Here is a 57,671-nt window from a genome sequence, read left to right as displayed (position 1 = left end):
GCCGTTGCGGCCTGAGGGGACGGTGTTGATCACCGGTGGTACCGGTGGGTTGGGTGCGTTGGCGGCTCGGCATCTGGTCACCGAGTACGGGGTGCGCAGGCTGGTGCTGGCGAGCCGACGCGGCCCGGATACACCGGGTGCGGGGGAGTTGCGCGACGAGCTCGTCGCTCTCGGCGCGCACGTGGACGTGGTCGCTTGCGATGCGGCGAACCGGGATTCGTTGGATGCGGTACTGGCGGCGATCCCGCCGGAGCATCGGTTGACCGGTGTCGTGCACGCGGCCGGGGTGCTGGCCGACGCGCTGCTGGAGAACATGACGGCGGAGCGGATCGCGGAGGTGTTGCGGCCGAAGGTGGATGCGGCGTGGAATCTGCACGAGGCGACGCGGCATCTGGATCTGTCGATGTTCGTGTTGTATTCGTCGATCGCGGGTGTGGTCGGTAATGCGGGGCAGGCGAATTACGCGGCGGCGAATGTGTTCCTGGACGCGCTGGCGCAACACCGGCGGGTGAACGGCCTGCCCGCGACGTCGATCGCGTGGGGGCCGTGGCAGCAGAGCACCGGCATGACGCGGACACTCGCTGACGCCGACTTCGCCCGTTTGCGGCGGGAGGGTTTCCCGCCGTTGGGCGAGCGCGAGGGGATGGCGCTGTTCGACGCCGCGCTGTCCGGTAGCAGGGCCGCGTTCGTGGCGGCCCGCATCGACCGGTCCGCGCTCACGGAGATCGCCGATCACGACCCGCGGCCGATCATGCGCGACCTGGTCGGACCCGACCGGCGCCGAGCCGAGACCGTGGTGGGTGGATCGCCGCAACCGGTGAACCGCCTTGCGGGCCTGTCGACCGCCGAGCAGGACCGCGTCGTCCTCGATCTGATCCGCGCCGAAGCCGCGGCGGTTCTCGGGAGCGCCGCCGAGACGATCGCCGCCGACAAACCCTTCAGCGACATCGGATTCGACTCACTCGGTGTCATGGAATTCCGCAACCGGTTGAAATCGGCCGCGGGCGTCCAGGTGCCCGCGACGGCGATGTTCGACTACCCGACTCCGAGGGACCTGGCGGGCTATCTCCGCCAGGAGATCGCTCCGGTGGAGGACCCGGCGAAACGGCTCGCCGCCGAAGTCGAAGCGCTGGCCCACAGTCTCGCCTCCGCCGAACTCTCCGCCGCCGACCGGTCGTCCCTGGCGACCACATTGTCCGCCCTGCTGCGTGAACTCGAAGGCAGGGACGCCGGCGCCGCCGATCCGGGCGGCGACGCCGACCACCTGGACACCGCGGACGATCACGAACTCTTCGAGTTCATCGACAACCTCAGCTGACCTCGCACGATCAGGAGCCCCACCGATGGCCGACACCGACGAGCTACGCCGCTATCTCAAGAAGACGGCGAAGGAGCTCTACGAGACCAAACAACACCTGCGCGAACTCACCGATCGGACGCGGGAGCCGATCGCCATCGTCGGTATGGCCTGCCGGTACCCCGGCGGCGTCCGTTCACCCGAGGACCTGTGGCGCGTCGCCGCCGCCGGCGTGGACGCCGTCGGGGTGTATCCGTCCGACCGTGGCTGGGACCTGGAGCGATTGTTCGATCCCGACCCGGACGTGCCGGGCACGGTCTACACGCGGGAGGGCGGTTTCCTCGATTCCGTCGCCGATTTCGACGCGGGTTTCTTCGGCATCAGCCCGCGCGAGGCCGCCGCGATGGACCCGCAGCAGCGCCTGATGCTAGAGGCGGCGTGGGAAGCGCTGGAAGACGCCGGGATCGACCCGGCCTCGCTGCGCGGTAGCGACACCGGCGTGTTCGCCGGGGTTGCCCACCAGAACTACGGGCCCCGCGTCGGCTCCCCGAATATCACGGCCGAAACGGAAGGCCACGCCTATCTGGGTGTTTCCAACAGCGTGCTGTCGGGCCGGATCGCCTACACCCTCGGGCTGGAAGGTCCTGCCGTCTCGATCGATACGGCATGCTCGTCATCGCTGGTCGCCCTGCATCTCGCGTGCCGAGCGCTGCGCAACGGTGACGCCACCCTGGCCCTGGCAGGCGGCGTCACCGTGATGTCGGACCCGTCGCTGCTCATCGCGTTCGCGCGGCAGCGCGCCCTCTCACCCGACGGACGGTGCCGGGCCTTCGCGGCGGCGGCCGACGGGACGGGTTTCTCCGAGGGACTCGGCGTGCTGGTGCTCGAACGGCTCTCCGACGCACGGCGGCTCGGGCGCACCGTCCTGGCGGTCGTGCGCGGCAGCGCGATCAACCAGGACGGCGCCAGCAACGGACTGACCGCGCCGAACGGCCGGTCGCAGGAAGCCGTGATCGGGCAGGCGTTGCGCGACGCGGGCCTCGAGCCCGCGGACGTCGACGCGGTGGAGGCGCACGGCACGGGCACGATGCTGGGCGATCCGATCGAAGCCAGGGCACTGATCGCGGCCTACGGCGCCCGGCAGGCCGACGCGCCGCTGCGTCTGGGATCGCTGAAATCCAATATCGGCCACACCTCGGCCGCGGCCGGTGTCGGCGGAGTGATCAAGATGGTGCAGGCCATGCGGCACGAGATGCTGCCGAAGACCCTGCACATCGATGCGCCCACCCCCCATGTGGACTGGTCCGCGGGCGCCGTGCGGCTGCTGCGGGACAGCGAGCCGTGGCCCGCCGGTGCCAGGGTCCGGCGCGCGGGCGTGTCGTCGTTCGGCGCCAGCGGCACCAACGCCCACGTCGTCCTCGAGGAAGCGCCCGCCGAGCCCGCCGCGGAAGGGGAGTCCGGGCCCGCTCCCACGGCGGGGATCGGGTCGAATCACGCTGCCCCACAGGTCGTCCCGTTGCTGCTGTCGGCCGGTTCCGGTGCGGCGCTGCATGCGCAGGCGGATCGCTTGCGACAGTGGATGGCGGACGACCCGGAAACGGACGCCCAGGATATCGCGCACTCGCTGCTCACCTCCCGTGCCCGGCTGGAGTGGCGCGGAGCGGTCGTCGGCCGCGACCGTGACGAACTCCTGGCCGGTCTGGCGGTACTCGCCGAGGGCCGTTCCGCGCCCGGTGTGGTCGACGACCGCGCCGGATCGGGACGCACGGCGTTCCTGTTCACCGGCCAGGGTGCGCAGCGCGCCGGGATGGGACGGGAACTGTACGCGACGTTCCCGGTGTTCGCGGCGGAGCTGGACCGAGTCTGCGCCGAATTCGATCCGCTGCTCGGACGTTCGCTGCGGGACCTGCTCCGCGCCGAGGCGGCGGACGGCGACAGCGCGCCGGGCCCGCTGGATCGGACCGAGTACACCCAGCCCGCGCTGTTCGCCTACGAGGTGGCGCTGTACCGGCTCGCCGAATCGTTCGGCCTGACACCGGATGTGCTGCTCGGCCATTCCATCGGTGAGCTCGCGGCGGCGTATGTCGCCGGAGTGTGGTCGCTGCCCGACGCGTGTGCGCTGGTGGCGGCGCGCGGGCGGTTGATGGGCGCACTGCCCGCCGGCGGCGCGATGCTGGCCGTGGCGGCGCCGGAAGCGGAGGCGTCGGCCGCGCTCGACGGGTACGCGGGCCGGGTGTCCGTGGCCGCCGTGAACGGGCCCGCTTCCGTGGTGTTGTCCGGTGACGCCGACGCCGTCGCCGAGGTCGAGCGGCTCTTCGCTGCTCAGGGCCGTCGGACGAACCGGCTGCGCGTGAGCCATGCCTTCCATTCGGCGCGGATGGAACCGATGCTGGCCGAGTTCCGTGCCGTGGCCCGCGGTGTGACCTACCGGCAGCCGACGATCCCGATCGTCTCGAACGTTTCGGGCGCACCGGCCGCTGACGAGCTGACCGATCCGGAGTACTGGGTCCGTCAGGTCCGGGCGGCCGTGCGGTTCGCCCCGGGAGTCCAGGCGCTGGCCGCCGGCGGGGTGCGACGATTCCTGGAGATCGGTCCCGACGCGGTGCTGACCGCGATGACCCGCGAATGCCTGACCGAACAACCCGATATCGAGGCCCACTGCGCGGTGGTCGCCGCCGCACGACGCGGCGCGGACGAGGTCGGGCAGTTCACCGCGTTCCTGGCCGCCGCCCACGCCGCGGGCGCCGACGTGGACTGGAGCCCGCTGTTCACCGGTCGGCCGGTGCGCCGAGTTCCGTTGCCCACCTATGCCTTCCAGCGTCAGCGGTACTGGTTGCCGCCGACCGACGGCATCGGCGATGTGGGCCGCGCCGGACTGACGGCGATGGACCATCCGATGCTCGGCGCGGCGCTGGCCCTGGCCGGTACGGACGAGTGGCTGTTCACCGGTCGCCTGTCCACGGCGTCGCAGCCGTGGCTGGCCGATCACACGGTGTTCGGCACGGTGCTGTTGCCCGGGACCGCGTTCGTGGAGTTCGCGTTGGCAGCCTGCGCGCGAGTGGATGCCGGGACGATCGACGAGCTGGTCCTGGAGGCGCCGCTGCGGCTGGACGAGGGAACCGAAGTAGATATCCAGATCAGTGTCGAAGCGCCCGACGACGCCGGGCGCAGGCGCTTCGTCATCGCTTCGCGGGCCGTCGGCGACCCGACCGCCGGATCCACGCACGCCCGCGGTGTACTCGCTCCCGACACGGGAAACGCGGCGGTGCCCGCTGATACGGACGACCCGTTCCAGGACGACGACGCGACCACCGGAGCGGCGCTCTACGACCAACTGGCCGCCCGCGGTCTCGACTACGGACCCGCCTTCCAGGGCGTGCGCCGGTTCGTGCGCCGCGGCGACTCCGTCGTGGCCGAGGTGCGGCTCGGCGAGACCGATTCGGACGCTTCGCGCTTCGGCGTGCACCCCGCACTGCTGGATGCCGCGTTGCACGCCGCCGTCGACCTATTGTCCGCTGATTTCGCCGACAACCAGGCGCCGCTGCCGTTCTCGTTCACCGGCGTGCGGTTGCATCGCGGTGGCGCGAGCGCGGCACGCGTGCTGATCCGGCGGACGGGCTCCGAAGGGGCGCGGGTAGAGCTCCGCGACGATACGGACGCGTTGCTGCTGACGATCGATGCGCTGCGGGCGCGGCCGGTCGACAGCGACACGGTGCGCAGCGCGCGCTCCGCCGGACCCCACCGTCTCTACGATGTGCGGTGGGCCACGGTGGCTTCCGGCGCCGGGTCCGGCGCGGTGCGGCTGGCGGCGGTCGGCGGACCGTCGGAATCCGCTTTCGAGGAACACTATTCGGATATGGCCGCGCTGGTAGCGGCCGCGGATACCGACACCCCGAGAGCGGACACCCGAGCGCAGCCCGACGCCGTGGTGTGGTTCGCCGAGTCCGGTCCCGGGCACGCCGTCAGCACCGAGGCCGACCGGGTGCGCCGGAGCGTGAACACCGCGCTGGCGGCGGTGCGGTCCTGGTTACGCCTCCCCGAGTCCGGCGACACCCGGCTGGTCGCGGTGACCCGTAACGGCGCCGGACTGCCCGGCGAGGATCCGGATCTGGCGGCCGCGGCGCTCTGGGGCCTGCTGCGCAGCGCGCAGTCGGAGCATCCCGGCCGGATCATGCTGGTGGACGCCGAGAGCGACGCGGTCATCGGGCCCGAGCTGATCTCGGCGGCCCTCGCGACCGACGAGCCGCAGCTCGCGGCGCGTGGCGGCGAGCTGGTCGCGCCCCGGCTCGCCCGGCGTGACGACGCGCCCGGCGCGGCCGTCACCCTGGGCCGAGGCACGGTGCTGATCACCGGCGGGACCGGTGGGTTGGGCGCGCTGGTGGCCCGGCACCTGGTCGCGACCCACGGTGTGCGGGATCTCGTTCTGGTGTCACGCCGCGGCGAACGGGCCGACGGTGTGCGCGAACTGGTGGCCGAACTGGCCGGACTCGGTGCTCGGCCGCGGGTACTGGCCTGCGACGTCGGCGACCGCGCCGCGGTGCGCGCCCTGCTCGACCAGCTGGCCGACGGTCCGGAGCTGACCGCCGTCGTCCATGCCGCCGGCGTCCTGGACGACGCGACGCTCGACGCACTCACGCCCGACCGGATCGAGCGGGTGTTCGCGCCGAAGGTCGACGCCGCACTACACCTGGACGAACTCACCCGTGACCGGAATCTGTCGGCGTTCGTGCTGTTCTCCTCGATCGCGGCGGTCCTTGGCTCGGCGGGCCAGGGCAACTATGCCGCCGCGAACTCGGTGCTGGACGCGCTGGCCCGGCGGCGCGTCGCGGCGGGCCTGCCCGCGGTCTCGGTGGCCTGGGGCCCGTGGAACCAGAGCGGCGGGATGACCGCCGAACTGGGACGCGCGGGCCTGGACCGCTTGTCCCGCATGGGCTTCCGACCCTTGGCCGAGTCCGACGGGCTCGCGCTGTTCGACCGGGCGGCGGGCGCGCAGATGCCGCTGGTCGCCGCCGTGGACTTCGATACCGCGGCATTGTCCGCGCAGGCCCGCGCGGATCTGCTGCCGCCGCTGCTACGTTCGCTGGTAGCGGCACCGCGCCGTGCTGAGGGCGGCGGCGAACTGGCCGAGCGGCTCGCGTCGGCGCCACCGGACCGGCACGACGCGATCGTGCTGGATTTCGTGCGCCATCAGGTCGCCGAGGTACTTGGACACGCCACGGGCGAACAGATCGAGGCCGACAAGCCGTTCAGCGAACTGGGCTTCGATTCGCTGGGCGCGGTGGACCTGCGCAACCGCCTCACCAAGGCCACCGGTCTGCGTCTGCCGTCGACGCTGGCCTTCGATCACCCGACGTCCGCGGCGGTCGCCCGGCTGCTGCGTTCCCGGATCGACGGCGCGGGGCAGGGCGTGCGCCCGACGCGGAAGCGCGCGCGAGCCGACGAACCGATCGCGATCGTCGGCATGGCCTGCCGGTACCCCGGCGGAGTCGCGTCGCCGGACGATCTGTGGAATTTGGTGGCCTCGGGGACGGACGCCATTTCCGAGTTTCCCGCCGATCGCGGCTGGGATCTTGATCGCCTGATCGATCCCGATCCCGAACACACCGGAACCTCCTACGTGAACGAGGGCGGGTTCTTGACGGACGCGGCCGATTTCGACGCCGGATTCTTCGGCATCGGCCCGCGGGAGGCGAACGCGATGGACCCGCAGCAGCGTTTGCTGCTGGAGGTGTCGTGGGAAGCGCTCGAGCACGCGGGCATCGATCCGACGTCGCTGCGGGGCACCGACACCGGCGTCTACACCGGGGTGATGTACCAGGACTACGAGGTCTTGACCCGCAAGGCCGGACCCGAGGCCGAAGGCTACGTGGGCACCGGCTCGGCGGCCAGCGTGGTCTCGGGACGCATCGCCTATTCGCTCGGTCTGGAAGGCCCCGCGATGACTGTGGATACGGCGTGCTCGTCCTCGCTGGTGGCACTGCACGTGGCGTGCCGTGCGCTGCGACAGGGGGAGAGTTCGCTCGCCCTGGTGGGCGGTGCGACGGTGATGGCCACGCCCACGGTTTTCGTGGAATTCTCCCGCCAGCGCGGACTGGCGCCGGACGGGCGGTGCAAATCGTTCTCGGCCGCCGCCGACGGTGTGGCGTGGGCGGAGGGCGCGGCCGTCCTGGTGGTCGAACGGCTTCCGGACGCACGGCGACTCGGCCACAACGTGCTCGCGGTGGTGCGCGGCAGCGCGGTGAACCAGGACGGCGCCAGCAACGGTCTCACCGCGCCGAACGGTCCGTCGCAGGAGCGGGTGATCGCGGCGGCGCTGGCCGATGCCGGGCTCGGGCCGTCGGACGTGGATGCCGTGGAAGCGCACGGCACCGGAACGACACTGGGCGACCCGATCGAGGCGCAGGCGTTGCTCGCCACCTACGGCCAGGGCCGCCCGGAAGGTCCGCTGCGTGTCGGTTCGCTCAAATCCAACATCGGCCACACCCAGGCGGCGGCCGGTGTGGGCGGCGTGATCAAAATGGTGCAGGCGCTGCGCCACGAGATGCTGCCGAGAACCCTGCACGCGGAGGAACTCTCACCGCATGTGGACTGGTCGGCCGGATCGGTGCGCGTGCTGACCGACGCCGAATCGTGGACCTCGGGCAGCCGGATACGACGCGCGGGGGTGTCGTCGTTCGGTATCAGCGGCACGAACGCGCACGTGATCCTCGAGGAGGCGCCACCGTCCACGCGTGCCGAGCGACCGGCGGCGGACTCCGGCCCGGTAGCGGGCGGCGTGGTACCGCTGGTGGTCTCCGCGAAATCCGCGGAAGCCCTGCGCGGTCAGGCCGAACGCTTGCGCTCCTGGCTGGCCGATGCGCCGGAGATCGACCCGGGGCGGGTGGCGCGTGCCCTGCTCGACTCGCGCGCGCTGCTGGATCGCCGCGGCGTGGTCGTCGGCCGCGACCGGGAGGAACTGCTCGCCGGGCTGGCCGCGCTGGCGGCGGGAACGACGTCGCCGCACGCGGTCGAGGCACCGGCCGTGCCGGGTACGACGGCCTTCCTCTTCACCGGTGGTGGCGCGCAGCGAGTCGGCATGGGTGCCGGCCTGTACCAGGCGTTTCCGGTGTTCGCGACCGCGCTGGACGAGGTGTGCGCCGAGTTCGACCGCCATCTCGGGGGTTCCCTGCGGGAGGTGATGTTCACCGACGAGGCCGGGGTGCTGGACCGGATGGACTGGATGCAGCCCGCGTTGTTCGCTTTCGAGGTGGCGATGTTCCGGCTGCTCGAGTCGTACGGTCTCCTACCGGACGTGCTCGCGGGTCACTCGCTGGGCGAACTCGTCGCGGCCTATGTGTCCGGGGTCTGGTCGCTGACCGACGCCTGCGCGCTGGTGGCGGCGCGGGGACGACTGATGGGTGCGGCGCCCGCCGGTGGGGCGATGCTGGCGGCCGCGGTGTCGGAGACGGAAGCGGAGGAACTGCTGACCGGTCTCGCCGACCGGCTCGCGATCGGGGCGGTGAACGGTCCGGAGTCGGTGGTGTTCTCGGGATACGCCGATGCCGTCGACGAGATGCGGCGGCGGCTGACCGAGGCGGGACGGAAGAACACCCTGCTGCGGATCTCCCACGCGTCCCATTCGATGTTGATGGAACCCGTCCTCGACGAATTCCGCGCGGTGGCGGAGGGACTGACCTATCGCGAGCCCACCGTGCCGATCGTGTCGAATGTATCCGGCACGCGGGCCGGCGACGAAATGCGCGATCCGGGCTACTGGGTGGCGCAGGTGCGCGGCTGTGTGCGCTTCGCGCCCGGGGTGCGCAGTCTCCTCGACTCCGGGGTGCGGCGTTTCATCGAAGTCGGACCGGACGCCGCGCTCACCGCGATGACCGGAGAATGCTTGGCCGAGCGTCCGGAAGTGGCGGCGAAGTCACTGGTGGCGGCCTCGTCCAGGCGTTCGGTCGACGAGGTGACCCAGTTCGTCACGCTCCTCGCCCAGTCCTTCGCGGCAGGCGCACCGGTGCGGCTGCGGTCGCTGCTGCCGGGAGCGGACGCACGGGTGGAGCTGCCGACGTACGCGTTCCAGCGCCGCCGGTACTGGGTGCGACCGGCTCCCGAAGTCGTGACCGGCTCGTTCGGCCATCCACTGCTGACCAGCGCGGTGCCGGTCGCGGGCAGGGACGAATGGTTGTTCACCGGCCGGTTCTCCGCGCGCACCCAGCCGTGGATCGGCGACCACGCGGTGTTCGGCTCGGTATTGCTGCCCGGGACGGCCTTCGCGGAGATGGCGCTCGCCGCGGGCGCGCAGGTGGACGCCGGGGTGGTCGGCGAATTGCTGCTGCAAGCTCCGTTGCCGCTCACCGCGACCGCCGAGATCGAGCTCCAATTGAGCGTCGGGGCGCGCGACGAGCAAGGGCGGCGCGGATTCGCCGTGCACTCCCGCGCGGCCGATCGGGAGTCCGACGGCACGGACCCGTGGGTGCGGCATGCGAGCGGCGTCCTGACCACCGCCGACCACGACCACGCGCCGGTGTGGAGCGAACCGGTGTGGCCGCCGTCCGGCGCGGAGCCGTCGGACGGGTCGCTCTACGACCGGCTGGCGGAGCGCGGCTTCGACTACGGTCCCGGTTTCCAGGGCGTCACCGCGTTGTGGACGCGCGGCGAGCAGACCTTCGCCGAGGTGTCCCTCGACGAATCCGTGGGCGTCGCGGCGGCTCCGTTCGGCATCCATCCGGCGCTGCTGGACGCATGCCTGCACGCGGCGCTCGGCGAGCTGATCGGCGACCTGCCCGCCGGGCAGGTGCCGTTGCCCTTCTCCTTCACCGGTGTGCGCTTGTGGCGCTCCGGTGTCACCGCGGCGCGCGTTCGCGTCGTCCGGGATGCCGAGGGGCAGGTCACGATCGACATCGCGGACGACACCGGCTCGCTCGTCGCGCGCGTCGATGCGGTCTCCGCACGTCCGATCGCGGCCGACGCGCTGGGCGCGGCGCATCCGGGACGCCGTACGGCACCCCTGACCCTGAGCTGGACGCGCGCGGAGCTACCCGCGCTGCGGGCGGTGCCCGACCGTGTGGCGACGATGGGGCAGGCGCGAGTGTCCGGTGTCGACCGTCACTACCTCGACGCGTCGGAAGTCGCTGCGGCCGAACAGGTTCCGGATATCGTCGTCTGGTCGCTCCCGGAGGGACCTGCGGCCACCGCTGACCCGGTCGAGCCCGGGACGGTGCGGGAGGCGACCCGCACCGCCTGGGAGCTGCTGCGCTCCTGGTTGTCGCTCGAGCGGCTGGCGGACACTCGCCTCGTGGTGGCGACCCGCCGCGCGACGGGCCTGAACGGAGAACCGGTCGATCTGGCCGCCGCCGCCGTCACCGGTTTGGTCCGCAGCGCACAGTCGGAACAACCGGGTCGTATCGTGCTGCTGGACCACGACGGAGACCTGGACGCCGCGACGGTGCTCGGCGTGCTCGAATCGGGGCACGCCCAAGTGGCGGTCCACACGGGCGAGATCTACCTCCCGCGCCTGGCCTATGGCGACGTACCTGCCGAAGAACCCGAAAACATCCGCAGCACAAGCGCTTTCGGCGATGGCACGGTGCTGATCACGGGCGGAACCAGCGGATTGGGCGCGGTGATCGCGCGGCACCTGGTCACCGCACACGGTGTCCGGCATCTGCTGCTGGTGTCGCGGCGCGGCGCGGCGGCCGACGGTGTCGCGGAACTGATCGCCGAGCTGGAACGGCTCGGTGCGCGCACCCGGGTCGCCGCGTGCGACGTGGCCGATCGCGCGGCCTTGGCCACCGTGCTCGAGTCGATCGGGACCGAGCACCCGCTGTCGGCGGTGATCCACTCCGCGGGCCTGATCGACGACGCCACCATCGAGACGCTGACCGCTCAGCGGATCGATCGCGTACTCGCGCCCAAGGTCGACGGCGCGCTGCACCTGGACGAGCTCACCCGGGGCCACGACCTGTCGGCGTTCGTCGTGTTCTCCTCGGCCGCGGCGATTCTCGGATCGCCCGGACAGGGCAACTACGCGGCCGCGAACGCGTTCCTCGACGGGCTCGCGCAGTCCCGGCGAGCGCAGGGGCTGCCCGCCTTGTCGGTCGCCTGGGGTTTGTGGAACCAGGACACGGGCATGACCGCCGAAATGGACCGGGCCGCGCTGGCGCGGCTGGAGCGTATGGGTCTGCGGATCCTCGGTGACTCCGACGGTACGGCGCTGTTCGACGCGGCGCTCGCCACGGATGCGGCCATGGTCGCCTGCGTCGAATTCGACAAGTCCGCCCTGGCCGCGCAGGCGCGTGCGGGGCTGCTGCCCGAAGTGCTGGGCGGCTTGGTCGTCGGCCGCGCCCGCTGGGTCTCCAGCGCAACCGCCACCGGCGGCCTGCTGGCCGACCTGCTCGCCACCGCGCCGGAGGACGAACGCGACGCGCTGGTGCTCGGATTCGTCCGCGAACACGCCGCGGCGGTGCTGGGATACCAGTCCGCGGCGGCGATCGATCCCGAAACTCCGTTCAACGAGATGGGTTTCGATTCACTCGGCGGCGTCGAGCTGCGCAACCGGCTGTCGGAGGGCACGGGCACGCGACTGCCCTCGACGCTGGTGTTCAACTACCCGACGGCGAGCGCGGTGGCGAAACTGCTGCGGTCGCAATGGGAAGCGACCGCGACCACCTCGGCGATCGATGACCAGATCGCCGCGCTCGCCGCGCTGCTGGCGACCCTGCCGTCGGAGGAGGACAAGGCGCGGCTGGCCGAGCGGATCCGCGCGACGCTGACCGACGCCATCGACGAACCCGCGCCCGAGCCCGCGCCGGTCGCCGATCAGGGCCGCGACGCCGTCGAGGCGGCCGCCACGGCGGACGAACTGTTCGCTCTCATCGACCAGCAGATCAGCGGAAAGTAGAGGAAGGCCATGACATCCGACGACGTGTCGGCGATCGAAGTGACCGATGGCGTGCGCTCGCTGCACCTGGAGTGGGACGACCCCGGCATCGCCGTGCTGGGCATGATCCAGCTCACCAGGGACGAACTCGTCGAGCGTATCCGTACCGGCGAACTGCCGCTGCCGCCACTGGCCAAACTACTCAACATCGAGGTCGTCGACGCCGCGCCGGGGCGGATGACGCTGCGCCTCACGCCGGACGAGCGGCATGTGAACTTCCTCGGTGTGGTCGGTGGCGGCGTGGTCGGCGCGGTACTCGACGTCGCGATGTGGGGTGCGGTGCAACTGTCGGTGCAGGACAAGTCCATGCTCACGACGGTGAGCATGACGTCCAATCTGGTGCGCGGGGTCTCGCACACCCAGAGGGCGTTGGAGGCGGTCGCGGAGGCGGTGCACGTCGGCCGGACGACGGCCACCGCCGAGAGCCGTCTCGTCGATGCCGCGGGGAAGGTCTACGCGACCGCGACCGCCACGTTCGTCCGGATGGGCGGCGGCAACGGGTGAATTCCGGCGGCCCGGGGACCAGGTCCCCGGGCCGTCCGGGATCAGAGTTCGGCCGCGAGCTGGGTGCCCTGCTGGATGGCGCGCTTGGCGTCGAGCTCCTTCGCTTCGTCGGCGCCGCCGATGAGATGCACCCGCACGCCACGCGATTCGAGCTGGTCGTGCAGGTCGCGCACCGATTCCTGGCCCGCGCACACCACCACGTTGTCCACTTCGATCACGCGCGGCGCCTGCCGCTGCGGACCGAAGCTGACGTGCAGTCCGCGATCGTCGATCCGTTCGTAGTTGATCCCGCCGATCTGCTGGACTCCGCGCGCGTCCAGCGCGGCGCGGTGGATCCAGCCGGTCGTCTTACCCAAGGTCAGTCCGAACGGCCCCGACTTGCGTTGCAGCAAGGTCGCTTCCCGGATCGCCCTGGCAGGCCGAGGGGTTCGCAACTGGCCGCGAGCGTGGATGTCGTCGGTGACACCCCACTCGTCGCGCCATTCGTCGAGCGCGAGGGGGCCTTGGTGGACCGCGGTCAAGAATTCGCCGACGTCGAACCCGATTCCGCCCGCACCGACGACGGCCACCCGGTTGCCCACGGGCTTCTCCTGCCGGATCAGTTCCGGATAGGACAGCACCATGGGGTGATCGATACCGGGGATCGCGGGAATTCGAGGGCGCACGCCGGTGGCCAGCACCACCTCGTCCCAGCCTCCCGCGGCGAGTTGTTCGGCGGTGGCCCGGGCATTCAGATGCACGGTGACGCCGGTGAGTTCGAGTTTGCGCCGGTAATACCGGATCGTCTCGTCGAACTCCTCCTTGCCGGGGATGCGGCGGGCGAGATCGAATTGTCCGCCGATCCGGTCCTCGGCTTCGAACAGTTCCACCTGATGCCCGCGCTCGGCCAGGCCGATCGCGGCCGACAACCCGGCGGGACCGGCGCCGACGACGGCGATGCGCTTGGCCCGCCTGGTGGGCAGCAGTTGCAGCAGCGTCTCGTGGCACGCGCGGGGATTCACCAGGCAGGACACGGTCTGCCGGGTGAAGGTGTGGTCCAGGCAGGCCTGGTTGCATGCGATGCAGGTGTTGATCTCGTCCACCCGCGATCCGGCGGCCTTGTTCACCCATTCCGGATCGGCCAGCAGCGGGCGGGCCAGCGAGATGAGGTCCGCCTCGCCGCGCTCCAGGATCTGCTCGGCGACCTCGGGCATGTTGATCCGGTTCGACGCGCACACCGGAATCGAGACATGTTCCTTGAGCGCCGCGGTGTATCCGACGAACGCGGCACGTGGCACCGAGGTGACGATCGTCGGCACCCGCGACTCGTGCCAGCCGATATCGGTGTTGATGACGTCGACTCCGGCGGCTTCGAGTTCCTTCGCCAGGTCGATGATCTCGGCGTAGGTCTGCCCGTCCTCGACGAATTCGGCCAGCGACATCCGGAACATGATGAGCAGGTCGTCGCCGACGGCGGCCCTGGTCCGTGCGGCGACCTCGACCGGGAATCGCCGCCGGTTCGCCGCCGATCCGCCCCAGCGATCGGTCCGGGTGTTGGTGCGCGGCGCGAGGAACTGGTTGATCAGAAAGCCTTCGCCGCCCATGATCTCGACGCCGTCGTATCCGGCCAGCCGCGCCAACCGCGCGCAGCGCACGTGATCGGCGATCGTGGTCTCGATCTCCTGCTCGGTGAACGCCCGCGGTTCGAACGCGGTGAGCGGCGACGCCACCGCCGAGGGTGCCAGATTGGTGGGGATGTTCGAATCGCGCCCACCGTGCAGGATCTGCAGCGCGATCTTGCCTCCCGCTTCGTGAACGGCGTCGGTGATCACGCGGTGCCGCTCGGCGTCGGTCTCGTCCAGCATCGCGCACGCGAACGGCCACAGCCATCCGTCGCGGCTGGGGGAGTAGCCGCCGGTGACGATCAGCCCCACGCCGCCGCGTGCGCGTTCGGCGAAGAACGCGGCCAGCCGGTCGATGTGCCAGGCCCGATCTTCCAGCCCGGTGTGCATGGAGCCCATGACAACTCGGTTGCGGAGTTTCACCCTCCCCAGCTCGATCGGCGACAGCAAATGCGGAAAGGCGGAACTCATGGGATGAACCTAACGGTAGCTACCCACCTCCGCAATGGCTGGCGCGGCATGCCATCTGCGATGTACGGCCCGATATGGACAACCGGGTGTTCTGAGGGCGACAACCCGGCAACCTGCGACTCGACCGCCTTCGCCGCCACCGCGAACCAAGCGCCGGGCACGGCTTCGCTACCCGCCGTGCCGAGCGCATACGCCGGGAAGGCCCGCAGCGGATCACACCTCCTGTCGCGCGGCGACCATCGCGTCCACAGTCGCCGGGGACAACATCTCGTCCGCGACCAGACCCGCCAGCCCCACGAACGCGCCGTTCTCACCCAGCCGCGAGGGGCCGAGGTCGAGATCGCGCAACGCGCTCGGATGCGCGTTCGACTCGACGCCGCGCCGCACCCCCTCGAGAAACGGCGGCAGCACCCCGATCGCCCCGCCGACGCGGACATGGGCCGGATTCACGATCGACACCATCGTCGCGAGCACGGTACCGACCAGGCGCCCGGCCCGCTCGGTCGAGCGAATCGCCTCGGGGCTGCCGTGGCCGACCAGCCGGACCACGTCGGCCGTCGTGCGTACGCCCAGTTCCCGGGCCAGCGCCTGCCCGCCCGCGCCCGCCGCCACACACCCACGGCGGCCGCAGCTGCAGAGCTGCCGACTGCCCTCGATCCGCAGGTGCCCGATCTCGCCCGCCGAGCCGCTCACGCCACGGTGCACGCGCCCGGAGATCACCACGCCCGCACCGATTCCGGTCCCCACCTTCACACCGACAAGGGTCGCGGCCGGACGGTCCAGCGCGCGGAAGTCGCCGAATGCCAGCGCATTCGCGTCGTTCTCCAGCAGCACCGGGACACCGAGCGCGTCGGCGAACGGTTCGCGCAGCGCAGCGCCGTTCCAGTCCGGCATGGTCGGCGGCGCGACGGTCACTCCGCTGTCGTGGTCGATCTGGCCCGGCACCGACAGGCCGATCGCGCACAAGGTTTCGGCTCGCCCGGTCCGCCGCAACAGCTTCCTTCCCGTGTCGAGCAGCATCGGCACGACCTCGGTCGGACTGTGCCGCAGGGGCAACCGCCGGTGTTCTCTCGCGAACACCGTCCCGCGCAGGTCGACCACGGCCAGCGTGGCATGGCTCTGTCCGAGATCGGCGACGAGCGCGGTGCTTCCGGTGTCGTCGACCTCGAGCATTTCGGCGCGCCGTCCTCCGCTCGATTCCTTGTGCCCCGCGTGGCGGACGAGCCCGAGACCACGCAGCGCCTCCAGCCGCTCGGTCAGCGTCACCCGCGACAACCCCGCGAGTTCCTGCAGCTCGAGCCGGGTCAGCGGCCCCGTGGCGCGCAGCAGGGCGAGCACATGTCCTGGCGAAGTGGGGCTGGAGGGTGTCGCGGGCATATTGACAATATCTCTCAGCGCACTTATGTTAACCAACCTGACAAAAGTCTGAAACCCGTTGTGCCCTAACAGGAGCCATGCATGCTGGTATCCGGTTCGACGCGCAGATCCTTCCTGCGCGCGGTGGGCTCCGGCGCGGCGGCCCTGTCCGCCGCGGCCTGTACCGGATTCGCGACCAGCGGCAACGGCGGCATGATCTTCCTGTCCACCCAGTTCCGTCCCGCCGACGAGGCCGAGCGTTTCCGTACCCTGCTGGCCGCCGCCGCGCCCGGCGTCGGCTATGTGACCATCGAGGAGAGCCCGTTCGCGAGCCAGGTGCGCAGCCAGGTCGACGCCGGCGCGACCAAGATCGGTCTGCTCGGCGGTCTGCACGGCGACCTCGCCCCGCTCGCCGACGGCTACCTGGAAGACCTCACCGGTCTGCTCGCCGACTTCGGCGCCCGCGGCTGGTCGGCGGAATACCTGAAACTCGCGAAGGTCGGCACCGACCGTACGTGGTACATCCCATGGGCCACGGCGAGTTACGTCCTCGCCGCGCACGCGGACGCGCTCGAACACCTGCCGCCCGGAGTCGATGCCGCGTCGCTGACCTATGACCAGTTCCTCGACTGGGCCGTCGCCGCGCGCCGCGCCAACGGCAATCGCCCCGTGCTCGGCCTGCCCGCGGGCCCCAAGGGCCTGCTGCACCGGTTCGTCCAGGGCTTCCTGCTGCCCTCGTTCACCGGCGGCCAGATCACCACGTTCCGCTCGAACGAGGCCGTGACGGCCTGGCAGTACCTGCGTGAGCTGTGGGCCAACTGCGTCCAGTCGAGTACGAATTTCGACTTCATGCAGGAGCCGCTCGACAGCGGCGAGGCGCGGATGGCGTGGGACCACGTCGTGCGCTTGGTCCACGCGCCCGAGCGCGACCCGCGCGACTGGCGGATGCTTCCGGCGCCGCGGGGCGCACACGGCCTCGGCTATATGGCCGTGATCGCCGGGCTCGCGATCCCCAAGGGCAGTACGGACCCCGAACTCGCGCAGCGGACGATCAGCACGCTCACCCGCCCGGAAACCCAACTGCGGCTGCTTCGTTCCAACGGCTTCTTCCCGGCGGTCGACACGGCGATCCCCGCCGATCTGCCACCGGCTGTCCAGCTCGAGGCCGACGCGGTGCGCAAGCAGCAGGAGGCGCCCGGCGCCATTCTCTCGTTGCCGCCGGTGGGTCTGGGTCAGCGTGAAGGTGAGGTGAGCAAGGTCTTCAAAGACAGCTTCCGTTCGATCGTGCTGGACGGGGCGGATATCCGCTCCACGCTGGATCAGCAGGCCCGGGTGCTGCAAGGCATCCTCGACGAGCTGAAAGTGCCGTGCTGGGCGCCCGACCCGGCCGCACAGCTCTGCCGGGTTGGATGAGCCATGATGTCGCGTCTACGCTCCCCGTGGATCCTGCTGCTGCCGTCGATCGTCCTGATGTCGGCCCTGTTCGGCTGGCCGCTCGTGCAGGCCGTGCTCGAGGCGTTCCGTGGCGGCGACGGATTCACCCTCGCCAACTGGGACCGGCTGTTCGACGATCCCTACGTCCTCCCCGCGCTGCGCAACACCCTCCTGCTGATCGCGATCGTCGTGCCGGTCCAACTGGTGCTCGCCGTCGCCATGGCACTGCTCATGCAGGCCTGGCCGCGGTTCGCCGGCGGCCACTTCTACCTGTGGTGCCTGCCGCTGGCGATCTCCGAACTGGCCGCGGGCCTGGTATGGCTGTCCATCTTCGACAACCGCGGCTACCTGAACTCGCTGCTGGTCGGCATCGGGCTCTCCGACGACGGCGTGCAGTGGCTCGGCTACCGGAACGCGGGCACCATGCTGCTCGCCGTGGTGGTCGCCGAGATCTGGCGCGCGACGTCACTGGTGTTCGTCATCGTGGTGGCGGGCGTGCAGATGATCCCGCGCGACTACGACGAGGCCGCGCAGGTGTTCGGAGCGAACCTGTGGCAGCGGCTGCGGCATGTGACGCTGCCGCTGCTGGGTCCGAGCTTGCAAGTGGCGCTGATCTTGCGGACCATCCTCGCGCTGCAGGCTTTCGCCGTGGCGCAGGCATTGACCGGCCGGGACTTTCCGCTGCTGGTCGGCGAGACCTACGAGTGGTACGCGAATCTGCAGAATCCCGCGGTCGCCAGCGCTGTCTCGCTGATCGTGCTGGCGATCTCGCTCGCTACCGCGGTGTTCTACCTGCGTGCGGTCCGGCAACCGGAGCAGGCCCGATGAGTCGTGATCATGCGGCAGAGGGCCGAAGGAGGCGAGGAGCGCGATGAACTCGGCCGAGGCGCCGTCGCGGCGCGTGCTGCCACCGATCGACCGCGCACCCCTGCGCAGGCGCCGCCTGCGCGCGGTGGGGGTGCAGGCGGCCTGCACTGCTGTAAGCCTGTTCATGGCGCTGCCGATCGTGCTCATCGGACTCGCCGCGTTGTCCTCCCGCGAGGCGCTCAACGAGTTCCCGAAGTCGCTCGTCCCGAAGGAGTTCTCCACCGAGACCCTGGTCTCGTTCTTCCGCGCGACCGGGACCCTTGCCGCACTGGGCAACTCGGTGCTGGTCGGCCTCTACACGGTGTTCTGGTCGCTGGTGATCGGGGCGCCCGCGGGATACGCGCTGGCCCGTCATGCTTTTCGTGGCAAAGACACCTACCAGGTCTTCATTCTCTTCGTGCGCGCGCTGCCGATCGTGGTGCTCTCGGTGCCGCTGGCCACGGTTTTCCTGCGGATCGATGTGTACGACACGGTGTTCGCCGTGACATTGGTGCACACCACGCTCGCATTGCCGACCACCGTGCTCATCACGGCGAGCATCTTCGTCGCGGTGCCGCCGGATCTGGAGGAGGCGGCCCGGGTCTTCGGGTGCAGTCGATGGCAGGCCGCGCGCCGGGTCGTGGTGCCGCTCGCGCTGCCGGGTCTGGCGGCGTCATCGATCTTCACATTCGTCCTGTCGTGGAACGAGATCCTCGGCGCGACGATCGTGACGCTCGGGCACCGCACGCTGCCCGCGCAGGTGCTCACGGCGCTGGGTGAGGCGTCGACCGCGTACCGCTTCGCCGGTGGCTTCGCGCTGATCATCCCGGCGCTGGTGTTCATCTTCGTGATGCGGCGCTACCTGGTGAACATGTGGGGGACGACGCTCAGATGACAGGGGTTCGCTGATGGCCGAGGTGATTGTCCGGGATCTGGTGAAGACCTATCCCGGCGGCACGGCGCGTGCTACCGACGAGGTCTCGCTGGAGATCGCCGACGGCGAGTTCATGGTGCTGTTGGGGCCTTCCGGCTGCGGCAAGACGACCTTGCTGCGCATGATCGCCGGGTTGGAGCTGCCGGACTCGGGGCAGATCGTGATCGGCGGCAAGGACGTCACCTACCTCGAACCGCGGCGGCGCAACCTGTCGATGGTCTTCCAGTCCTACGCGGTCTTCCCCAACAAGAAGGTCGCCGACAATATCGGCTTCGGCCTGCGCGTGCACGGTGTGCCCGCCGAGGAGATCCGGCGCAAAGTCGCCTGGGCCGCCGAACTGCTGCAACTCACCCCGTACCTGGACCGCTACCCGGCGCGGCTGTCCGGCGGGCAGCGCCAGCGTGTCGCGGTGGCGCGGGCCATCGTGATGGACGCCGACGTGCTGCTCATGGACGAGCCGCTGTCCAACCTGGACGCGCTGCTGCGGCTGTCGTTCCGGGCCGAGCTGAAACGGCTTGTCGCGGAACTCGGCACCACCACCGTCTACGTCACCCATGACCAGGTCGAGGCGCTGTCGCTGGGCAACCGTGTCGCCGTGATGCGGGACGGATCGATCGTCCAGTGCGGCCCACCGACCGAGGTCTACGACGACCCGGCGACGGAATTCGTCGGCGGTTTCCTCGGCAGCCCGCCGATGAACTTCCTCACCGGCGTGGTCTCCGCGGCGGAGGACGGGCCGCGGATCGACCTGGGCGGGCAATCGCTCGCCGTGCCCGCGGCGCTGTCGTCGTTCGAGGGCGGCGCCCTTCGGCTCGGTATCCGCCCCGAGGCCATCGTGGTGCGCGAAGGCCCCGCGGACGCGACGGTTCGCGGTGAACTCGAAGTGCTGGAGCCACTCGGCTCCTCGACGCTGCTCACCACCCGCGTCGGCGGTCAGACCGTGAAAGTCCAAGCGCCGCCGAGCTTTCGTGCCGCCGAGGGCGACCCCTCCGATCTCTACCTGCCACCCGAAGCGTGCCGTTGGTACGACCCGGAAACCGGAATGCTGCTGAACCTCGACTGATCCGCCACGGGGCGACTGCGGCACGGAGCCGCCGCGCCCGGTCGCGGCTGGTACCTTCGATCGGCGGTAATCCCGCGCGGATGAATCACCGGAAGGCGTCCGCGTGGGCCGTGGCCCACTGATCGAACGTCCGTGGCGCGCGGCCGATGACCTCTTCTACCGTCGGTCGGACAATGGATTCGTCGATGGCTCCGTTCACGTAGAAGTCGAAGAAGGCGTCCACGTACTCGACGGGGGTGGTGCGGAGCATGTCGGCGCGGGCCTCCTCGTCGCCGAGGCCCTGACAGATGAGATCGCGGCCGATGGCCTCGGCTAGGATCGCGACCTGCTCGGCGGGCGTGAGCGGCTCCGGCCCCGTAGGCCAGAGGATTTCGCCGTGATGACTGTTGCCCCGCAGGACGGTGGCGGCTACCGCGCCGATGTCCTGCGGATCCAGAGCGGCCGTGCGCACCTCGGGGAACGGAGCGCGAATCACGTCTCCTTCGCGCAGCTGGGGGAGCCAGCGCAGGGCGTTGGAGGCGAAGGCGCAGGGGCGCAGAATGGTCCATGCCGCAGCGTATTCGGTGACTTCCCGCTCGGAGGCCATCATATAGCGGGTGATGGCATTGGAGGTGTCGCCGGTGCCCGCGGAAACACCCGACAGTTGCACGATGTGTTCGACGCCGGCCTTCGCGGCCGCCTGCGCGACCGCTGGATAACCGGGCAGCAGGAACAACGCACGTACCCCGTCGAAACTCAGGGTCTCCGGAGACGTGAGGTCGCCCGCCACGGCTTCCGCTTCCGGGGGTACGACTGCACGCTGCGGATCGCGCACCAGCGCGCGCACCGGCTCGCCCGCCGCGGCCAGGGCTTGCACAACTTCGGCGCCGACATTGCCGGTCGCTCCTGTCACGAGAATCATTGCGCTGATCCTTCCAGTTCCCAACGTTTTTCGCGGGACCGCTGCAGGTACCTGCAACGCACTGTGCAACCTTTGCCCTCCATCCGGCGGAGGATCACGCTGTGAGATGTACGCCTATGCCGTCGAGGAGTCTGCCGAGCCCGAATTCGAACAAGCCCTCGGCGACGGCATCGATGTCGTGGTTCTCCGGAGGACCGGCACTGAACATGGCCAGCGTGGCCGGATAGCGCTCGGGCTGCCCGTACCGCTGGATCATCGCCGGATCGAGGGTCGGACCGACGTGCCCGGCCGAGTCGCGCCCCTGGGCCGGATCGATCGCCAGCCGGGCGGCGCCACCGACGAAAGCGGTGACGCACAAAACGATTTCGGCGACGCCGCGGGGTGGGAGACCGGCCGCGATGAGCGCACCCATCGCGGCCTCACCCCACGCGGCCTCGTTCGGTCCCATGCAGCGATTGCTCGCGCCCACCGCCAGCACCCACGGGTGACGAAGGTACAGCTCCCGGGTACAGCGCGCCCACAGCTCGAGCGCGGCACGCCAGTCGCCTTGCGGAAGATCGGGCGGTTCCGACATGGTCGCGTCGAACATCAGGGCGACGAGTTCGTCCTTGCCCGGCACATATCGATACAGCGACATGGTCGCCGCGCCCAACTCTTTGGCGACACGCTGCATGGACAGTGCGCCGATGCCTTCCTCATCCGCGATGGCCACCGCCTCTCCGACGATCCGGTCCAGGCTCAGTGCCGGCCGGGGGCCACGGCCGGACCGCCGGCCGCCGGTCCATAGCAGCTGTGCCACACGCGGCAGTTCATCGGTCATGTTCGCTCCTCGCGATCATACTGCGTATGGCCTACGCGTTGCGTATAGGCTACGCAGTACTTTGTCGTCTCCGATGTCCGGGGTGGTTGACCATGGCAGCACCTGCCAGACATGCGTATCCGCGTGCGGAAATCGTCTCGGCCGGCAGGCGCCGGGCATGAGCCTGGCCGGACTGGGGCTGACCACGGAGCAGGAGCGCGTCTACCGAGAACTGCTGCGCACCCGTCCCGGCATCGCCTCGCATGCGGGCGGCGCGGGCCGGGGCGATGCCGGCGCGGGGAGCGTGCTCACCGAACTGCGCGTCCTCGGTCTGGTGGATGAGAACCTGACCGCGGTGCCGCCGGCGGCCGCGGTGGATCTGCTGGTGCGGCGGCGGATCACCGAGGCGCAGCAGCAGTTCGAAGGCCTTGCTGCCGCCTGGGAGGCGTTGCGGGAATTGACCGAGGAGCAACACACCGGCCGACCGGCAGGGCTGCTCGAGCAACTGTCGAACGGGCCGGAGACCACGCGGCGCATCGGCGCATTGCTGACGGATCACCCTGGTGAGTTCGCGGCGTTGCGGACCGATGCGCTGTACGACGAATCCCGGCACCCCCATGTCCGGCACGGGCGCCTGCTGATGGCGGGGCTGCGCAGCCGCACCCTGTTTCCCGTACACACACTGGAGGATCCCCGGCAGGTCGCCCACGCAAGCCGTCTCCATGCGTTCGGCGAGCTGCATCGGGTGACGACCGAAGCGGTCTGGCCGCTGACCCTCGTCAACCGGTCGGTCGCCTTCGTGCCTGCCGATCTCTCCGATCCGGAGGCGGGTGTGCTCCAGATCCGGCGTACCGGGGTGGTCCGGATATTGGCGGAAGTCTTCGACGGCATCTGGAACCGCGCACGCGACCTGGACGAACTTCCGGTCTCACCCGTCGAGCAGCGGGTCTTGCGCGCGCTTACCCGCTACGACACCGACGACTCGGCGGCACGTGCGCTGAATGTCTCGGTGCGCAAGTTCCGCGGTCATGTCGCCGACCTGATGGACCGGCTGGGCGCACGCACCCGATTCCAGGCCGCCCTGCTGGCCAAGGAACGCAACTGGCTCTGACCGGCTGCGAGCTGTCCGGAATTCGCGGGCTCCTATGTGCGCTCACCCGGGCGGACCATGGTCAACTGATGAACCCGCCTGCTCTCATATCGCATTCCGGGAATCACCGGGGTCGAGCCGATCGGAGTGAACCCCATGCGGGTGAAAAACCTCACCGCTCGGATGTTCTCGACTTGCGTCTGCAGATGGCAGCCGACGCCGTTCTCGTCCAGCCGGGCGAACCACCGGTTCATGAGAGCGGCGGCGGCTCCGGTTCCGCGCGCATCGGCGGCCACGGCGATATGCAGGTGTGCGGGCCAGCGCACGTCCTGGAAGTCACCCGCCGTGGGCAGGCGTCGGATCGCGGCCACGAGGGTGTCGACCATGGCGACGCCGAAGAACCTGGCCGGCGTCGGGCGCAGGAACAATCGGTAGGCGCGGATCGCCCGCTCGATCCGCTCGGACTCACTGGGAAACCTCCAGCTGTTCGCGCAGCCCGTCAGATATCCGACCAGCTTGCCGTTCACGACCGCCACGAACACCGACTCGGGCTCCAGATCCAGATATGGATCGAGGTAGATCGACGCCTCGGATTCCCGATCACCCCACAGTGAGGCGACGGGTGAGCCCGCACTCGCCCGAGCGAACAACTCCCGCAACTCCGGTCGGTCGGCGGTTTCGAATCGGCGAATCTCCACGGCGGTCCGTCTTGTCGATTCCGCGGCGATCACAGGGCCCGGCGGAAGTGAGCGGCGACGGTGTCGACGGCGACGGTGACCTGCGGCTCCTGGTCATAGAAGTCGAACTGGGCGTTGCCGAGCAGATGCTGGGTCGCCGCGAAACCACCGAGCGTCTCCTGCCAGGCGGCCACGATCTGCGTCGAAGCGAGCACGACCGGCTCGCCGCCGTCGAGGCTCGTGTAATCCAGCGTCACGTTGTCGGCGAACACGGCCGCGAGGTTGTCCCACTCGCGGAGATCGGCGTACCACGCCATGCGCGTACAGGTGTCGATGACATCAAGGCGATCCATGTGGCACAGAATGGCTTTCAGCGCCCCGCTCGCGTAAGAGCAGAAGCTGCACACTGCGCTGCAAGAACCTGCGGATCCATGGGATCCGGCGGCGAAGCCGACTGATGCAGCGGAGCACGAGCAACGCTCGCGTGCGGTAGGTCGCAGTTCGCGGCCGACTACGCTGTGGAACGAACGACGAGGCAAAGCGGCGGAACTGATGGTCTGCTATAGGTTTCGGACGAAGACGAAGGCGCCGTGAGGAGGACCGATGGATGCCGAACGCACCGGCAGCAAGGTCGTTGACTCCGGCCGCTTCGATCCGGACACACCGAAGCGAGGGACCTCCCAGCACCCCGATCGGCGGGTGCCGGCGCGTGTCCACCGCTCCATCTTGCGCGAACGCGTAGTGCCGCTGCTGGCAACAATAGTGGGATTGGCAGCCGTGCTGGCTGTGGCGATAGCAGGTACCGCAGCCCTGCTGATCGGATATGGCTATTTCGAACAAGGACGCGACCATGCCGAGCGTGACAGCTGGTCACGCAAGATCGAGACTGCCATCCGGGCCCTTCCGGGGGTGACCGACGTGTCACACCGGTTCGAGCACTACAAGGGCAGACACTTCAACGCCGAACTCGACGTGCGGCTCAGGGACGACGCCACACCGGCCGAGGCCGCGTCTGTGGTGAGTGCCATGGGCGCTCAACAGCTTCCGCGGCGTTTTCAAGGCGACCCGACAGAGGTCACCATCGGCCGGATGGCGGACACCTATTCCGCATACTGGCTTTTCGGCCGTGACGTGAGCACTGAAGCGAACGCCGCAGACAGCTGGGCGCGACTATGGGCCGCAGGCACCGAAGTGCACTGGTCCTCGCGCGGCGGCGACGCGAGCCGCATAACCAACGCCATCGACGTCCGAGCGGGCTCCGAGAGCGAACCTCAGCGCGCGACCGCGGCGATGCGCCGAATCATCCGGGACTTTCCCGAACTGGCATCCAACCAGTGGACCGTATCCACCGTTCATGAGCGGGAGCGCGGGTTCACCAATCACTCGGAACGGCGCCCCGGGTCGTATCCCTGGCCCCATGATCGCCTCACCCCCCACCAAGAGCCCACCCCTCGCTTCCCGTCCGATGACGAACTCGACCTGTGGCAGTGGTTCCTGACCGATCAACCCATCCCGTTCTTCGTTCTGGTGTCGGTCTACGACCCGCCCTCCGAAGGCCGCGCACTGGGCGTCACCGTAGTCCCCCCGGTGGGTACGGAATTCAGCGCCGCGCAGACCACACAACTCGCCGATCTGCATCTTCCCTACCTGGCAGGCTCCGGCGCGGCGGTCGACTACACGATCTACACACCCAACGGCCCCGTCCACTCCTACGGCCCCTTTTTCGAGGTCGTGGTCGGCGGCTGCCAGACACCCGGGTACAACGTCTTACCGGAGTCGCAGCCCTACGTGCGTCAGTACGAACGCTGCTAGGCGTCGCCGGATGGCGGCGAGGTGAGTTGGATTCCGCCCAACAGCTATTGCGGCAAGCACTGCGCGGGCCGCTGATACCGCGCTCACATCGGTGCAGTCGGCGAAGCTGACCAAACGTGAACGGCAGGTCGCCGGTTTGGTTGCGCAGGGACTCGGCAACAAGCAGATCGCAGCCGAATCGGTGATTTCGCCACGCACCGCGCAAGGACACGTCGAACACGTGTTGACCAAACCGGGGTTCAATTCCCGCGCTCAGATTGCGGTGTGGGTCATAGACGAATCCCGGCAAGAAAAGTCATGAGCAAGCCTCGGTTTCACCGCCACTCGATACCGGGGATGTCAGCGGTGCCCGTAGGGCAGAGGAACTCACGAATTCGCGACGAATGTATCGCGTCCCTAAGGAGATCTTGATCTCTTCGTGAGGTGTCCAGACCCATCGGACGGGGGAAGTGCACCGCCTTGTCGAGTTCTAGCGTTGACAAAGTTTCCGCGCCCGTCGAGCAGCTGCGACGGCGCCGGTCGACGAACGCCACGGTCCGGTCTCGGAGAAAGACGAACGATGAAACGAAGTTCCGACGTCGACACCGGTCTCCCGGCCACACCTGCCGCCGATTCGGGCAGCGTGCGGAGGAGAATCGAAACAGTCCGGCGCTGTTCGAGGCACGCGCTCATCGTGCTCATGGCGGTGTTCGCCGTGACCGCGGGAGTGGTCGCGGCATCGCCGCCCGCGAGCGCCGATGCCGCATCGATCACCGGTTCCTGGCCGGAGGACGATCGGACCGTGCAGGTGCGGGTGCATTCCGCGGCGATGGGGCAGGACATCATGGTGAAGGTGCTGCGCCCGGCGGACCGTTCGGTGCCGCGGCCGACGCTGTATCTGTTGAACGGGGGCGGCGGGGGTCAGGACAGCGCGACCTGGCAGAAGAACACCGACGTGCTGCGCTTTCTCGCCGAGAAAGACGTGAACGTCGTCCAGCCGGTGGGCGGGCGTTGGAGCTATTACACCGATTGGCGCGAGCCCGATCCGAAACTCGGTGTGTACAAGTGGAAGACCTTCCTCACCGAAGAGTTGCCACCGCTGATCGATGCCGAGTTCGGCACTACCGGGGTGAACGCCGTCGCGGGCTTGTCCACCTCCGGTACCTCGGTGCTCCAGCTGCCGATCGCGAAACCCGGTCTGTATCAGGCGGTTGCGGCTTACAGCGGTTGCGCGCAGATCAGCGACCCGATCGGCCGCGAGTTCGTGAAACTCGCCGTGGAGAGCTGGGGCGGCGGCGACACCGAGAACATGTACGGGCCGCCCGACGACCCGATGTGGGAGGCCAACGACCCGTACCTACACGCCGACCAACTGCGCGGCATACGGCTGTTCCTGTCCACGGGAACCGGAGTGCCTGGCATGTACGACGTCTACAACGGCGCCTACGCTCAGCCAGGGCCGCGCGGTTACCTCAACCAACTGGTGCTGGGCGGTGTGATCGAGGCCGCGGTGAACTGGTGCACGCACAACATGCGCGACCGCCTCGACTCCCTCGGCATCCCCGCCACCTACGACTTCCAGCCCACCGGGACCCATTCGTGGGGGTACTGGCAGGAAGCGCTGAAGAATTCGTGGCCCGTGTTGGCCGACGGACTGGGGCTGCCGCGCTGAGCCGAAGGCCGCGTGGGCTCCGGGCGATCCGAGCCCCGAGGCGGCCTTGGCGGATACTGGCCCGCATGACCGACATCCTGGCGGATCCCCACCTCCTCCCGGCTGAGTTGCGGCCTTACCTCGATGCGCTGGTGCGACGAGCCCGCACCGTCTGCGGGCGTCATCTGACGAGTGTTTTCGCCGTGGGATCGGTCGCGCTCGCGGACTATCGGCACGGGCGCAGCGACGTGGACGTGGTCATCGTCGTCGCGCCGTCGCTTCCCGCGCAGGCATTGCGCGAACTGGCCGAATCGCTCGCGCACTCGTCGCTGCCGTGCCCCGCGGCCGGTCTGGAACTCGTGGTCTACAACTCGGATTTCATCGCCGCACCGTCCAGCGCGGCCGGTTATCTCATGGACCTCAACACCGGTCCCCTGTTGCCGAACCGCGTCAGCTTCGATCCGGCGGACTCATCGGCCTTCTGGTACGTCATCGATCGCTCCATCGCCCACGAAACCGGACGCCTCCTGTTCGGGACTCCCGTGCGGCAGGTCGTCGCGGCACCGTCACGGCGCGACGTTCATGCCGCGCTGCTGGCTTCGGTACGCGAACACGCTGGGGGAGAGGGTCATCTGGGTGACAACCGAGTGCTGAACGGCTGTCGAGCAGTAGCGTTCTGTCGCACCGGTCGCTGGCTGGCCAAACGCGAAGCGGCACAGATGATCGCGAAGTCCGAAGAACACTTCGCCCCCCTCATCGACACAGCGCTGCGCAGCTTCGAGCACCCCCGCACGGCCGCACTCGCACTGCCCACCACCGACGTGCGAGCCTTTCTGGCGTGGGTGGGGGACCGCGTCGAAGAAGCCGCGACTCGAACGCCATGCTGATACGTAGATATGCGCATCTGAGCATTAGATCGCTGAACGCGACTCCGACTCTCGTGGAAAGGCGGACGCGCTAACTCTCTGCGCTCGCGGTGTAGTGCACCCGCACCGGGACGTCGTCGGCCCAGGGCTGGCGGGTCACCATGTCGGCGACGCGCACTTCGCCGCGTTCGAACTCGCCCGTGGCCGCGTCGACGAGGCGGTATTGCTGGGTCTGCCGGTGGATCGGCTGGGCGTCGAGGAGGACGACGCGTACTTCGCCGGGTTCGAAGTGGCAGCGGCGGTGCATCGCGGCGATGAGTTGTTCGTTGTGCATGTGGCCGTCGCCGAAGTTCCAGCCGACGGCGGTGCTGCAGATGCGTTCGCCGTCGGTGATGGTGTACTCGTCTTCGTGGCCGGGTGGCATCGCGCGGTGGACGAGCGTGAACAACGCGCGGCCGTGGGTGTTCATGGCCCGGAAGGCGTACCCGAGGTACATCGGGATCTGCGCGCGATCCTTGCCGTAGAACCGCTCCAGCTGGGCCTGCGGCATGCCGGCTATCGCGACGATGCCGGTGCCGATCTTCGCGGCGGCCGAGGGTTTGACGCACCACATGGTGGTGTCCCAGTTCCCAGCGTAGTAACGCATGCCCGGTAAGAAGGAGATCTTGCGCGGGAACAGATTCCCGGCGATCACGATGCCTGCGATCACGACGAAGAGCACCGCCACGGGCACGGGGTTGCGCACACTGCTCGGACCGAGATCGGCGTGCGCGACGAACAACGTGACGACGCCGAAGATCATGAAGACGTTCCACTCCAGCGGGACGCCCATGGGAATGGCGGTGAGGATCGCCAGGTGGAAACACACCATCGCGATGGCCGCGATCGCCGTCGGCCAACCGCCGTGGGAGAAGAACAGCACCAGCGGAACGCACATCTCGACGACCGTGCCGCCGTGGGCGAAGACGCGGGACAACCGTCCCGGCCGCAGATCGTCGGGGAAGCGTTCGAAGAACGCGCGCTTGAGCGGCTTCGGCCGGAACACCGGACTGTTGGACATCATCGTGGACACCACGAAAGGGAAGTGCTTGTTGAGTTTCGAGGTGGCCGCGCCCATCCAGATCACGACGAAGACCACCTTCGCGGCGACGATCGAATCGGCTCCGGGGAGAAGGAAGACGACTGTGAGGGTGGCGTACACCTCGCCCCGGGCGGCCAGGAAGATCACTTTGTCCCGCAGCCCGAGTACCGCCAGCAGCCCGAGGATCACCGCCACCTGCCAGTGCGGCAGCAAACCGACGGTGGTGTCCAGCTCCGGTATCGGTCCGGTTCCGTCGGACAGCAACGCGACCGCTGTCGTCGCCAGCAGCGCCGCGTACAGCGCGACGTCCACCGGCGTGCGGTTGTCGCCCTTGGTGAGCGGTATCCGCCCCGGCCACGGTGGCAGCCGAATCGTGTTGGGGCGCAACCAATACAGGATCGAGCCGAAGGGCGGGAAGTACCGGTTGTTCAGCGGGCCGAACCCGCACCCGAGGCCGACCACTTCGAACAGCAGCGTGTACAGCACGACTTTTTGGAAGACGATCGGCTCCGACCACCAGGCGCCGACGTCGGTGAACCCGTCGATACCGTTGGTGGTCAGCGCGATCGACCAGCCACCGAGCACGTAGAGGCAGATCTTGCCGACGTAGAACAGGTGCAGCACCGCCGGAGTCCCGAAGCCGACCTCGGCCCAGTGCCGGGCCATGGGACGGATGCGCTCGGCGCGCGTGCCCTTGCTCCATTCCGCCATATCGACCACCGGCAGGTCGGGCTCGAGAAATCCCATCAAGCACGCTCCGATCGCGAACGCCCGGGGTACGGTCCGGACCCCGAGGTTCCCGATACGGTGACAGGTGAGGCAGTTGCTGTCAACGACTTCCTTTGTCGCGCTCGTCGATGGGGAAGGGCAAGATCGAAGCCATGGAGCCGACCCCGACAGCGCCGCTACCGAGGAGCATCGACGAATTCCGTGTGCTCGCGCATTCCCGCTTGGCCGCATTCCCGCGCATCGAGGTCGCCGACCTGCCCGGTGTGCGCCGCGCGGCGGTGGTGCTGTGCGTGGTCGAGGAGCCCGGCGGGCCGCTGTCGGTGATCGTCATCAAGCGGGCCTATCGTGGCCGCAACGCCGGACAATGGGGCCTGCCCGGCGGCCGGCTGGACGAAGGCGAGACCACCGAACAAGCCGCCTTGCGCGAACTGCGCGAGGAACTCGGCCTGGACGCGCGGCCGGGTGATCTGCTCGGCGCACTCGACGACTTCCCGGCGGCCTCCGGTTTCACGATCACGCCCCTCGTTCTGGCACTGAACGACGCGACCCGGTTACGCCCGAATCCGGATGAGGTCTACTCGGTGCATCTGGTGGATCTGGCCCGGGTGGCCGCCGAGGACACCCCGCGCTGGGTCCGGGCCGAGGACGCGGTACGGCAAGCGGAACTGCGCGACGACACCGCGCCTGCGGGCGAAGCGGGCCTGTTGCAGATGCGGCTCGGCCCGAACATGACCATTCACGCACCCACCGGCGCGCTGCTGTGGCAATTCCGCGAAGTGGTCCTGCTCGGCACGGACCCTGACGCGGCCAGAGTCGCCCACTTCACCCAGCCGGATTGGACCCATCGCTAGTTCTCGACGGCGTGACGGTCCAGCCGCGTCGAGGACTCACCGCCTCCGGGGCGATCTCCTCGACCAGGTCGAGGCCCGCCGTGCCGAGTAACGCGTGCATGTGAGCCTGCGACCACCCGCGGATCCGTAGCGGCGGTTCGTCGCGTTCGGTGAAGATCGCCGTCCCGTCGGCACAGACCTGGGCGGGCAGCCCACGCTGCGCGAGCCGATGCGCGTCCACCCAGGTGAAGACGCAGGTGCCCGAGTCGCCCAGCCGGGTGCGAATGCGGGTGAGCAGGGCCGCGTGGTCGCGTACATAGCCGAGGAGTTCGCCGACCGCGGAGATGAACGGGTAGTCGGCGTCGGCGTCGTCGAGGAACTCCGTCGCGGACTGCCGTCGATAGTCGACCAGAGGGCTGTCATGGTATCTGGCCTTCGCCAACGACAGCATGCGCGCGGAGATGTCCACGAGGACCACCTGTCGGCCTGCCCGGACGAACGCCGCGGCCTCACGCCCGGAGCCGGAGCCGAGGAAGAGCGCGGGGCCGCCACCACGGCCCGCGAAACGGGACAGCGCCGCGAGAACCGCGGCGTCGAACCGCGCGGGCGGCAGATCCCAGCGCGCGTGGTCGTGCGCATCCGCGACGGCGTCGAAGGATTCGGCTTTGCTGGTCATCGGCGCAGCCGTCGGATGTCGTCGAGGATCGCGGCGATCTGGCGCGCTCGGTAGGCGTCGAGGTCGCGAAGTTCGGGGGGTTCCGGACCCAGCCCGAGACGTTCCTCGAAGGCGAAACGGCAGCGCATCAGCCGCTCCAGCGCACCGTCGCTGCACTGCTCGTGATCGGCTTCCCGCGCGACGGCCGCTCGGTAGATCCGATCGACGTCCGGTTCGGTGAACCGGTAACCCAGCGGTGCGAACGACGTCGACGGCTCGGCGATCACCTGGGTGCGAAGTTCCCTGTGGGCGAGGGTGTTGCGGAAAGGGATCAGCGTGGTGAGGCTGAAGGACCGGTACAGCCGGTGTTCGTCGAGCCAGCGCAGGCTTTCGTCCAGCTCGTCGAGTGTGCTGCGCGGCTCGAAGACGATCAGCGAAGCGACCAGACCCACGTCCCGTTGCCGCAGGCGGCGCACCATCCTGGACAACTCCTCCGGTGTCGTGCCCTTTCTCAATCGGCGCAGCACCGAAAAGGAGCCGGATTCGACACCGGCGTGCACCTGAATCAGCCCCACCGAATGCAAGGTGTCGAGTACCCGGTCGAGCGTGCGGTCGAGCCGGGCGTAGATGGAGAAGCGGACCTCGATGTTCCGGCTGCGCAGTTCGTCGGCGAACCGCTGTGCCCAATCGACCGCGGCCGGTGCTCCCAGAAAGTTGTCGTCGACGAACTGTACGCGTCGAATGCCCTGGCCGACAGCGTGTTCCGTGATCTCGCCGACCACGTCGGCGGGTTCGCGCGGCTGCCACCGGCGGACGCGGGGCGCATCGGGAACGCCGTCGACGGCGCAGAAAGTGCATCCGTGCATACAGCCGCGTGTCGCTTCGATGTCGAGTACCCCGCGAACGCGGGCGAAGCGAGGGAATCGGCGCTGCGGCGTGATCGTCTGCCAGGTATCGGGTGGCGCGGGCGGTGTTCGCCCGCAATGGGCCAGGCAGGTCGCGACCACCCGGCCGACGTCACCGGAATCCGCGACCGCGTCCACCTGCGCGGCCACGCCGGGCTGTACCGACACCGCGGCCGCGGCCCGGCCCACCACCAGCACGTACGCATCGGGGTGGACCGCCCGGGCGGCGCGAATGGCCGCGCCGACACCGTCCGAGATCCGGTAGAGGGTGTCGAACACGATGACCGGTCGCGGCGCGAGCGAGCGCAGGGCCGCGACCAGCCCCTCCGGATCGGCGGCGGAATCGTAGTAAGCGCAGACGATCCCGGCTCGCTCGAGTGCCGAACCGATCCCGCCGAGCCGGAGGTTCTCGTAGGGCAGGTTGTAGGCGAGCGAGGACCCGTCCTGAATATTGACCAGCAGCGCCCTCGCAGGCGCGGGGTGTTCAGGTGACACTGACGATCGAGAGCAAGCGATCCCGGATGAGCGTTCGATTGATCTCGCAGCGCACGTCCGGTCCGTTCTCCAGCTCGCCGGTCTGCGAGTTGTACCAGCGTGCCTGGCAGTCGCCCGCGCACTGCCACTTCGCGAAGCAATTCCTGCACTTCGGAATCTTGTTGACATCGTGCAAACGCAGCTTCGCTATGCGGTTGCCGTCCACGTCGAACGTCCGCGTTTCTCGGTTGTACCGTCCGTAGTAGGCGTGCGGCGCGCGTTTGTCGTCGTCGTACATTATTTCGTAGCAACTCGAAATATGGCCGTCGGAGGTCAGCGAGAAATTCGGATCGGTGACGCCGCAGAACGTTCTCCGGACATGAGGAAAGGTGGCCAGCGCACCCGACACCACGATTGTCCTGCCGTATTCGTCGGCGATCTCCTGGGCCGCGTAATAGCCGCGTACGAATTCTTGCGCTTCGGGTTCGCCGAAGACCACCGAGCGGCCACGGCCGGTGCCGAGCACCGGCCCCAGATGGAAACGTGGCAGGTCGAATGTCGAACAGAGGTAGCGGGCGATCTCCGGCATTCTGCCGACGGCGGCTCGGCTGATCGTGGACTTGATCATCAGATCCGGAACGCGCCCGGTGAACAGCTCGATGACCTCGCGCACCCGGGAATACGACGTGCCGCCGCGCACGGTCGGACGCTGGAGATCATGGATCGCCGCCGGACCGTCGTGGGACACTTGCACACTGTCCATGTTGTCGGCGATCCACTGCGCCTTGGCGTCGCTGATCAGCCCGTTCGTGACCATGCTCGCGTTGACGCGCAGATCGCCCGCTTCGTTGCGCGCGTACTCCCGGCCCCAGTCGACCACCGTGCGGATCAGGTCGAAGTCGAGCGTCGGTTCGCCGCCGCCGTGGAAGTTGAGATAGGCGGTGCCCGCGCCGCTCGCCGCCGCGTTGTCGATCACGAATTTCGCGGCGTCCAACGCCATCCGGCGGTTGTACAGGTCGACCGGGTAATCACCGGCGTCGGCGTAGCAATAGGTGCAGCGGAGATTGCAGGCGGCGGTGACCATGTAGACCACCCCGGTCGGCGCGAACGATTCGTCCCAGGTGCCCACGGGGGCTGGGCTCGGCGTGTCGGCGGGCACGATGAGCCCGAGCCCGTGCAGGTACCGCAAGGTCTCGCGGCTCGCGGAGCTCTGCCCAGAGCGGAGTTCGGCGGCCGTCTGCGGTGCCAGGCGGCTGATGACGCCCTCGAACGGCGCGTAGAGCAGGTGGCCGTCGTCGACATCGACGACGAACACCTCCTCGGCGATCTTGAACCGGCCGTCGGACATCAGAACACCTTGCATTCCCCGACGCACTGCGCGCACATGCGATTGTCCTGAACGGTGGGTGCGCCGATCCGCACCGTGTGCGCGGGCTCTTCGCCGGGTGCGCAGCAGAATTCCGCCGAGTCGAACAGGAGATTCAATGTGACGCGGTCGGATTTGATATCACCGAGCAGAGTTTCGGACATGGTCGCGCTCCCGTTCAGATTCCGATTCAGGAAATACCAGAAAAACAGTACCGAGCCGGACACGGTCGCGCCGTCGATCGCCTGGACGGCCTACCGCGGAAATGGCGTGTCGCCCGCGTGTCCGGAGAATTCATTCGGCCGAATGTCGTTCGTTCGCCCGACTGCCGATCGGCGCCGGATATGTTATTGCGGGTACTGGGTGATGGCCCACTCCGAGCCGGTCCTGCGTGCGGAAAGTCTGCGCGTGGGTTCCACGAATTCGACGACCGGTTCGTCGGTGTCCGACAGCGTCACACCCAGCCGGCCGTTGCCGAAGGTCGCGCCGGTGAGACCTTGCACACAGTCCACGAGATGGCCGTCGGCCCGGATATGGACCCGGAGCGCGGGATTTCCCAGCCACAAGTCGTGGTTCTGCACCAAAGTGGCCGCCAGCGCGCCGGTTTGGCCGACGCGGGCGCAGCGCTCGCCGTGGAAATTGTAGGCGGGACGGGCCAGCACGGCGGCCAGTGTCCGGTGGTCGAGTTGCCGTTCGATGAACCGGCGATCCAGCCGCCGCGTGGACGGCACGCACTCCCAGCGCCAGTTGTACCTCTTGATGTCGAGCACCGGTGAGTTGTCCACGAAATCCAGCCACTCGAACGCGATTTCGGTACCTCGGATGTCGAGCACCCGGCTCAGGGTCATGCCGAGCAGGTTGGGCCTGCACGACGACCGGATCGAGAAGGCGCCCTGCGCGTGGCGCGTGCCCGGGCTGCCCGTCAGCACCTCGGGATCGGCCAGATGGAATACCGCGATCACGTAAAGGTGATCACCCGGCTCGATTCCGTCCAGCGCCGCCAGATACCGTTCATCCAGCACCACCCGGGACGGAAGCCCTTCGGAGGGAACGTCATCGATCGTCGGCGCGGCGCAGCGCACCACGCCGATCGGAGCGAAAGCGGGCAGGGTCGGGGCAACCGGGATCATGCTGTACTCCTGGGATCAGTGGAATTCGGACGCACCGGCGGGCAGCCGCGCGTATTCGCGGCGGATCAGATCGGCGATCACCGCGTCGGCGCGACCGAGCAGCGGCACGGCGAGCGTGCTGCCATCGGAGAAGGGCCACCGGGCGCGGGTCCCCTTCGCTACCGCTGCCACCCGCTCCAGCAGCGCGGCAGCTCCGTCGAGGTCACCTCGGGCGGTTCTGCACCGCGCGATGTTCACCGCGAAGTGCAGCTGCTTACCGGTGAGATAGCGGTGGCCGTATTCCGAGCCCAGTCTGTGACAGGTGTCCAGCGCGGCGCGTAACCGGCGCTCGGCGGTGTCGTGGTCGCCGTCGTGGAACCGCAGCAGAGCGAGCACGGGCAACGCCTCGGCGCGAACGACGGCGGTCAGTTCCCGATCCGGCCGCGGCAGGTGCGCGCCGATCTCGTCCATTGTGGCCGTGGCCGCCGCGAGCCGGCCGCACTTGGCATCGGCGGCGGCGAGCTGGGAGTGTTCGATCAGTACGCGAGCGGTGACGATAGCGGCGAAGGCGTGCCGTGCCGACAGAACCTCCAGCTGTGCGCGGACCGCGCGGTAGTGGGCGGTGGACGCGGGCGCGGAGATCGTCGGCCCGAACGGAGCGATGCCCTCGAGCCGCAGCATGTGCCGCCGCACGCCGACGTCCAGGATCTCGAGCTGCCTGCGGGTCGGCGTCGGTGCGGACGTGGCGGATTCGTCGGCGCGAAGATAGGCCGCGATGCCGTCGCTGACCGCCGTCGTCGCGTGCGCGCGCAGGTCGTCGGCGCTCGGTACCGCCTCGGGACGCCGCGGTCGCGAATCGGTGTCGATCGATGCCTCCGGAACGAGTTGCTGTCCTCGCCGGGAAGCGGCTGCGGGCCCGGCTTCCCGGTCATCGGATGAGTTTGGCCGCGCGGGCACGAAAAATCTGTCCGACGATCGGAGGACAGATCACACCGAGCTCGGTGCGCGCCGCCGTACTCGGTTTGCTACCTTGAACGTCGTTCAAGTTCTAGGCGGAGGGTTGTCGTGGAGGGTGTCGAGAACTCTCGGGAGCCGAGGGCCGGTGTTTCCGCGCGGGATATGGCGCAGATCGCCGTCTTCGCGGCGCTGATCGCGGCGCTGGGCCTGCCGGGCGCCATCACCGTCGGGTTCAGCGGTGTGCCGATCACGGTGCAGACCCTCGGCGTGATCCTGGCCGGTGCGGTGCTCGGGGCGCGCAAGGGAACGGCGGCGGTTCTGGTTTTCCTGGCGCTCACGATGATCGGCCTGCCGCTGCTGTCCGGCGGCCGTACCGGTCTGACGGCGCTGGCCGGTCCCAGCGCCGGGTACCTGATCGGCTGGATCCCCGCGGCGCTGTTCATCGGGCTCGGCACCGCCCGCATCCTGCCGAAATACCCGGTCGTGCTCGGTCTGCTGATCAACGCCGTCGGCGGTCTGCTGATCATCTATTTGTTCGGCACCGTTGGCCTGCTGCTGCGCACCGATCTCGGCGTGCGGGCCGCCGTCACCACCAACTTCGCGTTCGTTCCCGGCGACCTGCTCAAAGTCGTCGTCGCGACCGTGGTGGCCAAGGGAGTGCACCGCGCCTATCCCGGTGTGATCCGTGCCTAGTCCCGAACTCGGCGGCGCGGCCGACGCGCCTGCCGTCGACTTCGGTGGCCGCCGCTTCACCTACCGTGAACTCGACCGTGCGATCGAGCGATGGATCGCCGACAACCCGGACGAGCACGTCTACGACGCCTCGGCCCTGCCGGTTCCGGACGCGCTGATCCGCGTCTGCGCCGCGGCCCGGCGCGGCATCGCGGTCTTCGTCGAGAATCCCGCCGCGCGCCCGCACCGTACCGGCATCCCGGCTGGGGCGTTCCTGCTGGTGGCGACCTCGGGCTCGACCGGCCGTCCCCGGCCGCTGGCGCGCACGGCCGCCTCCTGGTACGACAGCTTCCCCGCATTCACCGCGATCACCGGTGTTCGGGCGTCCGACCGCGTGCTGATCACCGGTCCGTTGCACGCGACCATGCATCTGTTCGGTGCGTTGCACGCGTTGTGGCGCGGCGCGTGCGTCACCGACGACCGGTCGCGAGCCACCGTGGTGCACGCGGTGCCCGCCGTACTGCGTGAGGTGGTGGCCGCCTGCCCGCGCCTGCGCACCGCGATCGTCGCGGGCATCGCGCTCGACGACGGTGCGCTGGCGGCGGCCGGCCGCGTGGATGTCGTCGAGTACTACGGGTCCTCGGAGGTCTCGCTGGTGGCGGCGCGCCGTATTCCCGAGCCGATGCGGCTGCTCGACGGGGTCGAGGCCGAGGTGCGCGACGGACTGCTCTACGTCCGATCGCCCTACCGCGTGCTCGGCGCGCCCGACTGGTTCGGCGTCGGTGACCTCGCCGAACTGGGCGACGACCGTGAGCTGACCGTGCTGGGCCGGGGCGACTGCGCGATCAACGTCGGCGGCACCGTGGTGGTCGCCGAAGAGGTGGAGCGCGTTCTCGAAGCGCTCGACGGCGTCGCCGCGGTGGCGGTGATCGGCTCGCCGCACGCGGTGTTCGGGGAAACCGTCACGGCCGCGGTGCAGTTGGACGGACGCGCCGGGCTCGACGAGGTGCGGTCGCGAGCACGCCGCGTGCTGGCGAAGGAGGCGATGCCGCGCCGGTGGGTGCCGCTGCCCGCATTGCCGCGCACCGCCGCAGGGAAGGTGGCCAGGGGCGAACTGAAAGACTTGCTGGCATGAGCCCGGTTCCCGTCCTGGTAGCGCCGCGCCGCACGCCGATCGGCAACGCGGGCCACGGATTGTCCGATCTGACCACCACCGATCTGGCCGCTCCCGTGCTGCGCGAGGTGCTGACATCGCTGCGCGGCGCGGGCATCGACGCCGACGTGGACGACGTGGTTCTCGGTAACTGCCTCGGGCCCGGCGGTGATCCCGCCCGGGTCGCCGCCTTGCGTGCTGGGCTGGGCGTGCATGTTCCGGGCGTCACCGTCGATCGGCAGTGCGGTTCGGGCCTCGACGCGGTGATGCAGGCGGCGTTGCGGGTGCGCAGCGGCGCGGACGAACTTCTCCTGGCCGGCGGGGTCGAATCGGCCAGCACCGCCCCGTGGCGCTTCTGGCCGCCCGTGGCGGACGCCGAGCCGGTGCGATACACCCGCGCCCCCTTCGCGCCACCGGGCTTTCCCGATCCGGACATGGGTGCGGCCGCCGACGATCTCGCGCGAGCGCGCGGCATCAGCCGGGAGCGGCAGGACGCCTACGCGGCCCGCTCGCACACGCTCGCCGCGGCCGCCGACTTCACCGCGGAGATCGTGCCGGTCGGCGGCGTGCACCGGGACGAACGCATCCGGGCGGGGATGACCGCGGCCCGGCTCGCGCGCCTGCGTCCCAGCTTCGGCGTCGACGGCACCGCCACCGCGGGCAATTCCTGCGGCATCTCCGACGGGGCGGCGGCCATGGCGGTCACCACCGAGGCGATGGCCGCCGGGCTGCCCGCTCTGCGGATCCTCGGCTGCGCGGTCGCCGGATCAGACCCGGCGTACCCGGGCCTCGGTCCGGTACCCGCGATCCGAAAACTGCTGCGTCGGACCGGTTTCGGTGTAGCGGACCTCGGCGTCGTCGAGATCACCGAAGCCTTCGCGTCGGTGGTCCTTGCGGTCGCCGACGAACTGGGCCTGGACGAGTCCACGATCTGCCCGCAGGGCGGCGCCATCGCGATGGGGCACCCGTGGGGAGCGTCCGGGGCCATCCTGCTGGTGCGCCTGGCGAGTCAGATGCTGCGTGCGGACGGCCCGGCGCTGGGTCTCGCGGCTTGCGCCATCGGCGGCGGGCAGGGGATCGCGGTCCTGGTGGAGCGAGTGTCGTGAGCGAGATCGTCTTCGACTCGGTGAGTCACCGCTTCGGCGAGCGAAAGGTGCTGCGCGACATCGACCTGCGGATCACCGAGCGCCGCGTGGGCGTCATCGGGTCGAACGGTTCCGGCAAGTCGACGCTGGCGCGCATGATCAACGGCCTGCTGACGCCGAGTTCCGGCACGGTCACGGTGGACGGTGTCGACGCGGCCCGCAAGGGCGCGCAGGTACGACGGAAGGTGGGGTTCGTCTTCACCGATCCCGACACTCAGATCGTCATGCCCACGGTCGCCGAGGATCTCGCCTTCTCACTGCGCCGGACCGGGCTGAGCAAGCAGGAGATCGCGGCGCGCGTGCGGGAGATCCTGGAACGATTCGGGCTCGCCGGTCACGCCGAGCACCCCGCCCACTTGTTGTCCGGCGGCCAGAAACAGCTGCTCGCCCTCGGCGCGGTCCTGATCCGGCGACCGGAGGTGATCGTCGCCGACGAGCCGACCACTCTGCTGGACCTGCGCAACGCCAGGGTCGTCGCCGACGCGCTGGACGCGGTGGATCAGCAGGTGATCGTCGTGACGCATCAGCTGTCGCTGCTGGAGAGCTTCGAACGCGTCATCGTGATCGACGACGGGGCGGTGGTGTTCGACGGAACGCCCGGCGACGCCCTCGCGGCATACCGGGCGTCGGTCGAATGATCGGCCTGTACCGTCCGGGCGATTCGCCACTGCACCGGATACCCGCCGGGGTGAAGCTGGTGCTGCTGCTGGCGTCGATCGTGGCGACCACGGTATTCGTGCGCACTCCACCGCAGGTGCTGGTCACCGGGGCGGTGGTGGCGGGACTGTTCGCGGTAGCCGGGATTCCGTGGCGGGTCGCTGTGGCCCAACTGCGTCCGCTGGTGTGGATGCTGTTGATCATCGCGGTTTTTCAGGTGCTGATCACCTCGCCCGCGCGGGCCGCGGTGGTGTGCGGCTTGCTGGTGGTCTCGGTGGCGCTCGCGGCGCTGTTCACCCTCACCACCCGGGTGAGCGACCTGCTCGACGCCGTGACCCGGTGGCTCGGACCGCTGCGGCGGGTGGGTGTCGATCCCGAGCGGATCGGCCTGCTGCTGGCGCTGGCCATCCGATGTGTCCCGCTGCTGGCGGGGATCGTGCACGACGTCGCCGAGGCCCGGCGCGCTCGCGGCCTGGAATGGTCGATGACGGCGCTGGTCACGCCGGTGCTGGTGCGCGCGCTGCGGACGGCCGACGCGATGGGCGACGCCCTCGCCGCCAGGGGAGTGGACGATGACTGAACTGCTCGCCGCGCGGATCGCTCGGCAGGCCGCGGCGAATCCCGCGGCGACCGCCGTGGTCTCGGGACGCGAGGTGGTCGACTACGAGCGGTTCTGGTCGAAGGTCCTGCGCACCGCCGCCGGGCTCGACGGCATGCGCCGGGTGGCCGTGCTGCCCACGTCCGATGTCGAATCCCTGGTGACGGTGACCGCGGCGATGCACGCCGGGGTGAGCGTCGTCCTGCTGCACCGCCATCTGCTGCCCGATCAGTTCGGCCGTGTCCTCGCGCTGGCCGAGCCGGGAGCCGTCGTCGCGGCGCCGCACCAGCACCGGCGGTTGCGGCGGCTGGGATTCGACGGCGTCGTACGGACCGCCGCCGCGTTGGCATCCGATGCTCCGGCGGCCGGGGCGCGACCGGAGGCCGAACTGTTGGTGGGCATCACCTCCGGCACCACCGGTGAGCCGAAGCTCTTCGTGCGCGATCAGCGGTCGTGGGCCGCCACGCTGGATCGCTCCGATGCCACCTTCGACATCGGCGCCGGAGACCGGGTCTCGGTGCCCGGCGTGCTGGACCACACGCATTTCCTCTACGGCGCGTTGCACGCCTTGACTCGCGGCGCGACGGTGGACCTGCGACCGGTGGTCGACGCACTGAACGACGGCGCGACCCAGCTGTATTCGGTGCCGACGATCGCGTGGGACGTCGTGCGAGCGGGAATCGGTCAGGTCGGCGGTGTCCGGGAGGTGCTTTCCTCGGCGGCCCGGTGGCCGCGCGCGGGACGGCGAGCGTTGCGGGAGGTCCTGCCGAACGCCTCGCTCGTGCACTTCTACGGTGCGTCCGAGCTGAGTTTCGTGTCCTTCGACCGTGGGCTCGGCAGTGCCGACGAGAAGTCGGCGGGCGAACTGTTCTCCGGTGTCGAGGCGCGCGTCCGCGACGGCCTGGTGTACGTACGCAGCGACATGCTCTTCGACGGCTACCTCACCGCGGACGGCGTGGTAGGCGGTCCCGTCGACGGCTGGATGACGGTGGGTGACCGGGGCGAGGTGACCGGCAACCGCCTGCGGCTGTTCGGCCGGGACAGCGAGATGTTGATCCGGGCGGGCCTCAACGTGGAACCCGCCGCCGTCGAAGCGGCGCTCACGGCGATACCGGGTGTCGCCGAGGCCGCCTGCATCGGCGTACCCGACGCGCGCATGGGGGAAGCGCCCGCCGCGGCGATCGTGCTCGGCGCGGGCGCACCGGAAGCCGACGAGATCTGGCGGCGGCTGCGCGCGACCTTGCCGAGTCCGAGTATGCCGGTGCGGATTCTGGTCGTGGACCGGCTGCCGCGTACGCCGCGGGGCAAACTGGATCGGGCGGCGCTGGCCTCGACGCTGGCCGCGCACCGCCGTGTCGGCCGCCCTGAGGTCGATCGCTGATCACCGGAGCGCGACAGGACGGTGGTACGCGCTCGTCACCGACCGCGCGGCCCCTCAGCTCCGCCGGGATGTGACCCCTTTCGCCGGGCCACCGAAGCGCAATCCTCTGCGCTTCATGTGACCTTCCCTTGACCGGGACGATGATCGTCGCGGCGGCGTCGACGTGGAAGCCGAGGGCACACAGATCACCGCGACGTGTCTGTCCGACGATCGGCGGGCTGATCCACCGCCGAGGCCGGGCTGCTCGATTCCGCCGACGATGTACCGAACCACGTCAGGTAGAACAGGATCGCCAGCGCACCGAGCGCGCCGAGGATCACGATGCCGGACGGTAGCGGGTGCGTTGCCATCGGCACGGCGAAGAAGCGGATGCACAGCAGCGTGCCGGTGCAGACGCCGACACCCATGGCCACGATCCGGACGCGCTGCTGATCCCAGCCCCGATCCGGCTCGCGCAGCACGGATTCCACCGTCAGGCACAACGCCGCGCCCACGACCAGGTCGATGCCGTAGTGCGCGCCCAGGCCGAGCGTCGCGACAAGCGTGCACACCAGCCAGAACGCCCCGCCCCAGCGCAACCACAGCGGGCCGCGCCGGGAGTGGATGAACAGCGACAGCGCCCAGGCGGTGTGCAGCGACGGCATGCAGTTGCGCGGCGTGATGCCGTCGAAGCGCAGCGCGTCGATCGAGGACGGCACGGCCGGAACGACATCCGGCCAGACGTCGGCGATCTCGAAGCCGAGTCCCTGCGGTCCGTAGGCGAGCACCGGCCCCACCACCGGGAAGACGACGTACCAGATCGGCCCGACGAGGCCGAGGGTCAGGAACGTGCGCACCAGGTAGTGCCGTGGCCACGCGCTGGTCGTCACGCCGCGTAACTGCCAGGCCGCGACCAGGACTGCCGCCAGCGGAAGCTCGAAGTACACCCAGCGCACCACACCCGTCGCCAGCGGTCCCGCCACCTCGAGCGCGTGCCCGACCAGCCAGGACGGGCTGCCGAGGGCGCGATCGGCGACTTGTACATACGGATCGAGGACTGTCGGGCAGGCCCACGCGGTGATGTCCAGCCAGATCTCACTGATCTTCGTCGCCGCGATCAGCAGCGCGCCGAAGGCGATGGTGCGCAACGCCGTGCGGCGTCGTTGTCCGTCCCACCGCACGAACGCGAGCACCGCCAGTGCGGTGAGCACGATGGTCGGGCCGTTGCCGACCGTGAACGGACGCCCCTCGGCCGTCCTGATCAGGACGAACACCAGGTCGACGCCGATCGCCGCGGCGACGGCGCCCAAGCGTGCGCGCGCCGTGATCCCGACCACGGCCAGCAGGAATCCCGCCCACGGTGTGGTCGCCGACTTCGGCGTTCCGGCGTAATCCCGCAGCAGGCTGGTCAGCGGGCCCAGCGCCCCGATGTGCGCGGCCATGAGTTCGCCGCCGATCAGCGCGACCACGATGGCCGCGACAGCGCACCACACGACCATCGGCCGGAACCGACGCTCTCGGAGCTCTTCGATACCCACTCGCTCGCCCGGTGGGGTCAAGCTCCCTCGCACGTCGTTCACAAGCACCGGAACATCGTAAACACGGCATTAACGGCATATGTACGCGGAGATGCCCGCGCGCCGGCGGGAGCGCGCCGTCCGGGTCCGGTCAGTGGGAAACGGCCGGCGTCGACGCTTTTCGGGGACCGTGGTGCCGACGCGAGCGGCGGTGACGGTCCGCTACGGGATCGACGCGTCGGCCAGCGGAGCGTGCCGCTGCCACGGACGGATCTGCTCCAGCTGTGCGGCGACCGCCAGCAACGTGGTTTCGCCGCCGGGCGCCGCGGCGAGCTGCACACCGATGGGCAGTCCGGTGTCGGACTGCCCGGCGGGAACGGAGATCGCCGGGTAACGGACCGTGTTGAACGGCGGCGTGAAGGGAATGAAGCGGGATACGTCGAGCAGGGTGCCCGGAAATCCCTTCCCGGCGAAGGTTCCGACCGGAACCGGCGGGGTCGCCAGGGTGGGCGTGAGCAGAAGATCGTGCTCGGTGAACCACGCGGCGAATCGTTCGGACTGCCGTGCCGGGGGAGCGTCGGGTACACGACGCATCCGGCCGATCACGCGTCCGGCCCGGGCCACCTTGCGGGTCAGCGGTTCCAAAAGGTCCGCGCTCAGGTCGGTGGTGTCCTCGGCGACGCCGGCGAAGTAGCGGGCGAGGAAACCGAGCGCGTCCTGTGGTCGCCACGGCGGAGCCACCTCGGTGACGGTGTGGCCCGCCGCACGCAGCGCTTCGGCCGCCGCCAGCATGGCAGTGCGCACCTGCGGGTCGACGGAGGCTCCGAAAACCGGTGGCCGAGCGGTCATGCCGATTCGCAGGGCCTGCTGGGGTGCGGCCGGTGCCAAGTAGCGGTCGTCGGCCGTGAGCACCGCCAGCAGCAAGGCCGCGTCGGACACCGTGGTGGCCAGCGGTCCGAACGTCGACAGGCCGAGCCAATTGGAGCCGAGTTCGGGAGGCCGCGCGATCACGCCGTCGCCTGGCTTCAGGCCCACGACCCCGCAACAGGACGAGGGGATGCGGATCGAACCGCCCCCGTCGGAACCGATTGCGAGCGCGGTCATTCCAGCGGCGACCGCCGCGGCGCCGCCGCCGGTGGATCCGCCCGGAGTGTGCGTGAGCAGCCACGGGTTGCGGGTGATGCCGTGCGCGACGCTCTCGGTGACCGGCCACTGACACAGCTCGGGCACATTGGTCTTGCCGATCAGCAGCGCGCCCGCGGCACGCAACCTGCGGACCAGCTCACTGTCGGACTCGGCCGCGGTCTGCCGCGCCGCGCGCGAACCGTGGCCGGTCACGCACCCGGCGAGGTCGAGATTGTCCTTCACCGCCACCGGAACTCCGGCGAGCGGGAGGTCGGCGAGATCGCTACGGGTGGCCAGGGCACGGGCTTCGCGGCGCACCTGCTCGTGGCGCACGATGCGGAAGGCGTTGATCCGTGTATCCAGTGCCGCGATGCGGGCAAAATGCTCGTCGGCCACCTCCAGCGGGGATACCTCCCGGCTCCGGACTCCCGCCGCGATTTCTCCCGCCGACGCGCCCACCCATGCCATCGCAACCTCCTGATACCTCTGGTTGCGACGACCCGGGCTGTGCCGCCACCGGCCTTCGTAACTCGTGGCTCACGGTAATCGTCGATCTGTGACACCACAATGACCAGCGCCTTGTCGTTCCCGCGCATGGGAACGGGCGGCGCGGCGAGTGATCCACGCGGGGTCGTCGCGGTCCGCCGCCGGCCGCGGACGGCGACGAACCCGTGAACGCGTCGAGCGGTCAGGTCGTGCGATACGTGCGGGCGACGAGTGCCGAGCGCAAATACCACAGACCCGACGGCTGCGACGGGTCGAATCCGGTGAGCTGTCCGATCCGTTTGAGCCGGTAGTCGACGGTGTTGGTGTGCACGTGCAGCACGCGAGCCGTGCGCTGCCGGTTGAGGTTGTTGGCGATGTGCCGTTGCAGCGTCTCCAGCAGTTCCGGGTGCGCGTCCAGCGGATCCAGCAGCGAGCCGAGGTACTCGCGGCCGGGCCCAGGTCTGGTCAGCTGATATTCCAGCGCCAGCTCGTCGAAGCGGTACAGCCCGGCCACCGCCTGCAATCGCTGCACCATGTCGAGCAGTTCGTGCGCCTGGTCGGCGGCGGTGGGAATCTTCTCGGGGGTGGCCTCGACCATGGTCGCGGTGACGCCCACCTGCGCGGCGTGCGACAGCTCGGTGACCAGGGCGTCGAGTTGCTCGTTGTTCAAGCGGCCCGACGGGATGAGCACCGTGCCGCCGTCCACGCTCAGCAGCGACAGCGCGGCCTCGCCGCAGCGCGTTGCCAGCTCGGCCTGGACCCGCCGCAGTTTCCTGCGGGCGACGACCTTGCCGTCGACCATCGGATTGCGTTCCTCGCGGTGCGGCGGAATCGCCACGGCCAGAACGGCGTACGAGGAGGCGATGGCGATGCCGCATTCGCGCGCCATGGTGGAGGTGCTGTGCCCGCCGAGCAACGCGGAGGTCAGCGTGTGCACGGCGGTGTGGTGCTCGCTGACCACCGCGCGCAGCTCGCGGACGTAGGCCATGGAGACCGCCGAGTTGATCATGTCGAGCATCTCGACCACCATCTTGGCGCCGTCGACGAGGTCGTCGTAGTCCTTCATCGTCGCGTCGGACACCACCAGCTCCAGGCCCATCTTGAAGCCTTCGTGGATCGAGTGGTGGATGGTGTCGATCGGTACTCCCTCCCGCGCCCATCCCGCGGCGGCGTCGCCGAGCCGCTGGAGTTTCTCCGGGAGGTCTTTACCGTCGAGCATGCTCACCGCCAGCTCCAGGCAGACCCGGGTGATGGTGGTGACATCGCCTGCGATGGCGTCACCCGGTAGGGTTCCGCACGGGATGACGTTCTCGACGAAGTGGCCGACCATCTGACGCGATAGCCCGCGAACGTCTTTCAGTGGCGACGACATCGGCTTTCCCGACAGGGTCAGGCTCGGCCGGGCCGAACTGTCGACGGACATTGGCGACTCCCTTCCGCCCACGATTGCTGTGCAGCGCATTCACACTAATCTGTTGATCTCTTTCGCGGACCCGATCGACGGGTTCTGTGAGAGCGAGTGAGACCGTCCGGCAGGGAGTTGTGAGCGGTCACAGCAGCTGGACGTGCGACCGATTTCCGGTGACCACCTGCCCATTTCCGGCTCGGCCCACCGGCTCGTCGCCGGGTGCGGAGCGCAGCCGGTTCGGTCGTTGCCGCGAGGCGCGGCCGACATGCCGGTAGGATCACCCGCGCCGGTCATGGCCATGTAACCAGGGTCTTGTCCGGCACGTGTCGTGTCCTGGATGGTGTGCAGTGCCCATCTGTCGCGCACGCCACGGCGGAAAGGCAGTGATGACGCAACGATAGGGGCAGGGCGATGACACCGGCTCTGAGATGTCTTGTCTGGGAAGTGGACAACACCTTGTGGGACGGTGCCGTGTGCGACGCGACCGTCGGCGCGTTGCGGCCCGCCGCGCTGCGCACCCTGCGCGTGCTCAGCGAACGCGGGATCTGGCACGCCGTGGCCAGTCGCGGCGAGCGTGAGTGGACGCTGGACAAGCTGTACCGGCACGGCGTCTACGAGATGTTCTCGGCCGTCGAGATCGGCTGGGGCCCCAAATCTTCGGCGATCGTCCGAATCGCGCGCACGCTCGGCCTCGGACTCGACACCATCGGCTTCATCGACCACGAGCCGGTGGAGCGCGCGGAGGTGGCCCGTGCGCTTCCCGCCGTGCGGTGTTATGCCGCCCGGAATGCCGACGTCCTGCCGGTGCTGCCCGATTTTCGGCCCGTCTTGCGCACCGGGCCCGCGCCGACGCCGCCGCTCGGATTCGCCCGGGTGCCCGTGCGCTGAGTGCGTAACGCACGGCGCGCCGACGGAATCCGGCGGTCGAGCCGTCCGCTGCGGCTCGGACTTCCCAGCGTCGCGAGGTTCGCGCGGCAGCCGTATCGTTCTGGCCGGCACTACGATATGCGGTGGATCCAGCGGCGATAGGTTCTCACCATGAAGTGCTACGGCGTGACCGCCAACGACGCCCAATCGTGGACCGCGATCGCCAACGGTTTCGTTCCGATGGACTACCGGTACGGCGATCCCGAACGGTGGTACTCGGGCATGACGGTCCAGGAATCGGCCGCCTACCGGTTGTTGCGCTGGGAGCAGCGCGGAACGAGTACCTCCTATCGCACCCGGACCAACATCCGCCACGGTCCGTGCGACGACTTCTATTGGGTGGTCATCCCCGAACGGGGCGTGTACTCGGTGCGCTATCGCGGCGAGGAGACGCGGGCGCGGGCGGATCAGGCCGCGGTGACCGCACTCGACGATCTGTGCCAGATCCATATCCCGCTCTTGTCCGCCTTCGCCATCCAGCTGCCCCGGGCCGAACTCGATCATCGCGCGGGACCGCTCGCCGAACGCGGCATGACGATCGACCTGAACTCCGGACTCGGCCGGATCACCCAGGCCATGATCCGCAGCACCCACGCCGAGCAGTCGAACCTCTCCGACCACGAGTTCAACGCGGTGTGTGACCGGATCGCCGAATTGCTGAGCCTGATCTCGCTCGGCGAAACCCATCCGCAGCGCGGTCATCACGCTCAGGTCGTCGCGCAGATCCGGCAGTACGTGCGCGCCAACGTCGGCCGGGACGACGTCCGCCTGCCCGCGGTGGCGCACGCGCTGGGCTGGTCGCCCCGGCAATTGCGCTCGGTGCTGCAGCAGGTCGGCACCACCTATCGCGACGTGCGGCGGGAGGAGGCCCTGCGCGCCGCGCGCGATCTGCTGGACGATCCCACCCGGGAGGATCCCATCCGCGAGTTGGCGATTCGCGCCGGATTCACCCCGGCGTGGTTCTCCGCGGCGTTCAAGGCCCGTTTCGGCGAGACGCCGCGAGAATTCCGGCGGCGCCGAGCGGCGGAGCGCGCCGAGCCGGATGCGGCCGGTGCGCTGAAACGAGGCGGATCGAAATCAGCAGGGCAACAGGCTGATCGGGAGCCCGCGTAGCCGGGACGGATCGGCGGTCACCCGGTATCCGGCCACCCGGTCGCCGTGCACCGTGACGGTGAGCGCCAGCAGCAGCCTGCCGCGCGGGGCTACGACGATACCCGGGTGACCTTCCACCAGCGCGAGCGCCGCAACCTGCGAACGCCTCCGCAGCAGCACGGTTTCCGCGGCGACCGACCCCGCGCCGCGCACGGTCGTGGCCACTCCGGCGGGGAGCGCGGCGGCGTCGGCCGTCCGGACCACGTCGGGCGCCAGGACGGACAACAGCCCGTCGAGATCGCCGCTGCGCGCCGCGCGCAGGAACGCCTCGACGACATGCCGCTGCGCGGCGAGCTCCTGGCCCGCCGTGACATCCACGCCCCGCACGCGCTGCCTGGCTCGGCTGGCCAGCTTCTTGGCGGTCGGCGTGGTGCGGCCTACGATCGGCCCGATCTCGTCGAACGGCACCGCGAACAGGTCGTGCAGGACGAACGCGACCCGCTCGTCGGGGCCGAGCCGGTCCAGCACCACCAGCAACGCCCGGCCGACCGACTCGATCAGGACCGCCTCGCGCTCCGGCTCGTTCTCCTCGGCGCCGCTGTCGAGCCGCGGCGGGTGGTCGAGCGGTTCCTCGCGCCGCGCCGCCCTGCCACGCAGCATGTCCAGGCAGATCCGGGACACGACGGTGGTGAGCCAGCCCGGGAGGTTGCGCACGTCATCGACGTCGTGGCGGGCCAGCCGCAACCAGGTCTCCTGCACCGCGTCGTCGGCCTCGCTCGGTGAGCCGAGCATGCGGTAGGCGACCGCGTGCAGATGGTCGCGCTGCACCTCGAATTCCCGCGCCAAGCCGTCTTCGGTGGGCATCGGTCACCTTTCCGCTCCGTGGTCCGTCATCGGGATGACGGATTCGACAGCTCACAGGTGACCGTCGTCCGGACCGGGCGCGGCACCTGAGGAAAGGGTATTGCCATGGACATCGCCTACGTCGTCGCCACGGTGCTCGCGGCCGCGGCCGCCTTGCTCGCGGCCTGCATCGATGTGGTCCGCGCCGAGTGGGTGCGGATGAACATGCGCGCCTACGGAATCCCGGATTCGTGGCTGACGCCCCTGGCCGTGGTCAAGGCGCTCGGCGGGGCCGGACTGCTGGCCGGTCCGGCGTTTCCGCCGATCGGTGCGGCCGCGGCGGCCGGGTTGGTGCTCTACTTCGTGGGCGCGGTGCTGACCGTGGTCCGGGCGCGGCACTACACACACATCGGATACCCGCTGCCGTATCTCCTGCTGGCCGCCGCCTCGCTCGGACTGTTCGTCGCGTCGTAGGCGAGAGGACCCCTACCCGGCGAGGATGAATGAGGCCGCCTGCTCGCCGATGAACACCGCCGGTGCGTGTGTATGGCCGCGGATGATGAGCGGCATCACCGAGGCGTCGGCGACCCGAAGCCCTTGTACGCCGCGCACTTCCAGCCGCGGGGTGACGACGCTGGCGGTGTCGGTGCCCATGCGGCAGGTGCCGACCGGGTGGTAGAGCGTGTGCGCGTACGAGTTGAGGGTCAGCTCGAGCACGGCTTCCGGTTCCGCCGGCGCCTGCGGCGGGTAGATCAGCGGGCCGAGGACCGCTTTCATCGACGGCTCCGCGGCGATGGCGGCGCACACGCGCAGCCCGGCCATGATGGCGGCGCGGTCCGCGCCCGCGGAGTCGGACAGGTAGCGCGGATCGATCAGGGGCTTGGCGGACGGGTCCGCGTCGGACAAGGCGATCCGGCCTCGGCTCTGCGGGCGCAGCAGCACCGTCGCCAGGATCACGCCGTGTTCGGTCGGGTCCTGCAGTCCCTCGTAGTAGAACGGCGCGGGCGCGAAGACCAGCTCCAGATCGGGGAACTCCAGATCCGTCCTACTGCGGATGAACCCGTACGCCTCGCCGACGTTCGAGGTGAGCATGCCGCGATGCCGGATGAAGTAGTCCAGCAGTTGGCGCGGCTTCTCCGCGTCGAACAGCGAATCCCCCGCGACGCCGTAGCCGATGCCCGCGACCAAGTGGTCCTGCAGATTCGCGCCCACCTCCGGCGCGTGGTGACGCACCTGGATGCCGTGGCGGGCCAGTTCGTCGCGGTCGCCGATACCGGAGAGCATCAGCAGTTGCGGGCTGTTGATCGCGCCGCCGCACAGCACGACCTCGCGCCGCGCGGTCACCGTGTGCGTGACACCGCCCTGGCGGTACTCGACGCCGACGGCGCGCGTGCCGTCGAACAGCACCCGGGTGGCGAGCGCTTCGCTGCGGATCGTGAGGTTCGGACGACGCAAGGCGGGCCGCAGATAAGCGTCCGCGGTACTCCACCGACGGCCCCCGCGCTGGGTGACCATGGTCTCGGTGAACCCGTCCGGCTGCGGCCGGTTGGGCGGCTCCACCTGGTAGCCCGCCTCCTGGACCGCGGCCAGGTAGGCGGCGGTGAGGCCGCGCGGGCTGCGCTGGCGGGAGACGTACAGCGGACCTTCGGTGCCCTCGTCGGGATACTGGGCGTTCTCCACGCGTTCGATGCGCCGGAACTGTTCGACGGCCGCCGCGAAGCCCCACTCCGCACCCGCCAGCAGCGCCCACTCGTCGTAGTCGGCGCGGAAGCCGCGCACCCACATCATGGCGTTCATCGACGACGAGCCGCCGAACATCTTGCCGCGCGGCCAGTAGATCTCGCGGTTCTTCAGCTCCGGCTGCGGCTGCGTGAGGTAGTCCCAGTCCACCTCGGAGCGGAACAGTTTCGCGAACCCGGCGGGGATGTGCGCGAATTTGTTCTTGTCCGGCGGGCCCGCCTCCAGCAGCGCTACCGTGGTGCCCGGATCGGCGCTGAGCCGATTGGCCACCACCGCGCCCGCCGATCCCGAACCGACGACGACGTAGTCCGCGGAAAGCTCACCAGATTGCACTTTTCCCACTCCGATCTGCACCGACTACGGCAAAGATACGAGCAAGCATGCGCCGTGCGGCCCGGTTTGGGGTAACCGGCTCGAAGTCGTCCGGCATTGTCCGCGCTACCGCAGGATCAACAGCGCGGAGGCCTCGATCCGGTCGGCGATCTCGGAGTACGACCCATAGCCCATACCCGCGCGCACCAGCGCGCCCGCGTAGAGCAATTCCAGCGACTCGACCACGTCCGGGTCCGGGTCCGGACCGAGGGCGCGGATGATGCGCTTGCGGATCTCGGCGCCGATGCGTCCGCGCAGATGCTCGACGTCGGGATCGCGGCCGAGCAGCGCGCTGGTGACCGCGCCGGAGAGCTCCTGCTCGTCGGCCACCAGCATCGCGATGTTCCGCAGTTCGGCGACCACCCGGACGGTCGGGTCCGGGTCCTCGCTGACCGGCGACGGCGAGGCGACCAGCCGCCGCCAGAAGATCTCGGCGACCAGATGCTCCTTCGACGAGAAGTAGGTGTACGCCGTGGCCGTCCCGACCCCGGCGGCCGCGGCGACCATCCGGATGGTCATGCCCGCGAACCCTTCGCGCGCGAGCACTTCCACCGCCGAGCGGGTCAGCTTGTCGACGGTGTCGGCTTGTTTGCCGGAGAGCCTGCGGCGAGTCGCCTCGAGAATGACGGAATCGGGTTCGGACATGTGTCTGGATCCTACTAGGCGGATTGGAACGGTTCAGTTCTTGGCCGCCGCGATACCGGCCCGGCGTCCGTAGAAGCTGCCGTCGCCCAGCGACGCGCCGCTGACGTAACCGCCCGCGCACAGGCCGGAGGTGCACCGGCCCGCCGCGAACAGCCCCTGGATCGGCTCCCCGGAGACGTGCAGCACCCGGGAATCGAGGTCGGTACGCAGTCCGCCGAGGGTGAAACCGGCCGTGAAACCGCGCATGTCGAACGCCGCCACCGATCCGCGCAGCGGGCGCAGCCATTCCGGCTTCTTGCCCAGCAACGGGTCCGCGCCGTTGGCGGCGTGCAGGTTGTAGCACTCCACCGTGGCCTGCAACGCCTGGCCGGGCAGGCCCATCTCGGCTTCCAGCTCGGCGATGGTTTCCGCCACCCAGGTCGGGGGCTGGCGGAAGAACGGCGTCGAGGTCTCGGTGGTCAGCGCCTCCTCGTAGGACGCCTCGTCGATCACCAGGTACGCCTGGTTGTCCTGCTGGATCAGCGTCGCCTGGCCGATCCGGCCGGGATAGGTGTCCTCCTGGATGTAGCGCTGGCCGCGCCCGTTGACCAGGATGCCGCGCGCCAGCAACTGCGGGTCACCGAAGAAGGCCACCTCGGTCGCGTCCATGTGCGCCAGCTGCGCGCCGAGCGCCTGCGCCAGCCGGATGCCGATGCCGTCGTGTTCCTCGATCGCTGCGGCGGGCCTGCCGATCAGTCGTGGCGCGTAGCCTTCGATCATCTCCTTGTGATAGGCGAAGCTGCCGGTGGCCAGCACGACGCCGCGTTCGGCACGGATGGCGACCGGCTTGCCGTAGCGGCGGGCGAGCACGCCGACCACGCGATCGTCGTCGTCGACGATCAGCCGCGCGATCCGCATGTCGTACTCCGCGCGCACGCCCAGCGCTTCCGCGGTGTCGGCCAGCGGTTTCATGAGCATCCAGCCGCCGCCCTTCTCCCCGGTGCGCTTGTCGGCCATCTGCGGAACATGGCCGCGCGGAGCGGGTTTCGCGATCGCGTTGAAGGGCGCGGCGTTCTCGCCGCCGGAGTACATCAGCCCCTCGTCGTGCGGCGGCTCCCACCCCGGCTCGCCCCAGAACGCCTCGCGGAACGGCACGCCGCAGGACACCAGCCAGTTGAAGTGCTCGACGCTGCCGCGGGTGTAGTCGGCGATCTTCGCCTTGTCCACGCCGGGCCCCAGCGCCGCGAGCAGGAAGGTCTCCATGTTCTCGGGGGTGTCCTCGAAACCGAGGGCCTGTTGCAGCGGTGTGCCGCCGCCGAGGTAGATGAATCCGCCCGCCAGGGCGGCGGCGCCACCCCAGCCGCCGGTGCGCTCCAGGACCAGCACGTCCGCGCCGGCGCGGGCGGCCTCGATGGCGGCGCAGACGCCCGCGATGCCGTATCCGGCGATGACGACGTCGGCGCGATGGTCCCAGTTCTCGACTCGGCTGGCGCGCAGGGGGCGGATGGTGGTGGCGTCGGACATGGTCAACGAATCCTTCACTGCTCGGCGGGCGCGGACTGCGCGCGGGCGGCCTTCTTCTGCTGCGCCACAATCGTGCCCACCAGGATGTCGAGTTTGGTGCCGTTCGGCCAACCTACGTAGTGACACAGGAACACCGCGATCTCGTGCAGCTGGTCTTCGGTGAGTTCGCCGTTGCGCAGCGCGGCCCCGACCTGGATGCCGGCGGTGTCGATCGCGCCCTGCGCCGCCAGCGCGCCGAGCAGCAGCAGCCTGCGGTCGCGGATGGTGAGCCCGGGCCGCGACCAGATGTCGGCGAAGAGGTGGTCGGCGGTGACGGCGAAGTGGGCGCCGGGGTATTCCTGGAACTCCGTGCCGTAGACCTCGGCCATCTTGGCCAGCCCGCGCTGCCGCGCGGAGTCGCCGGAACCGTTGTCGCTCATGAGGATTGCCTTTCCGATACGGAGGTGCCGGTCCCGACGCCGAGGCCGGGGCCGAGCCGGTCGAGTGCGAGTTCGGCCAGCGGCAGCGCGGTGCCGAGCCGTTCGCCCAACTCCAGGGCGAGACCGAGATCCTTCTCCCCGAGGTCGCGCACGTGCCGCAGGATCGGCAACCAGAAGTCGCCGTCCTGGATCGGGGCGGTGGTGTCGCGCAGCATGATGGCGCCGGGCCCTCCGGTGACCGCGTCGGAGTGCCGTACCACCTTGCCGAGCGCGGTGAGGTCGAGACCGGCCGCCTCGGCCAGCCGTTGCGCCTCGGTGGCCGCGGTGAAGGAGACGAAGTGCAACAGGTTGCGCGCCAACTTCATGCGCGTGCCCGCGCCGACCGGCCCGGCGTGCACGATCAGGTCGGCGAAGCAGCCGAACGGTTCGCGCACCTGCTCGAACGCCGCCGCGCTGCCGCCGACCATGACCGCGAGCGCGCCGCGGGTCGCGCCGGGTGCGCCGCCGCTGATCGGCGCGTCCACCAGTTCGACGCCGCGCTCGCCGCAGACCGCGCCGAGTTCCTCGGCGGTGCGGTCGCTGATCGTGGAGTGCACGGCGACCACGGTGCCCGGTGCGGCGGTCCGCAGCAGGCCCTCCGGTCCGGTGATCACCTCGCGCACCTGGGCGTCGTTCACCACGGTGATCGAGATGACGGTGGCCTGTCGGGCCAGCTCGGCCGCCGAGGCGACGGAGTCCGCTCCGGCCGCGAGAAACGGCTCGACCGCCTCGGGCCGCATATCGCACACCGTCAGCCCGCCCGGCCACTCCAGCAGGCGCTCGGCCATCGGCGCACCCATGTTGCCGAGGCCGAGGAATCCGATGCGGGCGCTCATGATCGCACGATCTGTCCGCCGTCGACGTTGAAAATCTGCCCGGTGACCCAGCTCGCCTCGTCCGACAGCAGGTACAGGCAGGCGCCGACGAGATCCTGCGGAGTGCCCATCCGCTTGAGCGGCAGGCGTTTGACGATGTCGTCGACGATCACGTCCGGGGTGACCGACCTGGTGGCGTCGGTATCGATCGGACCCGGCGCGATGGCGTTGACGCGGATGTTCGACCCGCCCAGCTCGAAGGCCAATTGCTGGGTCAGGCCGTTGACGCCGGTTTTGGCCAGCCCGTAGAAGCTGGAATACAGCCACGCGGCGGTGGAGGACTGGTTGACGATCGATCCGCTGCGGCGTTCGGACATGTGCGGCCAGACGGCGCGGGTCATGACGAGCGCGCCGTCCATGTTCACGCTCATGAACTTCTTGTAGTAGTCCCACGGCACGGTCAGCAGCAGGTTCAGCTTCATCTCGCCGTAGATGGCGGCGTTGTTCACCAGATGGTCGATGGCGCCGAATTCGGCGACGGTGAAATCGGCGAGCGCAGTAGCGGATTCGGGATCGGACACGTCGACCTGCCCGAACACGGCGGTGCCGCCGTCGGCGACGATCTTCTCGACCACCGCCGCGCCGCCTTCGGCGTTCTTGTCGGCGACGACGACGTTCGCGCCTTCGGCGGCCAGCGCCTGCGCGTAGGCGGCGCCGATGCCCTGCGCGGCGCCGGTGACGATGGCGGATCTTCCCGTGAAACGGGCCATGGACTTCAGCTCCTCTGTGTTGTCCCGCGGCGGTCAGGCCGCGGTGGCGATGACTTTCGTCTCGAGGTACTCCTCGAAACCGGCGATGCCCATCTCGCGGCCGAGGCCGGATTGCTTGTAGCCGCCGAAGGGGACGTCGGCGGAGTACCAGATGCCGCCGTTGACGCTCAGCGTCCCGGTGCGCACGCCTTCGGTGACGCGCCGGATACGTTCGGGGTCGTTGCCCCACACCGAACCGGACAGGCCGTAGGGGGAGTCGTTGGCGATGCGGACGGCGTCCTCGTCGCCGTCGTGCGGGATGATCACCAGCACCGGGCCGAAGATCTCCTCGCGGGCGACGGTCGAGCTGTTGGGGACGTCCGCGATCAACGTCGGTTCGACGAAGAAGCCGCGCTCCCGGTCCGGCCGCCCGCCGCCCACCACGATCCGGCCGCCTTCGGCGCGCGCGATGTCGAGGTAGCGTTCCACCCTGGCGCGCTGCCGCTCGGAGATCAGCGGCCCGCAGACCGTGCGCGGGTCGGCGGGATCGCCCGGCTCGATCCCGCCGAGCGTGGCCGCGGCCGCCTGCACCGCTCGGTCGTAGGCGGCGCGTGGCACCAGCAGCCGGGTGGACAGCGCACACCCCTGTCCCGCATGCACGCACACCGAGAACGCCGCCACCGAGCAGGCCGCCGCGATGTCGGCGTCGTCGAGCACGATGAACGCCGACTTGCCGCCCAGTTCGAGGAACGCCTTCTTCAATGTCGTCGCGGCGCCGGTCATCACGGCGCGGCCGGTGGCCGTCGACCCGGTGAAGCTGATCATGTCGACGCGCGGGTCCGCGGTGAGCCGGGCGCCGAGCGTGTGGTCGGCGGAGGTCACGATGTTCACTACACCGGCCGGGATGTCGGTCTCCTCGGCGATGATGGCGCCGACCGCCGCCGCGCACCACGGGGTGTCCGGAGCGGGTTTGAGCACGACGGTGTTCCCCGCGGCGAGCGCCGGGCCGAGTTTGGCGAAGTTGATCTGGTGCGGGAAGTTCCAGGGCGTGATCGCCCCGACCACACCGATCGGTTCGCGGCGCAGTACCCGGTGCGTCTTGATGCCCATGGGCGCGGCCACACCCAGATCGGTTTCCCAGGCGTAGGTCTCGGGGAGCCCGGCCGCGTAACCGAGGTCGGCGACCGGGCCTTCCAGTTGCGGGCCGCTCGTGAGCATCCGCGGTGCGCCGACCTCGGCGATCGTGATCTCGCGCAGTTCTTCGACATGGGATTCCAGCGCGGTGCGCAACTGCGCGAGACAGCGCGCCCGGAAGGCGTGATCGCGCGACCAGTCCGTCTCGTCGAACGCGGTCCGCGCGGCGTCGACGGCCGCGTCGAGGTCGGCCGCGTTCGCGTCGGCGGCGAGGCCGAGGACCTCCTCGGTCGCGGGGTTCACCGTCGCGAAGACACCGTCGGCGCCCTCGACCAGCTTGCCGCCGATCAGCAGGCGGGACCCGTCGGCGGGCAGAAGGCTGCTCATGGATTACTCCGATACTGTCTGGACACGTGTACGGAATATAGTCTTGGAACGTGATCGGTGGCAATAACAGGTTCTAACTCTGCCATTCTCGCCGAGATCCGGGTGTCAGGTGATCCGGCCTGTATCGACTCCCGCCGGTGTGTCGCTCCGAAGCGGAGAAATGAGCTCTGATCGGATGATTGTCGAGATCGAGTACGCGGTGGTAGTGTCCAGACACATGTCCAGCTATCTGTCTTCGTTTGGGCCGCCATGCGGTGCCGCGTTGCGGAACGTGTTATCGGTTTGGGAGTGTGGGCGATGACGGCTGTGGTGGGGCCGCTGGTGTTCGACCCGTATGACTACGGGTTTCATGAGGATCCATATCCCACGTATCGGCGGTTGCGGGAGGAGGCGCCGCTGTACCACAACCCGGATCTGGGGTTTTGGGCGTTGTCGCGGCATCCGGATGTGGTGGGGGCGTTTCGTGACAGTGTGCGGTTGTCGAGTGCGAACGGGGTGTCGCTGGATCCGGCGGCGTGGGGTCGGCACGCGCATCGGACCATGTCGTTCCTGGCGATGGATGATCCGCGGCATA

45 protein-coding genes and 2 pseudogenes (1 of these 47 running past the window's edge) are annotated in these 57,671 nt (G+C 69.5%); 23 read left to right on the top strand and 24 right to left on the bottom strand.

What is annotated here, in order from left to right; genetic code table 11:
- The 3 genes in view from ACL03I_RS26360 to ACL03I_RS26350 are tightly spaced (at most 25 nt apart) and all read left to right on the top strand, a layout consistent with a single transcriptional unit that may run on beyond the window.
- Positions 1 to 1,318, top strand: partial view of a type I polyketide synthase gene (locus tag ACL03I_RS26360; RefSeq protein WP_412807190.1) — the 3' end only. Its footprint begins 15,116 nt before the window's first position; only the last 1,318 of its 16,434 coding nucleotides appear in the window; its start codon lies off the left edge, out of view; the stop codon is at positions 1,316 to 1,318.
- Between the two features lie 25 nt (positions 1,319 to 1,343).
- Positions 1,344 to 12,182, top strand: coding sequence for a type I polyketide synthase (locus ACL03I_RS26355; RefSeq protein WP_412807189.1), 10,839 nt, complete (start codon positions 1,344 to 1,346; stop codon positions 12,180 to 12,182).
- A 9-nt stretch (positions 12,183 to 12,191) separates the two neighbouring features.
- Positions 12,192 to 12,725, top strand: coding sequence for a PaaI family thioesterase (locus tag ACL03I_RS26350; RefSeq protein ID WP_412807188.1), 534 nt, complete (start codon positions 12,192 to 12,194; stop codon positions 12,723 to 12,725).
- Between the two features lie 41 nt (positions 12,726 to 12,766).
- Here ACL03I_RS26350 and ACL03I_RS26345 read toward each other — a convergent pair whose 3' ends face one another.
- Both ACL03I_RS26345 and ACL03I_RS26340 read right to left on the bottom strand, forming a co-directional pair.
- Positions 12,767 to 14,797, bottom strand: a complete 2,031-nt coding sequence (locus ACL03I_RS26345; protein WP_412807187.1) for an FAD-dependent oxidoreductase — start codon at positions 14,795 to 14,797, stop codon at positions 12,767 to 12,769.
- A 213-nt stretch (positions 14,798 to 15,010) separates the two neighbouring features.
- The gene (locus tag ACL03I_RS26340; RefSeq protein WP_364438028.1) at positions 15,011 to 16,174 is read right to left on the bottom strand and encodes an ROK family protein; all 1,164 of its coding nucleotides are present in this window, start codon (positions 16,172 to 16,174) and stop codon (positions 15,011 to 15,013) included.
- 81 nt (positions 16,175 to 16,255) lie between these two features.
- On the opposite strand from ACL03I_RS26340, the gene ACL03I_RS26335 reads away from it, so the two are divergent.
- From ACL03I_RS26335 to ACL03I_RS26320, 4 genes are read left to right on the top strand one after another with little or no spacing between them, the layout of a single operon-like run.
- Positions 16,256 to 17,566, top strand: a complete 1,311-nt coding sequence (locus tag ACL03I_RS26335; protein ID WP_356968185.1) for an ABC transporter substrate-binding protein — start codon at positions 16,256 to 16,258, stop codon at positions 17,564 to 17,566.
- A 3-nt stretch (positions 17,567 to 17,569) separates the two neighbouring features.
- Positions 17,570 to 18,415, top strand: coding sequence for a carbohydrate ABC transporter permease (locus tag ACL03I_RS26330; RefSeq protein ID WP_412807186.1), 846 nt, complete (start codon positions 17,570 to 17,572; stop codon positions 18,413 to 18,415).
- Positions 18,416 to 18,458: 43 nt separating this feature from the next.
- Positions 18,459 to 19,328, top strand: coding sequence for a carbohydrate ABC transporter permease (locus tag ACL03I_RS26325; protein ID WP_364438037.1), 870 nt, complete (start codon positions 18,459 to 18,461; stop codon positions 19,326 to 19,328).
- 13 nt (positions 19,329 to 19,341) lie between these two features.
- The gene (locus ACL03I_RS26320; protein ID WP_355078383.1) at positions 19,342 to 20,430 is read left to right on the top strand and encodes an ABC transporter ATP-binding protein; all 1,089 of its coding nucleotides are present in this window, start codon (positions 19,342 to 19,344) and stop codon (positions 20,428 to 20,430) included.
- 85 nt (positions 20,431 to 20,515) lie between these two features.
- On the opposite strand, the gene ACL03I_RS26315 is transcribed toward ACL03I_RS26320, so the two are convergent.
- Complete coding sequence (locus ACL03I_RS26315) at positions 20,516 to 21,331, bottom strand: NAD(P)H-binding protein (RefSeq protein WP_355078382.1); 816 nt, start codon at positions 21,329 to 21,331, stop codon at positions 20,516 to 20,518.
- A gap of 94 nt (positions 21,332 to 21,425) precedes the next feature.
- Positions 21,426 to 22,151 carry a TetR/AcrR family transcriptional regulator gene (locus tag ACL03I_RS26310; RefSeq protein ID WP_356968177.1) on the bottom strand — a complete coding sequence of 242 codons (726 nt, stop codon included), beginning with the start codon at positions 22,149 to 22,151 and terminating at the stop codon, positions 21,426 to 21,428.
- A 157-nt stretch (positions 22,152 to 22,308) separates the two neighbouring features.
- Here ACL03I_RS26310 and ACL03I_RS26305 point away from each other — a divergent pair, with 157 nt between their 5' ends.
- Positions 22,309 to 23,241, top strand: coding sequence for a hypothetical protein (locus ACL03I_RS26305; RefSeq protein WP_412807185.1), 933 nt, complete (start codon positions 22,309 to 22,311; stop codon positions 23,239 to 23,241).
- Between the two features lie 32 nt (positions 23,242 to 23,273).
- On the opposite strand, the gene ACL03I_RS26300 is transcribed toward ACL03I_RS26305, so the two are convergent.
- Together ACL03I_RS26300 and ACL03I_RS26295 are read right to left on the bottom strand one after the other, a co-directional pair.
- Positions 23,274 to 23,918, bottom strand: coding sequence for a GNAT family N-acetyltransferase (locus ACL03I_RS26300; protein WP_412807184.1), 645 nt, complete (start codon positions 23,916 to 23,918; stop codon positions 23,274 to 23,276).
- Positions 23,919 to 23,947: 29 nt separating this feature from the next.
- Positions 23,948 to 24,250 (bottom strand): nuclear transport factor 2 family protein, encoded by a 303-nt coding sequence (locus ACL03I_RS26295; RefSeq protein ID WP_412807183.1) that lies wholly within the window; start codon positions 24,248 to 24,250, stop codon positions 23,948 to 23,950.
- Positions 24,251 to 24,500: 250 nt separating this feature from the next.
- Between ACL03I_RS26295 and ACL03I_RS26290 the strand changes: the two genes are divergently transcribed.
- The 4 genes and pseudogenes from ACL03I_RS26290 to ACL03I_RS26275 all read left to right on the top strand — a co-directional run bounded on the left by ACL03I_RS26290 (position 24,501) and on the right by ACL03I_RS26275 (position 28,226).
- Positions 24,501 to 25,709, top strand: coding sequence for a hypothetical protein (locus ACL03I_RS26290; RefSeq protein WP_412807182.1), 1,209 nt, complete (start codon positions 24,501 to 24,503; stop codon positions 25,707 to 25,709).
- Positions 25,710 to 25,809: 100 nt separating this feature from the next.
- Positions 25,810 to 26,010: pseudogene (locus ACL03I_RS26285) on the top strand (response regulator transcription factor); the annotation flags it as partial.
- A 378-nt stretch (positions 26,011 to 26,388) separates the two neighbouring features.
- Complete coding sequence (locus ACL03I_RS26280) at positions 26,389 to 27,360, top strand: alpha/beta hydrolase (RefSeq protein WP_412807215.1); 972 nt, start codon at positions 26,389 to 26,391, stop codon at positions 27,358 to 27,360.
- Between the two features lie 65 nt (positions 27,361 to 27,425).
- Positions 27,426 to 28,226: an aminoglycoside adenylyltransferase domain-containing protein gene (locus ACL03I_RS26275; protein WP_355078377.1), complete on the top strand. Its 801-nt coding sequence runs from the start codon at positions 27,426 to 27,428 to the stop codon at positions 28,224 to 28,226.
- A 70-nt stretch (positions 28,227 to 28,296) separates the two neighbouring features.
- On the opposite strand, the gene ACL03I_RS26270 is transcribed toward ACL03I_RS26275, so the two are convergent.
- Positions 28,297 to 30,033: a DUF3556 domain-containing protein gene (locus ACL03I_RS26270; protein WP_412807181.1), complete on the bottom strand. Its 1,737-nt coding sequence runs from the start codon at positions 30,031 to 30,033 to the stop codon at positions 28,297 to 28,299.
- A gap of 134 nt (positions 30,034 to 30,167) precedes the next feature.
- Between ACL03I_RS26270 and ACL03I_RS26265 the strand changes: the two genes are divergently transcribed.
- Positions 30,168 to 30,866 carry an NUDIX hydrolase gene (locus ACL03I_RS26265; RefSeq protein WP_355078375.1) on the top strand — a complete coding sequence of 233 codons (699 nt, stop codon included), beginning with the start codon at positions 30,168 to 30,170 and terminating at the stop codon, positions 30,864 to 30,866.
- Here ACL03I_RS26265 and ACL03I_RS26260 read toward each other — a convergent pair.
- From ACL03I_RS26260 to ACL03I_RS26235, 6 genes are all read right to left on the bottom strand, one after another.
- On the bottom strand, positions 30,838 to 31,521 hold the full coding sequence (locus tag ACL03I_RS26260; protein WP_412807180.1) for a methyltransferase domain-containing protein: 684 nt from the start codon (positions 31,519 to 31,521) through the stop codon (positions 30,838 to 30,840). The two genes, ACL03I_RS26265 and ACL03I_RS26260, sit on opposite strands and share 29 nt — an antisense overlap.
- A complete protein-coding gene (locus ACL03I_RS26255) occupies positions 31,518 to 32,900 on the bottom strand; it encodes a B12-binding domain-containing radical SAM protein (protein ID WP_412807179.1) in 1,383 nt (460 codons plus the stop codon). Before ACL03I_RS26255 ends, ACL03I_RS26260 begins: the two co-directional genes overlap by 4 nt.
- A complete protein-coding gene (locus ACL03I_RS26250; RefSeq protein ID WP_412807178.1) occupies positions 32,890 to 34,227 on the bottom strand; it encodes a radical SAM protein in 1,338 nt (445 codons plus the stop codon). Before ACL03I_RS26250 ends, ACL03I_RS26255 begins: the two co-directional genes overlap by 11 nt.
- Positions 34,227 to 34,409, bottom strand: a complete 183-nt coding sequence (locus ACL03I_RS26245; RefSeq protein ID WP_397074731.1) for a hypothetical protein — start codon at positions 34,407 to 34,409, stop codon at positions 34,227 to 34,229. The genes ACL03I_RS26250 and ACL03I_RS26245 overlap by 1 nt, the downstream gene beginning before the upstream one ends.
- 183 nt (positions 34,410 to 34,592) lie before the next feature.
- On the bottom strand, positions 34,593 to 35,375 hold the full coding sequence (locus ACL03I_RS26240; protein WP_412807177.1) for a TrmO family methyltransferase domain-containing protein: 783 nt from the start codon (positions 35,373 to 35,375) through the stop codon (positions 34,593 to 34,595).
- 15 nt (positions 35,376 to 35,390) lie between these two features.
- Positions 35,391 to 36,311, bottom strand: coding sequence for a tetratricopeptide repeat protein (locus tag ACL03I_RS26235; RefSeq protein WP_412807176.1), 921 nt, complete (start codon positions 36,309 to 36,311; stop codon positions 35,391 to 35,393).
- Between the two features lie 108 nt (positions 36,312 to 36,419).
- Between ACL03I_RS26235 and ACL03I_RS26230 the strand changes: the two genes are divergently transcribed.
- The 6 genes from ACL03I_RS26230 to ACL03I_RS26205 are packed head-to-tail and all read left to right on the top strand — an operon-like array spanning position 36,420 to position 41,917.
- Complete coding sequence (locus ACL03I_RS26230; protein WP_355078368.1) at positions 36,420 to 37,004, top strand: biotin transporter BioY; 585 nt, start codon at positions 36,420 to 36,422, stop codon at positions 37,002 to 37,004.
- Positions 36,997 to 38,118, top strand: a complete 1,122-nt coding sequence (locus ACL03I_RS26225) for a class I adenylate-forming enzyme family protein (protein ID WP_412807175.1) — start codon at positions 36,997 to 36,999, stop codon at positions 38,116 to 38,118. The genes ACL03I_RS26230 and ACL03I_RS26225 overlap by 8 nt, the downstream gene beginning before the upstream one ends.
- On the top strand, positions 38,115 to 39,242 hold the full coding sequence (locus ACL03I_RS26220) for a thiolase family protein (RefSeq protein WP_412807174.1): 1,128 nt from the start codon (positions 38,115 to 38,117) through the stop codon (positions 39,240 to 39,242). Before ACL03I_RS26225 ends, ACL03I_RS26220 begins: the two co-directional genes overlap by 4 nt.
- The gene (locus ACL03I_RS26215; protein ID WP_355078365.1) at positions 39,239 to 39,919 is read left to right on the top strand and encodes an energy-coupling factor ABC transporter ATP-binding protein; all 681 of its coding nucleotides are present in this window, start codon (positions 39,239 to 39,241) and stop codon (positions 39,917 to 39,919) included. The genes ACL03I_RS26220 and ACL03I_RS26215 overlap by 4 nt, the downstream gene beginning before the upstream one ends.
- The gene (locus ACL03I_RS26210) at positions 39,916 to 40,518 is read left to right on the top strand and encodes an energy-coupling factor transporter transmembrane component T family protein (protein WP_355078364.1); all 603 of its coding nucleotides are present in this window, start codon (positions 39,916 to 39,918) and stop codon (positions 40,516 to 40,518) included. The genes ACL03I_RS26215 and ACL03I_RS26210 overlap by 4 nt, the downstream gene beginning before the upstream one ends.
- On the top strand, positions 40,511 to 41,917 hold the full coding sequence (locus ACL03I_RS26205; RefSeq protein ID WP_412807173.1) for an AMP-binding protein: 1,407 nt from the start codon (positions 40,511 to 40,513) through the stop codon (positions 41,915 to 41,917). The genes ACL03I_RS26210 and ACL03I_RS26205 overlap by 8 nt, the downstream gene beginning before the upstream one ends.
- Positions 41,918 to 42,102: 185 nt before the next feature.
- On the opposite strand, the gene ACL03I_RS26200 is transcribed toward ACL03I_RS26205, so the two are convergent.
- From ACL03I_RS26200 to ACL03I_RS26190, 3 genes are all read right to left on the bottom strand, one after another.
- A complete protein-coding gene (locus ACL03I_RS26200) occupies positions 42,103 to 43,395 on the bottom strand; it encodes a phosphatase PAP2 family protein (protein ID WP_412807214.1) in 1,293 nt (430 codons plus the stop codon).
- A gap of 240 nt (positions 43,396 to 43,635) precedes the next feature.
- Positions 43,636 to 45,006 carry an amidase gene (locus ACL03I_RS26195; RefSeq protein ID WP_412807172.1) on the bottom strand — a complete coding sequence of 457 codons (1,371 nt, stop codon included), beginning with the start codon at positions 45,004 to 45,006 and terminating at the stop codon, positions 43,636 to 43,638.
- 220 nt (positions 45,007 to 45,226) lie between these two features.
- A complete protein-coding gene (locus tag ACL03I_RS26190; RefSeq protein ID WP_355078360.1) occupies positions 45,227 to 46,447 on the bottom strand; it encodes a PucR family transcriptional regulator in 1,221 nt (406 codons plus the stop codon).
- A gap of 396 nt (positions 46,448 to 46,843) precedes the next feature.
- Here ACL03I_RS26190 and ACL03I_RS26185 point away from each other — a divergent pair, with 396 nt between their 5' ends.
- Positions 46,844 to 47,320, top strand: a complete 477-nt coding sequence (locus tag ACL03I_RS26185) for an HAD-IIIC family phosphatase (RefSeq protein ID WP_355078359.1) — start codon at positions 46,844 to 46,846, stop codon at positions 47,318 to 47,320.
- Between the two features lie 150 nt (positions 47,321 to 47,470).
- Positions 47,471 to 48,472, top strand: a complete 1,002-nt coding sequence (locus ACL03I_RS26180) for a helix-turn-helix transcriptional regulator (RefSeq protein ID WP_355078358.1) — start codon at positions 47,471 to 47,473, stop codon at positions 48,470 to 48,472.
- Here the strand turns inward: ACL03I_RS26180 and ACL03I_RS26175 are convergent.
- Positions 48,437 to 49,315: a sigma-70 family RNA polymerase sigma factor gene (locus tag ACL03I_RS26175; RefSeq protein ID WP_355078357.1), complete on the bottom strand. Its 879-nt coding sequence runs from the start codon at positions 49,313 to 49,315 to the stop codon at positions 48,437 to 48,439. The genes ACL03I_RS26180 and ACL03I_RS26175 overlap by 36 nt on opposite strands.
- A gap of 105 nt (positions 49,316 to 49,420) precedes the next feature.
- Here ACL03I_RS26175 and ACL03I_RS26170 point away from each other — a divergent pair, with 105 nt between their 5' ends.
- Positions 49,421 to 49,768: a DoxX family protein gene (locus tag ACL03I_RS26170; RefSeq protein ID WP_355078356.1), complete on the top strand. Its 348-nt coding sequence runs from the start codon at positions 49,421 to 49,423 to the stop codon at positions 49,766 to 49,768.
- Between the two features lie 12 nt (positions 49,769 to 49,780).
- Here ACL03I_RS26170 and ACL03I_RS26165 read toward each other — a convergent pair whose 3' ends face one another.
- The 7 genes from ACL03I_RS26165 to ACL03I_RS26135 form a co-directional block, all read right to left on the bottom strand.
- On the bottom strand, positions 49,781 to 51,367 hold the full coding sequence (locus ACL03I_RS26165; protein ID WP_355078355.1) for a GMC family oxidoreductase: 1,587 nt from the start codon (positions 51,365 to 51,367) through the stop codon (positions 49,781 to 49,783).
- 105 nt (positions 51,368 to 51,472) lie between these two features.
- Positions 51,473 to 52,051 (bottom strand): TetR/AcrR family transcriptional regulator, encoded by a 579-nt coding sequence (locus tag ACL03I_RS26160; RefSeq protein ID WP_039797950.1) that lies wholly within the window; start codon positions 52,049 to 52,051, stop codon positions 51,473 to 51,475.
- A gap of 33 nt (positions 52,052 to 52,084) precedes the next feature.
- Complete coding sequence (locus tag ACL03I_RS26155; protein WP_412807171.1) at positions 52,085 to 53,554, bottom strand: FAD-dependent oxidoreductase; 1,470 nt, start codon at positions 53,552 to 53,554, stop codon at positions 52,085 to 52,087.
- Between the two features lie 14 nt (positions 53,555 to 53,568).
- Positions 53,569 to 53,973 carry a carboxymuconolactone decarboxylase family protein gene (locus ACL03I_RS26150; protein WP_355078353.1) on the bottom strand — a complete coding sequence of 135 codons (405 nt, stop codon included), beginning with the start codon at positions 53,971 to 53,973 and terminating at the stop codon, positions 53,569 to 53,571.
- Complete coding sequence (locus ACL03I_RS26145) at positions 53,970 to 54,848, bottom strand: NAD(P)-dependent oxidoreductase (protein ID WP_364438116.1); 879 nt, start codon at positions 54,846 to 54,848, stop codon at positions 53,970 to 53,972. The genes ACL03I_RS26150 and ACL03I_RS26145 overlap by 4 nt, the downstream gene beginning before the upstream one ends.
- Positions 54,845 to 55,597 carry an SDR family oxidoreductase gene (locus ACL03I_RS26140; RefSeq protein ID WP_355078351.1) on the bottom strand — a complete coding sequence of 251 codons (753 nt, stop codon included), beginning with the start codon at positions 55,595 to 55,597 and terminating at the stop codon, positions 54,845 to 54,847. The genes ACL03I_RS26145 and ACL03I_RS26140 overlap by 4 nt, the downstream gene beginning before the upstream one ends.
- A 33-nt stretch (positions 55,598 to 55,630) precedes the next feature.
- Positions 55,631 to 57,097: an aldehyde dehydrogenase gene (locus ACL03I_RS26135; RefSeq protein WP_412807170.1), complete on the bottom strand. Its 1,467-nt coding sequence runs from the start codon at positions 57,095 to 57,097 to the stop codon at positions 55,631 to 55,633.
- 297 nt (positions 57,098 to 57,394) lie between these two features.
- Here ACL03I_RS26135 and ACL03I_RS26130 point away from each other — a divergent pair.
- A pseudogene (locus ACL03I_RS26130) lies at positions 57,395 to 57,671 on the top strand (cytochrome P450); the annotation flags it as partial.

Origin of the sequence: Nocardia sichangensis, from assembly GCF_047200615.1 — a bacterium.
GTDB classification, from domain to species: domain Bacteria; phylum Actinomycetota; class Actinomycetes; order Mycobacteriales; family Mycobacteriaceae; genus Nocardia; species Nocardia sichangensis.
The sequence above is the reverse complement of the archived record's forward strand: the minus strand, read 5'-3'. Positions and strand labels throughout refer to the sequence as shown.

Coding starts and splice junctions, on each gene's coding strand:
- ACL03I_RS26180 (WP_355078358.1), top strand. CDS start 47,471: ATGAAGTGCTACGGCGTGACCGCCAACGACGCCCAATCGTGGACCGCG.
- ACL03I_RS26240 (WP_412807177.1), bottom strand. CDS start 35,375: ATGATCCCGGTTGCCCCGACCCTGCCCGCTTTCGCTCCGATCGGCGTG.
- ACL03I_RS26195 (WP_412807172.1), bottom strand. CDS start 45,006: ATGGCATGGGTGGGCGCGTCGGCGGGAGAAATCGCGGCGGGAGTCCGG.
- ACL03I_RS26355 (WP_412807189.1), top strand. CDS start 1,344: ATGGCCGACACCGACGAGCTACGCCGCTATCTCAAGAAGACGGCGAAG.
- ACL03I_RS26185 (WP_355078359.1), top strand. CDS start 46,844: ATGACACCGGCTCTGAGATGTCTTGTCTGGGAAGTGGACAACACCTTG.
- ACL03I_RS26310 (WP_356968177.1), bottom strand. CDS start 22,151: ATGACCGATGAACTGCCGCGTGTGGCACAGCTGCTATGGACCGGCGGC.
- ACL03I_RS26245 (WP_397074731.1), bottom strand. CDS start 34,409: ATGTCCGAAACTCTGCTCGGTGATATCAAATCCGACCGCGTCACATTG.
- ACL03I_RS26145 (WP_364438116.1), bottom strand. CDS start 54,848: ATGAGCGCCCGCATCGGATTCCTCGGCCTCGGCAACATGGGTGCGCCG.
- ACL03I_RS26140 (WP_355078351.1), bottom strand. CDS start 55,597: ATGGCCCGTTTCACGGGAAGATCCGCCATCGTCACCGGCGCCGCGCAG.
- ACL03I_RS26325 (WP_364438037.1), top strand. CDS start 18,459: ATGAACTCGGCCGAGGCGCCGTCGCGGCGCGTGCTGCCACCGATCGAC.
- ACL03I_RS26265 (WP_355078375.1), top strand. CDS start 30,168: ATGGAGCCGACCCCGACAGCGCCGCTACCGAGGAGCATCGACGAATTC.
- ACL03I_RS26345 (WP_412807187.1), bottom strand. CDS start 14,797: ATGAGTTCCGCCTTTCCGCATTTGCTGTCGCCGATCGAGCTGGGGAGG.
- ACL03I_RS26250 (WP_412807178.1), bottom strand. CDS start 34,227: ATGTCCGACGGCCGGTTCAAGATCGCCGAGGAGGTGTTCGTCGTCGAT.
- ACL03I_RS26160 (WP_039797950.1), bottom strand. CDS start 52,051: ATGTCCGAACCCGATTCCGTCATTCTCGAGGCGACTCGCCGCAGGCTC.
- ACL03I_RS26220 (WP_412807174.1), top strand. CDS start 38,115: ATGAGCCCGGTTCCCGTCCTGGTAGCGCCGCGCCGCACGCCGATCGGC.
- ACL03I_RS26260 (WP_412807180.1), bottom strand. CDS start 31,521: ATGACCAGCAAAGCCGAATCCTTCGACGCCGTCGCGGATGCGCACGAC.
- ACL03I_RS26135 (WP_412807170.1), bottom strand. CDS start 57,097: ATGAGCAGCCTTCTGCCCGCCGACGGGTCCCGCCTGCTGATCGGCGGC.
- ACL03I_RS26150 (WP_355078353.1), bottom strand. CDS start 53,973: ATGAGCGACAACGGTTCCGGCGACTCCGCGCGGCAGCGCGGGCTGGCC.
- ACL03I_RS26270 (WP_412807181.1), bottom strand. CDS start 30,033: ATGGGATTTCTCGAGCCCGACCTGCCGGTGGTCGATATGGCGGAATGG.
- ACL03I_RS26305 (WP_412807185.1), top strand. CDS start 22,309: ATGAGCCTGGCCGGACTGGGGCTGACCACGGAGCAGGAGCGCGTCTAC.
- ACL03I_RS26175 (WP_355078357.1), bottom strand. CDS start 49,315: ATGCCCACCGAAGACGGCTTGGCGCGGGAATTCGAGGTGCAGCGCGAC.
- ACL03I_RS26275 (WP_355078377.1), top strand. CDS start 27,426: ATGACCGACATCCTGGCGGATCCCCACCTCCTCCCGGCTGAGTTGCGG.
- ACL03I_RS26320 (WP_355078383.1), top strand. CDS start 19,342: ATGGCCGAGGTGATTGTCCGGGATCTGGTGAAGACCTATCCCGGCGGC.
- ACL03I_RS26290 (WP_412807182.1), top strand. CDS start 24,501: ATGGATGCCGAACGCACCGGCAGCAAGGTCGTTGACTCCGGCCGCTTC.
- ACL03I_RS26280 (WP_412807215.1), top strand. CDS start 26,389: ATGGCGGTGTTCGCCGTGACCGCGGGAGTGGTCGCGGCATCGCCGCCC.
- ACL03I_RS26155 (WP_412807171.1), bottom strand. CDS start 53,554: ATGTCCGACGCCACCACCATCCGCCCCCTGCGCGCCAGCCGAGTCGAG.
- ACL03I_RS26315 (WP_355078382.1), bottom strand. CDS start 21,331: ATGATTCTCGTGACAGGAGCGACCGGCAATGTCGGCGCCGAAGTTGTG.
- ACL03I_RS26335 (WP_356968185.1), top strand. CDS start 16,256: ATGCTGGTATCCGGTTCGACGCGCAGATCCTTCCTGCGCGCGGTGGGC.
- ACL03I_RS26190 (WP_355078360.1), bottom strand. CDS start 46,447: ATGTCCGTCGACAGTTCGGCCCGGCCGAGCCTGACCCTGTCGGGAAAG.
- ACL03I_RS26170 (WP_355078356.1), top strand. CDS start 49,421: ATGGACATCGCCTACGTCGTCGCCACGGTGCTCGCGGCCGCGGCCGCC.
- ACL03I_RS26200 (WP_412807214.1), bottom strand. CDS start 43,395: ATGGTCGTGTGGTGCGCTGTCGCGGCCATCGTGGTCGCGCTGATCGGC.
- ACL03I_RS26330 (WP_412807186.1), top strand. CDS start 17,570: ATGATGTCGCGTCTACGCTCCCCGTGGATCCTGCTGCTGCCGTCGATC.
- ACL03I_RS26210 (WP_355078364.1), top strand. CDS start 39,916: ATGATCGGCCTGTACCGTCCGGGCGATTCGCCACTGCACCGGATACCC.
- ACL03I_RS26350 (WP_412807188.1), top strand. CDS start 12,192: ATGACATCCGACGACGTGTCGGCGATCGAAGTGACCGATGGCGTGCGC.
- ACL03I_RS26205 (WP_412807173.1), top strand. CDS start 40,511: ATGACTGAACTGCTCGCCGCGCGGATCGCTCGGCAGGCCGCGGCGAAT.
- ACL03I_RS26295 (WP_412807183.1), bottom strand. CDS start 24,250: ATGGATCGCCTTGATGTCATCGACACCTGTACGCGCATGGCGTGGTAC.
- ACL03I_RS26340 (WP_364438028.1), bottom strand. CDS start 16,174: ATGCCCGCGACACCCTCCAGCCCCACTTCGCCAGGACATGTGCTCGCC.